Below are 57,671 nucleotides of genomic sequence, written 5' to 3'. Positions count from 1 at the left end.
TCGAATCGCTTCATAAACAAGATTAGGTTCTACACCTGCAGCCTGTGCCAAAGTAAACGCTTCTGATACGGCAGCAATATTGATGGCAACAATAATCTGATTTGCCAGTTTAGTAATATTTCCCGCTCCTATTTCCCCGCATCGTACAACAGAACCAGCCATAGACTTCATAACATCATAATAGGAATCAAAGATTTCCTGCTTGCCGCCTACCATAACTGACATCGTACCATCAATAGCTTTGGGTTCTCCGCCCGATACAGGTGCATCCAGCATTTCAACCCCGATTTTATCCAGTTCAGCCGCCACTTCACGACTAACTAATGGTGCAATCGAACTCATATCAATAAGGATTTTACCTGCTGATAATCCTTCAATCAAACCGCCTTTTCCCAATACAACGGTTTTAACCTGCGGTGAATTTGGCAACATAGTAATAATGACATCACACTGCTGCGCAATCTCTTTTGCAGAAGCCGCGGATTTAGCTCCTAGTGCGGTTACTTCATCAACTGCAGCCTTGTTCAAATCATTAACAGTTACATCATAACCGGCTTTTAATAAATTTTTGCTCATGGGCTTACCCATAATACCTAAACCAATAAAACCAATTTTCATGTTCATTAGCTCCTTTTCATTGTAAACTTTAATAAAAAATATATATAACACATTGCTTACAAAAAATATGCAAACAATATATTATCGAACCAAACAGGGCTTTTTATTATCAAATGTCCACCCTGGAATAAGAAATTGCATCGCAACAGAATCATCTCGATTACCGCAGCATTTTTCCTTATATAACTGATAAATAGTTGGAAATCTGTAATAATACATTGCGATAATCACCGACTTACGCACCTATAACATATTTTTTTACTTGTTCCAATGCGGCCGTAATTTTACCGACACCCGGAACTTCACCAATACCCATATGTCCCGTTTCATCTATAGAGAATAACCACGTTACGAGTAAAATACGGTCCATGAGCACCGCTCAAATTAAGGAACATTGAATTCGTGTCCCGCTACTGGATATACAGCCCTTTATACAACTTTAGGTGTCTTATTTGCCATTTTTACACATCCTTTGCAAAATAATATTCTATATTATCCAAGCAATTCCATCTCAACCAATACGTTCCGCAATGCTGCCCGTTCTTCCGGTTTCAAGGGACCGCAAGGTCCCATGCAAGGCCCTGCATCAATTCCCAACAACGTTAAAGATTCTTTAATAACAGCCGGGAATGTTCCATATTTAAAAGCGATCCGCAGCGGTGCCAGCTGATATTGTGCTTTTAATGCTCCCTCTAAATCTCCCTGCTGATATTTATCATAAATATCAGCGCAAAGACGCGGTGCCACATTAGCACAAGATGCTATTGCCCCCGATGCACCATACACCAAAGAAGAATAAATCATCGTATCTCGGCCTACTAATACAGAAAAATCTTTTCCCTGCGTCAAACGAATATATTCACCCACCAGTGTCATATCTCCAGAAGATTCTTTAGCCGCTACAATGTTAGAAATATCAGCAAGCTTAGCAATCGTTTCCGCGTTCACGTTAACACCTGTTTTCGGCGGATTATTATAAATAATAATCGGTAATGATGTATTATCTGCAACTGTTTTATAATGCATATATAATTCTTCTTGACTAGGTTTGATAAACATCGGCGTCAAAATAGATACACAGTCCACCTTGCATTCCTCGGCCATCTGGGTTAACGCGACTGTCTCTTTTGTCGTAATAGCGTTAGTCCCCGCATAAATGGGAACACGCCCGTTGGCCTGATCCATTGCAACTTGAAAAATATAACGTTTTTCTTCTAAACTAAATCCGTAAAATTCGCCTGTAGTCCCTACTACAAATAATCCATGAACACCATTGCCGATTAAATAGTCAATTAACTTTCTGGTTGCCGACTCATTAAATGTGCCATCCTTGGTAAGCGGTGTAATCATAGCCGGTATTACCCCATGCGGCTTAAATACTTTTTTTATCATTCTATTCCCTCCATTGCCATAAAATATAATTGTAATAACTTATATTTCATATTTAACATATTTTATTCAATATATGAAATTAATTAATCTATATTTAAAATGATATACCATTATTATGAAACTTTCAATGTTTTTTACTTATTTTTCATAATCAGGATATAATCATACAAATTCACAAATCAACTTCTCGTTATAAAAATTACGTGATAGGTGCCGGGTTGAATAAGCATAAGTCATTATAAATTTTCCATTTTTCTGCCCAGCTTTGCTTATTTCCGCTGGCAACAGCAAGAATCATATCAAAAATTTCTTTGCCTACAGATTCTATCGTTGCTTCTCCTTCTGCAATTCGTCCTGCATTGATATCAATAATATCAGGCCATTTCTTTGCAAGAATGCTTCTGCTGCAAACTTTAATCACAGGTACCATAGCTAGTCCATAGGGTGTACCACGGCCCGTTGTAAATACTTGTACATGGATACCCGAAGCAAGCTGACACGTACCGCAAACAAAATCACTAGCTGGTGTTGCTGCATAAATCAAACCTTTTTTAGTTGGCCGTTCGCCAGGAGAAATAACTTCAGTGATTGGACTGGTCCCTGATTTGACAATAGATCCCATCGCTTTTTCGACAATATTCGATAATCCGCCTTTTTTATTTCCGGGTGTTGTATTAGCGCTACGGTCGACCTCTCCTAAACTTAAATAACGATCATACCATTTCATTTCTGCCAAGAGACGATCAGCGACATCAGCATCTACAGCCCGCGGCAATAACCGGTCAATTCCATCACGAACTTCTGTAACTTCGGAAAACATCACAGTAGCCCCCGCACGTACTAAAAGGTCAGCCGCATAGCCAACCGCAGGATTAGACGTCACTCCGGAAAAAGCATCACTGCCACCGCATTGTAACCCCACTACTAAATCAGAAACAGGACAAACTTCACGGCGACGTTGATTCAATCGCTGTAAAATTTTTTCAGCATTTTTCATAATTGTCTGAACAGATGCAGCAAAACCATTTTCATCTTGAAGTTGTATATGAACCGCATGCACATCGCCATCAATCACTACTTCCGGGCGAAGTTTTTCACATCCCAAACTAACAATCAACATTTCTCCGCCAAAATTTGGATGTTTCGCTAAATTTTTAATTGAACGAATCGGAATTACCGCCGCCGGAGCATTGATTGCCACACCACAACCATAATTATGTTTCATTGCAACTACATCATCTACATGAGAATATTGAGGCAGTAGTTCTTCTTTAATTTTCTTTACTGCAATATCTACAACTCCGGCTACACATTGCACACTGGTTTGGATTCCCAAAATATTTTTGGTAGCTGCTGTCCCATCTGCATTTCGATATCCCATAAAAGTCATTCCCTTTAAGGGTTCTAACTGTTTCATTTCTTGATAATTATAAATCATCTGATTTACATCGGGCGGTTCAGGCATGCCAACCAATGATTCCTCGATCCAGCTTCCTTTGGGAATGAATTGTAGTGCATACCCTATCGTCTGTCCGTACCGAATAATTTCCCCGCCTTGTGGTATATCCTCCAGTGCTGCTTTATGTGCTTGCGGAACATCAGTAATTAACGTAAAACCATCTTCAAACCGGGTCCCTTTCATAAGACCGCCTTCATTGGCAATAATGGCTACATTATCTTTTAAGTGTAATTTTATTCGTAATGGTTTTTGTAATGCCATAGTCGTCATCCCTTATTATCATAATCAATTTGCTTAAATACAATGCGTCCTTTTTTTATAGTCATTTTAGGAATTAAAATACAATTTCCAATTAATTCATAATTATCTATATCCTTAAATGTGCATTTCCGATTACATAGTTGAAAAATTGAAACATCTGCCTGCTTTCCTAACTGTAAAGAGCCAATTATATCACTCATATTCATCGCAACCGCTGGACCATATGTACAGGCATTCACAACACTCATTAAATCCATTCCCAATGCTATATATTTTGACATAACCCAAGGTAAGTTAAAGCACACTCCATTAAATATAGTATTTTTATTTAAGTCCGTACTAATAATATCTGGGAAAAAGCCATCCGCAATTGCAGTTATAGCTGTCTTAAAACTAAAATTATTTTTCCCGTTTGCTGCATCAAATAAGACTCCGTTCTTTTGAGCCACTTTTATTTCCTGTAAAACATTTCCTTTTTTATCGAGAATTGTATCTCCTTTTCCATGAAAAACATGTGCAAAAACATCACCTTTTCTCAATAATGTTACGGCTTCTACTGGTGATCCCGGTGAATCTGTCATGTGAACAGCTACACGACATTTTAATATATTTGCTAACTCAATTGCTTTCTTTAATGGCATAAAGTTAAGATCACCAACTAAATTTCTACTTTCTCGAACTTTTATTCCTAACAATTCATGACCATATTTAGAAAACAATCTTGATATAGCCTGTTCATCACAAACTCTCGGATCTTGATTTTCTGGAAATTGATCTGTGACTTGCCCTGACGAAGAAATTGAAATATAACTTCGGACATCCATCAAACTATCATTAATGATATGTCGGTGAAAGACTTCATAATTAGATACCCCTGTTGTTCCGGCATCAACTGCTGAAGTAACACCATAAGGTAATAAACTTAAATCTGGAGGAATACTAACATCTGTTCCTTCATAAAAAATATGTGTATGATAATCAATAAGTCCTGGCAAAACAATATAAGTCTCTGCTGAAACTTCTAATGTATCGGAAGATGGAGTGAACTTATCTACAATATGATTATCTTGAATATAAATATCCTTAATATGATCATATCCACAAACGGGATCTAAAACTCTTCCTCCACGTAAAATTATTGAATGATACATAATAACCCAGCCTCCATTATGCAATATCTTTAATGGGCTTTACTCCAAAAGCCACTGCTAATCCGGCAACTACCGCCAATATACCTGCTAACAAAAAGGCTGCATTGAAATTACCGCTAAATTCAACAATAAACCCAGTAGCCGCAGGCCCTATGATACCCGCCAAATTTGAAATGCAATGAACAAAACCACCAACACCGCCTACATTCTTCCCTTGCACAGCATCTTGAATAATGGCCCAATAGTTAGATGTTGTCAAATATTGACAAAAAATAGTCAAAGACATTAGCCAAACAGCAATAGTAACAGAGTTAGCCAATGTACTCGTGCATACACCTAATGCCGCTCCAAACAGGCAAACTACAATAACTAGTTTTCTAGAAAACATTAGTCTACCGGTTTTTTTGTAAACAAAATCAGAAATAAAACCACCTCCAACTTGGCCAAAAAATCCTACTAACCAAGGAATAGCAGAAACAATCGCCATATTCTTAACACTTAAACCTTGTTCCATTACTAAATAAGAAGGAAACCATGTTAGAAAAAAATACAAAATATAATTACTCGCAAAAAATCCCATTGCCGTAGCTAAAATAGTCGGTTGTTTTAAAAAATATTTTAATGAAACAGTATTCGATACAGTAGACTCTGTTATCTGTCCAGAAATGATCTCTTTTTTTTCTGTCTCTGACACAAATTTGCTTTTTTCAGGAGAATCGGCTGCATATTTTAACCAAATTGCTGTCCATGCAAAACCTAAAAGCATAATTATAATAAAAGGAATCCTCCAGCCAAATTTTAATGCCAAAAAACCAATAATGGGTCCAGTTAAAGCTGCCCCCAAAGACATACCTCCAGTTGATATTCCTACTGCACGAGCTCTTTCTGAAGCAGGAAACCAATTGTTAATTGCCTTATTATTCGATGATCCTATTGGACCTTCTCCTAATCCAAATAATACTCGGACTACATATAATGATGTAAAGTTAAATGTACCCGCAGTTAACCCTCCAAATAATGACCAAAACGACATAGAAATGCCAAAAGTTTTTTTAGGTCCCAGTACATCAGACAAATATCCTCCCACAAAATTAAACAAAGCATATCCAATAAAAAAACTACTAAAAATTAACCCCATATCTGCTGCAGTTAAATTGAATTCTTTAGAAACATAAGGTGCAACAATCGATAATGCAGCTCTATCAATATAATTAATAAAGCTAGCAATAAACAACATAAATAAAATAAAATTTCTAAATTTTTTAAACATAATTTCAACTCCTCAAATAATCGAATTATAATTAAAGTAATGCTAAATTTCTAGTACAATTTTATATTTTCCTAAATCATATTACTAATTTTCCAACTCCTTTTTCTTTTATTTTCACTATATGAAATAATTATTTCTTTAAATAAAATTATATTGCAATTTATATAATATTTCAATCAAAAAAACAACATACTTCTTGCTTATTATGCAATAAAAATTCAATTACTTCTTTATTTCATAACATAAAATCATTATGATTGTTTTGTATACTATAATTTATTATATTTTCTTAGTTCAAAATCCAAAAATCAAAAACAGCAGTCTGTCATATAATCATATGACAGACTGCTGTTTTTATACTTTCCTACTCTAACACCCTATATATTTACGCACCTTGTTCAGAAATCATCCGTAATTTTTCCCGTTTAACATCTTGCCGCAAACAAATTCCTGTCACTATAGCTGATGCTAAATCCGACAGAGGACTTGCCAGCCATACCCCTAAAAGGCCCCAATAATTTGACAATATATAAATCAAAGGAATAAATACAATAAGCTGACGCAGCATACTAAAAATAATAGAATAGATAGGTTTTCCTGTCGCTTGAAAATAATTGGCTGAAATAATCTGGAATCCTACAATAGGCGACATGAATAGAAAAATACGCATTCCCGGGACACCCATAGAAGCAAGCAGCGCCGAATTATTAAACACGCGAATAATGTTTTGAGGAAAAAATTCAGCGAAAAAAAATCCCATGATGCCCACAAGTACGGCTGCCGTGATTGCCATTTTAAGAGTTTGCAGTACTCGTTTATACTTACGGGCTCCGTAATTGTAGCCGATAATAGGTTGTGCTCCTTGACTAATTCCCACAATAGGCATCAGAAGAAGCATCTGTACCCGATTGATAACTCCATACGCGGCAACGCCGGTAGTACCGCCAAATAGTTGAATACGCACATTTAAAACAATCATAACGGCGCTCGCCACAACCTGCATTAAAAAGGGCGCTATGCCAATACGAAAAATATCCTTTACAATTCCTTTACGAAGAATCAAACAATGCCAGCGAAATCGCAGTATACCGGGTCCGTATGTAAAATAATATACAACCCATACCGCCGCGGTTGCTTGTGCTAAGATAGTTGCCAAAGCTGCGCCTTTTACGCCCCAGTAAATAACAAATACAAACAAATAATTCAGTATAATATTAACAACAGCTGCAATAAGCTGTGTCTTAAGGGCTGTATGAGGATCCCCTTGTGCTCGAATAATATTATTGAGTCCAAATCCAATGTGCATGAATACGCTGCCCAGAAGAATAATAGAAATAAAATCTTTCGCATAGGGTAAAACATCGGGTGTAACGCCTAAAAAGTCAACTAAAATAAAATCCAAAAAATATAAAAACACGCCTGTTGTAAAAACTAATAAAATGGCAATGAGTGTCAGCGCATTTCCTAATATCATTTCCGCTTCATCACGTTTCTGTTCTCCAAGACGCAAGGACACCATCGTCCCTGCACCCACACCGACAAGCATACCCACCGCCATGAGAAACGTCATTACCGGGAAAGCAATAGTGACCGCCGTTAAAGCAATTTCACCAACTCCCTGTCCCACAAAAATGCTGTCCACTACATTGTATAAGGCTGTTACTACCATACCTGCAATAGCCGGTATCGAAAATCTCCATAACAAAGGGGCAATCCTTTCCTCCCCCAAAAAAGCAGCACTTTCCATATATGTCCCTATGTCTTTCTATCTAAAATAATATAAATCACAACGTAACTACTTTCGTAATTCCCGCAGTGCTGCCTGCACACGAGCGGTATCAATGGCTTTTGCTTCAGGATCGGCTACACTGACTTTCAAAATATGTTCCGCTTCTCTCTTAATATGTTTATATAAATTTTTTGGAAAATCCGGACATTCGGTAAGAATCCCTCTGGGAAATACCGCTTCTCCTTCCATCATATACTGGATCGGACACAATAAAGATTTACGGGGATGATACATATCCAAGTAGAGATAATCAATAAACTTTCCCGTCGCATTAATAATTTCAAACTTATCAATCGTTCCGTTAATACTATCGATCTTATGAAAAAAAACTTTTGCTCCCGTTGTTTTCATACGCAATTTAGATAAATATGTCAACTCTCCTATAGGACCATTGCAAGGAATAGGATTTGCTGCACAATGTCCAAAATTACCGCTGGCCCCCGGAAGCATATCACAATCGGTTCCGGCAAGGACTTTTTCTTTTAAATTTTTAGAAAGGCATTCATTTTGCAATTTCTCCGAATTAAATAACGTATATGCATCATCATAAATCTGCTCCGTTCTTGTTTTTGTCATATCTGCACCAAAAAATTTTTCCATAAATCCCATAGCAAATCCTCCCATACATACGCCGTCATCCTATGACGGTCTATACGCTCTATATGACATTATAAGGCCTATAATTTTTTCTGTCGAGATACTCACTACAAAGTTCTATATAGTAAAAACATAAAAAAGAATGTCTGGTCATAATAGTAAAATCTGACCAGGCATCCCTTTTTATGCATCCTATGGAATCAATAATCAGCGAATAAAATTTGTCGGCTGCCATTTTTCATAATACGGTTCATCAATTCCTGCATTGCGCCCTGTCTCTATACACTTCAAGAGCCACGCCATGTTTTCCCCAAGGGTACGCATAGTCTGCAATCCTTCCAAATCTTTCCGAGCTTCTTCTGCTGTGTTCCCATGAATTTGATTCCAATATTGCGAGGGTACAATAGGCATATTATTCATACCAAAATATTTATTGAGTTGGTCATATGCGGCACTCGCCCCGCCACGACGACATGAAACGACAGCTGCCGCCGGTTTTTTAGCAAACCGGTGAGATGCTGAAAACATAAGTCTATCCATCAAGGCCGTGATTTGTCCGCTGGCCCCGGCGTAATATACGGGGGATCCAACCACAAGACCGTCTATTCCATCAGCCCTCTCCGCAATTGTATTAACAGCATCATCAAATACACACTTTCCCAGTGAAAAACATTTTCGGCAAGCAATACAGCCTTGAACGGGCTGTACCCCAATCCAAAATATTTCCGTCTCAACACCGCGTTTATGCAGCGTTTTTTCTACTTCCCGCAAAGCGGTATACGTACACCCTACTCGATGCGGACTGCCATTGATAAGCAAAACCTTCATTATGATCCCTCCCAGCAAATACTATATTCGTCGTTATATTTTCATTATACTATTTCACGTCAAGGGTACATGATGCGGTAATAAACGTACATTCTTTTTATCACATAATTCCCCAAAAATGCTGCATAATCAAGGACATCACGGCCACACAGAACCAAGTTGTCAAGCCTAATACAATAGGCCGTATTCCATTTCTTACCAAACTTTTTAAATTTGTATTGAGACCGATGGCAACCATCGCTACGATAATAAAAAATTTTCCTGCATTGCCTAATACATGCGACCATGACGTCGGAAGTATTCCTGTCGTGTTTATAATAGAAGCTGCAACAAACCATAAAATAAACCACGGGAAAATTTTTTTGATTTCAAATTGGCCATTTTGATTCTTCTTGCGGTGTGCCATAAAAACTGCCATAATAACACACACAGGAACAATCATCAAAGCCCGAGTAAGCTTAACAATCGTGGCATAGTTTCCTGCATCAGCACTATAAGAGTATCCCGCTGCAACAACACTGGAAGTATCGTTAATTGCTGTACCAGCCCACATGCCGAATCCCATATCGCTCATTCCCATTACATGCCCTAAAAAAGGAAATAAAAATACAGCAATAATATTAAATAAAAAAATCGTGGAAATCGAAAAAATAATATCTTTATCTTTGGCTCCGATAACCGGTGCCACTGCCGCAATGGCCGAACCGCCGCATATACCCGTCCCTGCACCAATAAGAATAGTCGTACCAAAATCCAAGTGTAATACTCTTCCCATTCCATAAGCAACAACAAAAGAAGTCAATAACGTAAAAATCATAACAGAAAACGATGTCCCGCCAATTGCAATTACATTGAAGAGATTCATTTCAAATCCTAATAGAATAATGGAGTACTGAAGAATTTTCTTTCCCGTAAAACGAATACCCGGTTCAAATGATGCGGGACGTGTAATTCCTGCCAATACAATTCCTAATAAAATACCAAATACGGGGCCTCCTATAATAGGAAAACATATTCCTAAAAAATAAGCAGGCAACGCTAGCCCCGCTGATAACAAAACACCGTTCACATTTTCTTTTTGCAATAAAACCACCTCATTTAAACATATTTTCAGGCTAATTCCTGCCTGATTTTTTATCAGTTTGTAGTGTATCACTTGTAATTATATATGTAAAATAGTATTATTTAATTAACTTGATAGGTATATACCTATATAAAAGGAGATATTATTATGACGCTGCGTCATTTACATATTTTTATCTGCGTGTGTGAAGAATCAAACATGACAAAAGCAGCTAACAGGCTTCACATGTCTCAGCCTTCTGTCAGTCAGGCTATACGAGAATTAGAAGAACATTACAACGTACATCTATTTGAACGTTTGGGACACCGTCTTATTATAACTTCTGCTGGAGAATGTCTCCGCTCCTATGCCACTGCCATGGTTCGTCTTGATATGCAAATTGAATCTGCCATGAAGGATTTCGGCAATAAAAGTATGCCTCGCATAGGGGCTAGTATTACAATCGGAGAATCTTTTCTTGTTGAACTGCTGCAATATACAAAAAAAAGACATCCTGAATTTTCTATTTTTTCTGAAATCCATAACACAACAGAGCTGGAATCCATGTTATTTGCCGATACAATAGATTTAGCATTGGTAGAAGGTGCTATTCAGTCAGATTATATTACAGTCATTCCTTTTATGGTGGATGACTTGAGTTTTATCTGTTCGTATGAAAATCTTCTTGCTAAGAAAAAATCGATATCCCTATCCGATCTGCAGCAACAAAATTTTTTTATCCGGGAAGCAGGCAGCGGAACACGTGATCTTTTCGAACGTGTCATGAACGCAAACCACATTACTTATAAAATTGCCGGTGTATATAACAATGCCGAAAGTCTAAAAAAAGCAGTCGCCGCCAATTTAGGCATCAGTGTTATTTCCCGCCGTGCCGTATGGGAAGAAGTAAAACAAAAAAAATTATCGCTGTTTTCCATAGATGGCTTAACTTTTCAGCGAACTTTTCGCATTGCTTACCACAAAGATAAATATATAACTCCCCAGCTGCAAAAGATTATTGCTGCCTGTCATGATTTAGGACAAATTGATGATTTCTATTGACAGATACTAACTTGTACTTTATAATTTATCCAACAAATAATAACGATTATTCGTTGGATAAATTTATTACGGAGATGATAGAATGCTCTGTCCCAGATGCCAAAAGCAATTACCCCCCAGCAACGATGAATGTCCTTTTTGCGGTTACAAAATCAACGTTGAAAGTTTGTTAAAAAATGCATTCCCCGATTGTGAAGATGGAAAAGGATTGAATTCCTTAAACGGAAGAACATCTGCTATTCTTATTGTTTTAATCATTGCAATGGTTTCTTTTGCTGCGTATATAGCGCTAAATTAATATACAATAAGTAAAATGCCGGCATTTTTCTTTTATGAAAGAAATGCCGGCGTTTTTATTATATTAGTTTTTATATACAGCGCATCCTAGTTCTGTAACCAACACTATTTTTAGTATATGGATTACCAAATCATATATTTTTCTGCCTCTTGACGAAGCCAATCTCGAAAATCAGGATGTGCAATTTCAACCAAAGCTTCTACTCTTTCCCGTACATTAAGACCGCGCAACCATGCGACACCGTATTCCGTAACAACATAATCCGTATCATTTCGTGAAGTTGTTACGGCTGCCCCTGATGCCAAAAACGGCACTATTTTTGAATGAAGCATTTCCTGTCCGTTTGCATCTTTTGTCGTGTATGTCGAATGCATGGCAATGATAGATTTCCCTTTATTTGACATCTGCGCTCCCTGCACCGTTTCCGACTGTCCGCCGGTTCCAGACCATTGCAGATTTCCGACTGTTTCTGATGCACACTGCCCTGTCAAATCAACTTCCAGGGTAGCATTGATAGAAACAAATTTATTATTTTTACCGATTGTATAGGGATCGTTGGTAAATGTACAAGATTTAAAAAGAATAGATGGATTATTGTCAATATAATCATATAACTTCTGTGTTCCCATTGTAAAAGAACAAACAGAATACCCATTCAGCAATCCTTTTTGTGAATTATCAACAGCACCACACTCGATAAGATCGACCATCGTTTCTGTAAACATTTCAGTGTGAATTCCTAAATGTTTTTTTGTACGCAGTTCATGTGCCACAGCATTAGGTATATTGCCGATTCCCAGCTGAATAGTAGAGCCGTCTTCAATTAATGATGCAATGTGCTTACCAATCATTGCATCCACTTCTGTATAGGGTGAAATTTTAGCAATAGGAATAGCGCGATCAGATTCAACGACAGCTGCCACTTCTGAAATGTGAACCTGTGTGTCTCCAAAGGTCCGGGGGAAATTCGGATTTACTTCTAAAATGGCTATCGCACCTTGGTTAATAAGATCACGTTCATAAATAGCGCTGATGGAAAGAGATAAATATCCGTGTCTATCCATAGGAGATACGGTTGCCAAAACAACGGGCCGGCGCTTTTCATACTGCACTCTGCGATCTATCGTTTTGCGAAGAATCGAAGTAGAACTCTGCGGAATATCACTTGTTAATTTTTCTTTTTGAGATTGTCTGCAAGCTCCAGAAAAAAACCAACCGTTATGTGCCATGACACCTTTCATTTCCTGATCGTGAAGCCATGGATAATCTTTCAACGGCAAACAGGTATTTAACATAGTATTTTTAACTCCCGTTTTTTTCAAATATTGCATTTTATCCAATATAGCGGCTGGTTCTCCGGCTGCCTGCGCACTAAAAATATAATCATTGTCTTGAATCAGTTCCAAGGCCTGTTCTGCTGTCATTAATTTTTGTGCATACATTGCTTCCTGCATTGTCATAATAATTCCTCCCCAATAAACATTATACAGTAAATTTATTTATTACCTTTTTCTTTTTTTGATTTTCCTGTTTCAGGCAACAGAAATGATCCTAAAAAAGCGGTCGCACTGACTACAACAGCAACGGTCAATCCTGTTGCATATCCTGATTTATCAATAACCATGCCAATGATGAAAAATACAATGGTTTCAATAATATAAGCCAACGCCCAAAAAATGCCCATAATTTTAGTCAGCTTAACAGGTGTCATATTCGGCAGTTCCTGTGGTATCATAAACAAGCTGGTTACAGGAATAAACATAAGATTCCCTATCGCAAAGGCTGCCGCTAAAGCAATAAAACCATTTGTTGTCGTAAACATCAGCACGCCAGCTGCAGTAAGAAGAAATCCGCAGATGCGTATAACCGGCAGCCGCTTGAAGTATACTTTAGATAATAAAATGGTAATGATCGTACCCACGATACCTCCAAAAGCAACTACGACACTTAATGTTTTAGAATTGATAACGGTTGTCCCTGATATAGGAAAAATATTGAGCAGTACAATATAAAATGTTAAAATTCCCGAATAGGTAAATGGCAAAATCCAATTGTTTTTTTGCTTTAAAGCGGTACTGAAAGAATACTCTTCCTTTACTACATTATTTTCTCCTGAATTGTTCGCAGTATTCAATGCAAAATCCTGCCCCACCAGAAGCCATACCAAAAATAAAACGCCGCTGATGCCGGCAAAGAATCCCATACTGGCCTGCCAAGTCTGCATAACGGCGATAACAGGACCAACAACCAACATCGCCAGCATACCTCCGACATTATATGCGACACTATTAAGAGCGTTGACGGTAGGACGTGTTTCTGGTTTAAAGTAATTGATTACAACCGGACTAAAATAGACTACATAAACAGCTCCTCCAAACCCCATAATAAAGCGGCCTAATACAAATGCCCAATATTGAGGTGACAAAATAGCAACAAGGCTGCCAATCACGATCATAAAAGATCCTAACCCAATAGCTTTTCTCGGTAGCAGTTTAATTAGTAATCCTGCTGCGCAAAAATTACCAATAATTTTTGCTGCTGTAATGGAATTAGAAATAAAAGTTGCCGACATAAATGAATCCAACTGAAAATATTTCATAATCTGAGGCGTTAATGTACTTCCTGCAATCCAATTGACAGCAAATAATGCATAGGTAAGAAACATAACTAATTCAATTACATTTGCTCTTGTTGATGAAACTCGTTGTTCTTCAAACATAAATATCCTCCTCTCAAATACACTGCTATAAAAGACATCCAACACTATCCGCGGAATAATTTTCAGATGCGTTTCTTGTATTAAGTATAACAAGGAGAAGTTACGTATAAGTTACACAATCGTTACAAAAAAGGACTGGCATTTAGTTTTTTTCTAAATGCCAGTCCTTTTGCTCAATAGGATTTGTAAGTTTGATATATATGATTGGTTTCTTCGGATGGCTCTATAGCTAATTCACTCCTTAACGTTGTCACACATTGCCGATACACCCGTTCCAATAATGATTTATTATGTTGTTCCCCATAACATTGCATCTTTAATTGATATGCTCTTTCCCAGCAATTATCAATTTTTAATATACGCTCTGCCCATGAAAAAGCCTGTTCATATTCTTTTTGCTGTATATATAAACTTGACAGTTTTTCCGCACTTTTAATCGCCATAAGCTGCAGCCGGTCACGCTCCCGCAGCGATACATCATCCAAATATTCGCCGGCAAGATATTCGCCTTGATACAAAGCAAGCGCCCGCAGAAACAACTGTTTACTTTGTTCTTTATCCTTGCGGAGCCATGTGTCCGCTTCCATAACAGTACGTTCAAACTGTTCTACATCAGTCAAGCATTCTGCATTGATTATTAATTGCAAGGATGCATCTTTTTTTACAACAAATTTGCTTTCTGCTCTCGGCTTGCGGTTGGGTTCCAAAATTTTTATCAATTGATTTAAAACAACCTTAAAATTCCCAAGTGCAACTTTCTTTTCCACATCCGGCCAAAGAAACAGCATCAATTTTTCCTTGTCAACCGGTGCCTCCCGCATGGCAATCAATAAAAACAACAATTGCTTTGCTGCTTTACGATGCCATTTTTGACTGCTGATTTCCTGTCCCCGGCACAAAATTTTAAAACCACCAAACGTCTTTATATATAAAGTCGGAAAATACTCTTGTTCCAAGCAATGACAGGATTCCAAAGAATTTTGCTGTAAAAAGTCATAATATTCTCGAAATGGGACAACCGTAAAGCCCGTCACATCTCCTAAAAAAGTTTTTTGTTCCAATAAAAAAGAAACATGATATTTTTTACAGTAACAAAATAATTTTTCATATGAATTGCAAAATTTTTTTTGTTCTTTCAAACGGTAATATTGATAGGTTAACTGCCAATAACATGCAGCTTGTCCAAAATAATCTCCACATTTTTCAAATAAAGCTAACGCTTTGAGAGAATACGCCTCTCCTTCGCTATAATGGCAGCATAAAGCGGCACTCATACCTAATGTATGATACATCATAGCCGTAAACCAAGCATCATGGCCTTTTTCCGAAATGGCAATGGCTTGCAAGCCTATTTTTTCTGCTTCTGTCCAGTTACCGTCAAGTGCCTCCATTAAACATCGGCCTTCATATATTTCTGTTTTTCCGCGTTCTATCCCTAATTCATCTGCCATTACCTGCGCCTTTTCATAGGCCTGCCGGCAAATTTCTCTAGTATGGCAATAATCCAGCAGCAATGCATGTCCCATTCTCACATAACCAATGACTGCAATAAAAGGAGATTGTATTTTATCAGCAAAAATGATACTGGAACGAGCATATTCCAAAGCATGTTCCGCATCCCCTATGTAGGAATAACAAAGAGACAAAATCAATGAACTTTCACGAAAAGAACACGGTGTACGATCCATATCTTCAGATTTTAATTTTCGTTCCAACAAGGTTATTACTTTTTGTATTTGACCTGTCCGCAGCAATATCCGAGCCTGCAGATTATTTTTATCAACCCGGTTAAAGGGAAGCACATGATGACGCAGCCGTAAATATCGTTCTGCCCTGCGAGATTGTCCATGGTTGATTGCATTTTCACTCATAAGATATAAAAGCTCACCTTTTTCATTCCCCTCCCTTCCCCCCAGCAGTTTATACGCTTGCCGCAAGTATTTTTGAGCCTGATTGGGTTGAATAATATCAAGATATACCTCGCCTAACCCATGACAACTCTGACTCCAACCTAAAAAATCATGTTTATCCTTAAATTGTTTTTCTGCTTGTTTGTACCAATAGACAGCTTTTCCATAGGAACTGGAAAAACGCGCCCAGTCCCCCAAAGCTAAGTATATACAAGGATTTTGCTGATATGTATGAGGCAATCTAAATAGATACTCCCCAAAAACTTTTTGTCTGCCGCTGTTCACCCAATACCGGCAAACTTGTACCAGAATCTCAGACGCTTTTTGCCACTGTTCTGCTAAAATATAAAAATGGAGTGCCGATTCGCTGGAATTTTGTTTGTAATAAAACTCTCCAATATTTTTATATATGATTTTTATATTTTGAAAACGAACAATAGCTTCAAGCCGTAAAAATTCTTTAAATAATGAATGGTAGCGGTACACCCGATTTCCTATACGGGAAATAAAAAGCCCTGTTTTAATCACAGACTCCAGTAAATCAATCGCATCAACCGGTGACTCCCGACAAACTATTTCCCGACAATATGCTAAATCAAAATTTTCTACCAGCGATGTCATCATAAGAAAATTTTGTATTTCCGGAGCTTGCCGGCTAAATATATCATGGCTCAAATATTCAAAAAAATGTTCCATTCCAATATGACTGCTGGCATCTATCATCAAATGCCCTGAATTTTCCTTAAATTGATTCGCCAATAACTTGACAACAATAATCCACCCTTCCGTTTGCTCCCATATCATATTTATCTCTTGCTTTTCAATAGATAATGAGGTAGTTAAGTGAAGAAATTCTTCTATTTCATCAGAAGTAAAAAGAAAGTCAGTAGGAAAAAAATCAAGAACGCTTCCTTTCATGCGCAATCGTTCTATTTGCGGTAAATTAATATACTCCCGTGATAAAATAATCACATGAATATGTGCCGGAATGCTGGCCAGAAACCGATCAAAGAATATGCAGATATCCGAATCTTTTTGGACACTTTGCCAATCATCAATGACTAGATATCCTTCCGCCTCAAGAGTATCAAATTTTTCAATTCCCAACATAAGACTGAAAAAAAGAATATTCCAGCTCAAATCATCTTCTTGTTCTATATGGGTACAATACCATGATTTAATCCCAGGAAATAACAAATCCATTGCCGCTGTCAAATAAATAGAAAAAAAATATAAACTGTTATCTTCCGGCCCTAGATTATACCATCCCAAAGGTAATTGCTGTTGTTTTCCTGATAAATATTGCACCAAAGTTGTTGTCTTGCCATATCCTGCTCCAGCAGTCAAAACAGTCACGGGATACTGGGAAATTTTTGCTAATTTTGAATAAAGTTTTTTTCTTGGCACCACTTTATCATCTAAAGTGGGTACTGTTATTTTACTGACTAATATATCCCTCATGCTCTCTCCTTCTCCCACGTCGGACTTCTGCCAAAAATTATTAGAATACCATATGTTGTCTATAGTACTATCATAATACGAAATGCATCATTCGCAAAATACTAAAGAAAAATAATTATCTGATATACATTTTTATAAATATAACAAAAACATAACATATGTAATATAAATTTTATCATATTTGAATTTTAAAAAAAACAATCGACCATAAGTCTAATCTATGATATGATAATATTTAGGTTATATATACCATTAAAATTACTATTTGGGGGCAGAGATAATGAAAGAATACACACCGTTCAAATCAGGCAAAGTGCGCGAAGTCTATGACGCCGGTGACAGCATCATCATGGTTGCCACAGACCGCATTTCCGCCTTTGACCACATTCTGAAAAACAACATCACAAAAAAAGGCGCTATTTTGACTCAAATGTCCAAATTCTGGTTTGATCTTACAAAAGATATCATCCCAAATCATATGATTTCCGTTGATGCTAAAGATATGCCTGAATATTTTCAACAAGAAGAATTTAATGGCAACAGTATGAAATGTAAAAAACTGACCATGATTCCCATGGAATGTATTGTCCGCGGCTATATCACCGGCAGTGGCTGGGAAAGTTATAAAGAAACAGGGACTGTCTGCGGTATTCAATTACCGGAAGGGCTTGTCGAATCAGACAAACTCCCTGAACCGATTTTCACTCCCAGTACAAAAGCTGAAATTGGCAATCATGATGAAAATGTAACCCTTGAACAGGGTATAAAATATCTTGAAAAAACATTTCCTGGAAAAGGTAGAGAATATGCCGAAAAAATACGCGATTATACTCTTGCCCTCTACAAAAAATGTGCAGATTACGCACTTTCTCATGGCATTATCATTGCTGACACTAAGTTTGAATTCGGTCTCGATGGTGCAGGCAATATCGTCCTTGGCGATGAAATGCTGACACCTGACAGTTCTCGTTTCTGGCCTCTCGCAGGCTATAAACCCGGTCAATCTCAACCTTCTTATGATAAACAGTTTGTCCGTGATTGGCTGAAAGCCAATCCAGACAATGATTTCCTCTTGCCTCAAGAAGTCATTGACAAAACGATTGAAAAATATAAAGAAGCTTATCAACTGCTGACAGGTAAAGAATTTAAATAAATACAATAAGGATTCACTGCATACATCTTTCTTCATAAGAAACAGACAACACTGTTGCATTTATTGTAACGGCATTGTCTGTTTTTTTTATATAAAAAACCATCTGCCGTAAATGCGGCAGATGGTAACAAGTACTACTACAATTTTTAACAATATCGCCTAATTACCAAATACAACGTTAAGAACGAATATACTTTTTTAACGCTTTAGAAAATTGATCCGGACAAGATGTTTCCTTATTTCCACAGTGAATACCGGACAATCTCGTTATAACATCTTCTATTCGCATGCCTTCGACAAGCTTTCCGATTCCCTGCAAATTACCCGAACACCCTCCAATAAAAGAAACTTGTTTTACAATTCCATCCTCAATATCAAATGAAATTTCACGTGAGCAAACTCCTTGCGGTTTATATGTATACATTATATAATACCTCCTGAAATGGTTCTATAGGAAACAAATCCCCAATGAATCCATTATCCAATGCAGACTAGTATTTGTCAAGAATATAAATGTGCCGTACCTCCGCTAGTCACACTATATTGTATCTATAATAAATACAGGTTACTTATCTCCATTCTTTTGTACGCTGCTATATTGCCTAACCCTGTTTTTGCGCCATGTAACAACAAACTTAACGCAAAAATATGCTCCTATACCCGTTCCAATCCCCAACAAAGCACCAGCTACAACATCTGTAGGATAATGAACAAAGAGGTAGAGTCGTGAAAAAGCAATGAGTACCGATAAGATAAACGCCAAAATTCCCCATTTTTTATAATAGCAAAATAATACAGTTGCGGAAGCAAAGGATCCATAGGAATGGCAGGATGGAAACGAATAATCGTTTACTGCCGGAGTATGAATCGCCATGGGTACCCAAGGATAGTCAATACAAGGGCGCAATCGCATAACAGTATGCTTTAATATTCCATCACCAAAAACAGCCACACAAACAAGCGCTGCCAATAGAGTGATGCCCACTTCCCTGTACTCTTTGCGAAAAAATAAAATCAACCCCAAAATAACCCATATTCCTCCATTCTTTGCAGAAGCGGAAAGACCAATCATAAGGGGTGTGAGAAAGCTATGCACTACAACATGTTGCTGAATCCAAAACATACTATTCGGATCCCATACATTTACTAAAAAATCCATCATTACATCTCCTTTGGCGGTATACCAAATTTCGTAACCACTAGTATACCATAAACTTACTATACACAAAAGAGTTAAATAAAAATTAACCAACGTACCCGCATGCTATATATTATTTTTTATAACTGCATGAACTATTATCATATATTTATTTTTTGTTTAATCTCTATTTAAATTTATGGCTTATAGTATAATAGTGTAATTATATGTTTGAGATGTAGGGAGATAACCATGAAAAAAATACGTGATTTATCGGTTCGCAACCGACTTCTTTTTTCGAATTTTACTATGGTCTTTATCCCGGTGCTGCTTTTACTGGTCATCGGAGGTATGATAATTACCGGACTAAGAATGACTGGCAATTCACGTGAAAAAGAAGTTTCTTTATTATGGCCGGAAAGCGGCTCCTCTTTATCCTTGCAAATGTCTCTTAGCCAATTGCGAACTCAATTGGATCATCAAAATGATTTTCAATCATATAAATTGCAGGAAATATGCCATAATCTAGAAGAACAAGGTCTCAAACTTGCAATTTTTAAGGGAAATATACTTATTTATGAAACAAGTCGAGGAGATAGCCAAAGTTTAGCACTCCAAGTACACAAAAAACATCCCCAACCAGGTCCTGTTTTTTTATGGGATAGTCATCAACTTATCTTCCGTTATATTTCACCAAAAACAACTATGCAGGTCTTGGCCGTCGGAAATATCCCTTTTGCTATAAAAGACAGTCTTATTCCTCATGGATTTAAAGATGTCTTGGAAACACTGGCATTTATCATTATCAGTATTGCTGCCTGTATTATTATACTCACCGGTATATATCTTTCTCGTCAATTATCATTTCAAATCATTCAACCCTTGGAAAAATTAAGATATTTGACTGGCGAAATCAGTAAAGGGAATCTAAACCATCCCATCGTATCAGATACTCGCGACGAATTAGGTGATACGTGCCGCGAGTTTGAAAAAATGCGTCTTCAATTGAAATCTGCCAAAGAAACCCGTGAAAAATATGAAAAAAATCGCCGTGAGCTTATTGCCGGTATTTCTCATGATCTTTCAACCCCTCTCACAAACATCAAGGGATATACCAGCGGCCTTATTGATGGCATTGCCAACACTCCTGAAAAAAAGGAACATTATTTAGCCATGATTTATCAAACTTCTATTACTATGGAAGAACTTGTCAATACGCTTTTTTTATTTTCAAAGTTAGAATTAGGACAAGCTCTTTTTCATTGGAAAATGGTAAACATTCCAACATATCTAAATCACTACATACAAGATAACAAAATCAGATGGCAATTGCGAGGGGTATCCATAAAACTTGAACCGCATACATTACCAGCTGTTGTCAATATAGATTGCATGCAATTTCAGCGGGTGATAGAAAATCTAATTGAAAATAGTTTAAAATATAAAGGAAACTCCATCGGTAAACTTACAATCAACCTATGGGATGTATCACCTGAACGAGTGCGTCTTGATTTTACCGACAACGGTATCGGTGTAAAAAAAGAAGATTTACCTAAATTATTTGATAGTTTTTATCGTGCAGATCGGGCTCGTTCCAATGTAGCTGACGGCAGCGGTCTTGGCTTGGCTATTGCAAAGCAAATCATTACTGCTATGGGAGGATTTATTTGGGCTCAGCAAGCCCCACTGCAAGGGCTAACTATTTGTATAGAATTGCCAAAAGTAAAGGAGATTTCTCATGAAGAAACTTTTAATTATTGAAGATGATAAAGGAATTGCCGAATTAGAACGGGATTATTTAGAAGCTAACGAGTTTAAAGTAGACATAGCCAACAACGGTACTATAGGGTTGCAAAAAGCGCTAAACAATACCTATTCTCTCATTCTGCTTGATATTATGCTGCCGGGGCAAGATGGTTTTACTATTTGCCGCGAAATACGTGAAGAAAAAAATATCCCCATTCTCATGGTGTCCGCACGCCGTGAAGATATTGATAAAATTCGTGGTTTAGGATTAGGTGCGGATGATTACGTTGTTAAACCTTTCAGTCCTAATGAATTAGTCGCACGTGTCAAAGCTCATATATCCCGATACCAACAATTAACTCACCCCGAATTCGACAGCAAAATTTTACGAAATGGCAGACTTGAAATTCAAATAGATTCTCATCGCACCTTCATTAACGACAAAGAAATCTTTCTTACAAATCGTGAATTTGAACTACTCTCTTTTTTAGCAGCAAATCCCGGCATTGTCTTCAGCAAGGAAAAATTACTTGACCGGGTATGGGGAATGGATGCCGTAGGCGATACAGCAACTGTTTCAGTTCATATCAATCGTCTACGTGAAAAAATTGAAATCGACACTGCTTCTCCGCAGTATATCGAAACAGTATGGGGTGCAGGTTATCGTTTTCACCGATAGAAAAAAGCTATGGCGCAAAGCACCACAGCTCTATCCGATAAAATTACAAAAAATTCACTTTCGGCATACATATATAAAAGCCGGCGGAAAGTTCCGCATCTCCAAACGAACATGTACTTCACTGAAATATTGTTTCAACATACTGCGCATCTGTAACGAATATTGAAATAGCACAAAAATACCACCCTGCTTTAAACCGGCGCCAACAGTCATAATAATTCGTTCACGCTCTATTTTTTCCATATTAGAAAAAGGCAGACCCGACACGATACAATCAACACGCTTCAGATTGTGTTTATAAAGAATATATGCAAGATTTTTTGCTTCCCGTCCCATAAGAATAGAAGGATAGCGTACTTTAAGCCGATAATACATCAACTCATCTTGTTCCACGGCAACAAACTGACAGTTAAGTTGCTTACGCTCTATAATATACTGCGTAAAAACACCGGTTCCTGCACCCAGTTCGACAATAGAATTGATAGTTTCCCATGGAAGCTGTTTCAACATAGTCCTTGTCAAATAATTAGAGCTAGGTGTTACACTTCCAACTTTACGCGGATTTTCCATAAATTCTTTCAAAAATAATACACGTTCACCAGTCATATTGATTCCTCCTCCACAAAAAATTTATGTTCATATTTTTTAGTTTGAATGAACTGTACCGGTTCAGTATAAAAAATATATTTAAACATTTCGTAAAGGAAGGAATACAAATATGTAAATAATTCAAAAAAACACTCGTCCTGACAACATCGCAGAACACTCTATATCCTTTCGCTTATCATGTGGATAAAAATAAGCAGCTTACCCATGTGATCATGAATAAATGCTGCTTCGCGGCTGTCCCATTAAATCTTCTACATCTTCTAATTCTTCCAGTACCGAATCATCATCTACAGCAACACTAAAAGAAAGAACCGTATGATTAAGTCCTAACACCATCCGAATCGTACCTTCAACAATGGCATGTTGTTCTTTAAAAATAAATAAAGCTAAAATTTTATGTCTTCCTTCTGGCTCACATGTATCCGCTTCAATTTCTACATCAGAAAGTAAACGCATACGAATATCTTCCGGTAAATCACCCCAACGTTGTCCTGCTAAATTCATCGTTTGTATACTCCTATTTTCCTAAGACTTGTATATCGTAGAATACCATAAAACCTGGAAACAAGCAAGAACTTTTCTATTTTGCACAATCAGCTGCCGTTATCCTAAAACATTTCTGCTAAAAGCATGATATTAAATAATGTGACTAAGAATGCAATACATCCCAAAATCCCCTTTTGCAGTTTTGTATTGGCATATTTCCCCATAACCTTAGTCGATGATGTCAGGTAAATCTGCGTAAAAATCGTAATGGGAAGTTGGATGCTTAACGCTACTTGAGAATATACAAGACCTTGAAACGGATCTGTAATGCAAAAAATAATGCCTAAAGCAGCAGCATATATCAGCGCAACCCCATGCCAAGAATGATAATCCTTAATATTATATCCTTCTCCAAAAATTCCTGCATAAATACTGCCGCCAGCCATCCCCGCCGTTGTCGTGGAAGCTATTCCGGCAAAAAAAAGTGCAATTGCAAAAATCAACGCAGCGCCTTTTCCCAACATAGGTTCTAACATAATTTGTGCTTGTTGTATTTCTTCTACAGGAATATTTTGTGAAAAGAATACAGCCGCAGCAACAATAATCATGGCACTATTAATAGCCCAGCCAATACTCATAGAAAAAATCGTATCGAGAAACTCATATTGCAATTGTTTTTTTATAACATCCGCATTTTCTAAATTCCATTGTCTGCTTTGAATCACTTCAGAGTGAAGAAATAAGTTATGGGGCATAACTACCGCCCCCAAAACGCTCATAACAATAGGAACCGAACCTGCCGGCAGAGATGGCACAACAGCTCCTGTTGCTGCACTTCCCCAGTCAACATTAACCATACTTAATTCCAATAAAAATGATATGCCGATAAGAGAAACAAAGCCAATGATAATTTTCTCTAATTTTTTATAAGAATTTGTCCATAAAAGAACAAAGCAAAAAACAGCCGTCAAAACAGCAGAAATATTAATAGGCAACCCCGTCAAAATAGTAACAGCTATGCCGCCGCCAAGGATTTCCGCCATAGCCGTGGCTGCTGCCGCTAATACAGCTGTACATAATATTACCCGTGAACAAGGTTTTGGTAAATATGCCGTGGTTGCTTCTGATAAACATAATCCGGTAACAATGCCTAAATGAGCCACATTATGCTGGAGAAAAATCAACATAATAGTTGATAGTGTTACCATCCATAACAATGAATACCCATATTCTGCTCCTGCGGCCATGTTAGCAGCCCAATTTCCCGGATCGATAAACCCAACGGTAATTAATATACCGGGACCAATATATTTCAATATCTGTACGGCATTTTCATGAAAAGGATGCCTGGTACCATAATTTTTCAGCATATTCCGTCTCCATTTCTACTATATTATGATAATTACTGCCAATATTATATAACAAACAGCAAAATTTATATAGCTGAAACCATAATTTATATCTATAATAAAAGCATTCCTTTTATAGATTCTTGTGTTCGTTTCAACGCTAAATTTAATTCTATTTTTTATATATTCTATGCCCTATCCGTTTACCCAGACTAAACTCACTTTTATCTTGACGATTTTTCACTAATTTCAAAGCATGAATTAATCCTATATGGCGAATTTCGCCTACATGAGGATTCTCTCCAACCACTTCTCAAATCAAAAGTACATCATAGGCATCACAAATACGCGAAGCCTTTTTAAATATAATGCCTGTTCCATGTTTACAAAACACTCACAGTTGCACGTTTCTCTCATTTTACCATAAGGACATCGATAACAATCGGGAGCATTGATATGTATCGCATCCATTAGTATAGGTTTATACATTTTAACATATAAATCTATACTGCCTACAGAAGGTACCCCTATTGTTTCTCCATGATATCCACCGCTTAAACACATAAATCTTTTTTTCTTTTGTTTTCTTGTTTGAAAATAATATGGGAAAGCCATTTTCAAGGAACATTCTACGGCCGCTGATCCATTATCAGAAAAATGAAATTTAACTAACCCGGGAGGAACAATCCTTGTCAATTCTTTTGCCCGCAAAATCGCGACGGTATGGTAAAAGTCAGCAAAAATAACGTGTTCCAGAACATCTAGCTGATTTTTAATACTACTGCTGATTTTTTTATTACAATCTATATTTATTTAGAATTTTTAAAGAATTTTTTTCTAATATGTGTTATGATATTTTGTACGGAATAGAAAAGGAGAACCTCATGAAATCAAAACATCAAACATGTATAAAACTAGGTGCCATAGCACTTCTCATTTTACTTTTTTTCTCTATTGAGTTTTTTGTTCCTGATTTTTACCGGACCGTATTCATGATGATTCAAGACCGAAATATAAACGGTATTGCTTCCTATATCGCTTCTTTTGGCTATATGGCAATGATTATGACTGTTCTTATTATTGTCATAACCAATATGACAGGATTACCTTCTATTGAAGTATTAACTGTCAGCGGCCGTATTTTCGGATTGATGCCTGGCATCCTTCTCTGTTGGATCGGAGAAGTTATCGGCAATATCATGGCTTTCTGCATTATTCGTTTCTTCTTCCGAAACAAGGCCCATGAATGCATTGAAAAAAACAAGATTTTAGAAAAAATGGATTCTTACAGCAATTTCAAAGAAATGTTTATCGCTCGTTTGATTCCTTTTTCTCCCAATGTTCTTATTACTACGTTGGGGGCCCTCAGTCATTTATCTTTTCGTGACCATACATTAGCTACTATTATTGGAAAACTTCCGTCAGTTGCGTTGGAGGTTTGGCTCGGCTATGGCTTAATTCAAAAAATCAATGGTGGAAATGCCATGTGGATGACTATTATCTGCATTATCGTTGCTACTATCGCCTTTTATGTCTATAAACATAAAATAACAATTTAATCTATATATGTATTAGTATTACAAAAAACACGCATTGTATAAATGATTTTGTACTGACCCCCATAAGTTAGACCTAGAAATCTAGCTTATGGGGGTCAGCTTTTTATGGCAAAATATAGTTTTGAATTTAAGATGAAAGTTGTCAACGAGTATTTGCAAGGAAAATTAGGCTATATGCTATTATCAAAGAAGTATCATATTCCTAGCAACAAAGTTCTCAGAGAATGGGTTGCCGTGTATCGTGAAAACGGTTCACAAGCTCTTCAACGGTCACGCCAGAAGAAAACATACTCTTTTCAATTTAAGCAACATGCGGTAGAGTTATATCTAAGTACAGAGTCATCTTACAACGAGTTAGCTCTTTCGCTAGGTATACATACGCCAAGTATGCTAACCTCTTGGGTTCAGCGTTATCGTGCGGTTGGTGTAGATGGCCTCAAACCGCAACGGAAAGGCAGGAGATCGAAGGTGTCAGATAAATCAACTATCCACCCAGCATCACCAGAAGCGCAGACGGAGAGACTTAAACAACTCGAGGAAGAAAATCTCAAATTACGAATTGAGGTAGCATATTTAAAAGAAGTGAGGAGACTGCGTTTAGCGGAAGAGGCGCAGAAAAACAAGCAAGGATCATCCACAGTCTCCGAGGATCATTCAAACTAAAAGATATCCTTGCCGTTGCCAAGCTTCCCAAGGCAACGTATATGTACTGGCAGAAGCGCTTCGATCTGCCTTCTCCAGATGCAGATATAGAAGCAAAGATTATAGCCATCCGTAAAAGTGATAAGGACTTTGGTTATCGTCGTATCTGGGGGAAACTGCATGAAGAGGGCCTTCTCATCAATCGAAAACGTGTACAACGACTGATTCAGAAGCTGGGGCTGCAGGTTACGTCATTTATACACAAAAACCGTAAGTATAATTCCTACAAAGGAACCGTGGGCCGCGTCGCGCCTAACCGTCTGCGCCGACGATTCGACACCTGTATCCCACATCAGAAAATCACCACGGATACGACAGAATTTAAATATTATGAGATCGACACAAAAGGAACCATCATTACACGTAAGGCGTACCTTGATCCATTCCTGGATCTATTCAATCGTGAGATTATCAGCTTCAGCTTTACGAAACGCCCGTCATCACAGGGAATCATGTCTGCCTTGGAACGGGCCATTGAGGTAACCGGCGACTGTCCTTATCGCCGGACCTTTCACTCCGACCAGGGTTGGGCCTATCAAATGGGAGGATATGTTAGTCGCTTAAAAGAAGAACGGATTTATCAGAGCATGTCCCGAAAGGGAACCTGCCTTGACAATAGCGTGATGGAAAATTTCTTTGGACTCTTAAAACAGGAACTATATTATGGCCGTACATATCACAGCTTCGAAGAGTTACAAAAAGCAATTGAGAAATACATCATCTATTATAACAACCGTAGAATCAAATCAAAGCTTGGCTGGTTAAGTCCGGTAAACTATCGGTTACGTCATGTCGCAGCATAATAAAAACCGTAGCAGCAATAAATGCTACTACGGTTAGGTCTAACTTTATGGGGTCACTACATTTCATTTATACAATGCGTGTTTTTTACTCTATATTATTTCTATCCATCATGATGGATCTATAAACAGTTATCCCGATTGATAATACAGGCGGCCAATATTTTAGCTCTTTCAAACAACGTATCCACAACAGCAAACTCCTGTGGACTATGATTTTTCCCCCCTTTGACTCCCATAGCACAAACCGCAGGAACTCCGGCAATAACCGCATATGCCGAATCGGATCCACCACCAACTATTTTTGCATACGGTGCTGCCAGTTGCAATTCAGCATATGTTTTTTTGACTACCTCAAATAAAGCATCATTTTCTGCGGTATGCTTCATGGGAGAAAATCCGGCTAACTGAGTAAGCGTCGTGGTTGTATCGGGGACATACTTTTTATTCGCTATATTTTCTATTTGTTCGCAAATATGGTCCAAATAATCGGGTTCTACATATCGAACATCAATTTGAATAGAGGCTTGTCCCGGAACCGCATTAACAACCGTGCCTCCACTGATGACACCTACATTGAAGGTTGTTCCTTTTTCCCAATCCGTGAGATTTTGAATAGCAATGACCTTATGCGCTATTTCTAAAATAGCACTTCTTCCTTTTTCCGGCTCATTGCCTGCATGGACGGCAATCCCAGTCACATCCATTTTAAAAACAGCCGATCCTTTACGCTGTACTACAATCCCATTATCTAAAAAACCCGTTTCACAATTAAAAGCAGCCACTGCACCGCTAGCTTCTTCTATTATGCGTTTAGCCGCATCAGAATTGCGGTGCCCAACCTCCTCATCTCCCGCCAGGATAAGTTTAACAGGCCGAACAGCATATCCTGCATAATGAAGTGCCTTCATTACATACAGTGCAATAACAATACCGCCTTTCATATCCAATATTCCGGGACCGTAAGCCTTTCCCTCTTTTACTGTAAAAGGTTGATTTTTCAAGGTCCCCTCGGCAAACACCGTATCCATATGTCCTAAAATCAATACGGGAGCCGCTTTTGCTTTTCCGTAAAGAGAAGTAAGCATATTACCAGCTTTATCCATAGAAATTATGGTCGTACTAGCTCCTATCCCATCTAATTGATTCTTTATTTCTTCAGCTACAGCATCAATCCCGCGTTTATTTAAAGACCCACTTTCTATACTTACCAATTTTTTCCACAAAGACATCATCTCTTCATGATGACTGTCAATAAAATCAAATGCTTTTTGTTTTACATTATCCACAATTACATCCCCTATATATGATATTATTTTTGTATAACAAAGGCGCCGCTTAAGCAACTCAGCTTAATACGACGCCATTGACATATTAAATCAAAAAATTTCATCCCCGCTTTTATTTTTGAGTCCCGGATGTCCATCGAAACGGACTACGCCGATAACAGCCTTACCTGTTACAGCTTTCTTAACTAGTGCCGTTCCTTCAATTCCAAATCCGCCGCAAAGTTCAATGGCCCCAACCCCTTGTTCAGCCAACTTACTTGCTACATTTGCAGCCGCTTCATAACTGTCTACCCCGATAACATGCAAATCCATATGCGGACAATGAACTGTTGCTTTTTGTTTTTCCGGATCATTGCCGTTCCCTAAAAAAATAAATGCCGCTTGTAATCCCATATTTCTCGCCTCACTTCACTTTTTAATTAATATAAATTAGTAACTATATCTTAACAGTACCGCCTGCAACAGAATATTAGCCGCGATTAGTACCGTTACGTCGGTTAATTATTGATCGGTATGCATCGGCGGCGCTGTTGTGATTTTAGAAGCCAAATAGGCTTTTTCCAATGCCGTAATACGTTTATGAATTTCTGCCGTTTTTTCCGGTTTGATTGTACTAAGTGCGTCTAATAACCGATGCGATGTTTCATATTCATCAATACTAATTTTTTCATTTCTATCTACTTTTTCCATCGTTGCCATGAGTATGGACGCCTGCGCTTTATAATCCGGTTCTTTATTCAACATAACAAGTCTCCTCTCCTTATTTATTTTCCATAAGATGCGTTCTCTTCATTATGTTTATTATAATACGCAAATGTCGGCCTGTCGAATAAAAAATGTATGTGTCAATAGTTTCTCGGTAAATTTTTTGACCTTGATAATAGCGGGCTTTGCGGGCTTCGTTATGTTAGAAAAATACAGGTGTAGAAAAGCTTTTGGATAACTTTCCTATGGCACTGCTGACATGCCCCTGATTGCGTATGCTTCCTCGATGAATTCCCACATGGGGCTGTATCGGCATCTTCTTCATTATCCGTCTCATTGTTCCTTTAAATGTGCGACTTATCGGTGCTGTAAAGCCCTTTTCCCAGATGGTGAAGGCGTTGTCCAGCTCTTTGTTTCGTATGGCCGTAATCACCTTGACCATGGCGGTTCCTCCTGCCTTGCTCCAATGACGTCCCTGTTTCTTCATTCGATAGCTATAAAGGCGGTGATTGCTCTCGCACGCTCCGATTCCTGCGGGCTGTACCTGGGGTGTTCTCATCGTTATGGGTTTCAGCGATTCCCAATTCCTTACTATATATTTCCGAAGCTTCTCTACGTGAGCGGCTTCCTCCGTCGTTGCTGCCTGTGATTCGGCCGTATCCAGTAACACCCGCATCGTGTCTGCCTTGTACTCCCGCAAGGCCTTATGTATTTCGTCCTGTAAAGCGGGTTCCACAAAATACAGCCGTTCTTTCAGCTTCCGGTTCACATGATACCGGTCTAGCACATGCTCATGTTGGCGACAGCCGATGACCATGCTTTCGAATATCTCTTTCCCATAGCCGCTGCCTCCATCGCTGTTGCTGACCACTGTCAGTTTGGCCAGGTCGTATTCCCGTTGCAGATAGGCCGTCACTTGCTGGATCAGCGCCTTGTGGTTCAACCCTGCAAAATAATGGGCATGAACCAATACACTTCGCCATCCATGCTGTTCCCGACCTTCACTCACTTGCACCCGGTGGATTTCCCGTCGTTTTTCTCCCTGACCTTTGATGATCAGCCCGTCCCCTTCGATACAGAGCATCGCAGGTCGGCGCTGTTCCACTGTCGGGAGCACGGCTCTGTCGATTTCTTGTTGCTCCCATTTTTCATAGTTCTTTCCCACCTGTTTGATGATGTTCCCCACGGTCTGATGACTGATGGTAGTCAATGTCAGACGGTTCATGACATCGGCCGTGGTACGATATACGCTTGTCGCGGCTACTTCCGTAACCCGTTTCATATATAATGCCGTATACCGTTGGTATTTCCGCAATCCCAGCTGATTATCCAAGGGATAGAACCCTTTGGCTCGCGGACCCTGTTTCCGTACCCGCCGCCGCTCAAAGGTGATCGTGCCTAACAGTCCTTGAATCGTACGGAAATCCCGTCGTTTAATCTGATACCCTTGTTTCGTGTATTCTGCCGTCAATTCTTTATCGATGGTTTCTAGTGCGATAACTAACGCCTGTGTGAAAATACGGATAAACAACTGAAGCAATCTCATTTCTCGTATAATGGCTGTATCGGAGTCCTTTATTATTTTGATGATTTCTGGTACAATAAATTTCATGGGAAGACCTTCTTATCTGATATATTTCGCCTTGAGAAGCAATATATCTATTATCTAGGTCTTCTCTTCTTTTTGCAATACCTTACCGAGAACTATTTTACACTAAGATAAAAAATAACCCAGCAGTCGAAGTATACTCATACCCATAGATATATCAATACCATCAGATATCATGCACCCTATTGAATATAGCAACTGTCATGATTCAACTTGCAGTGCATTTGTTGCTGCTGCCGCAGCTATGGCTGGAACTTGTTAAATGACCCATGGGAAGCTCACTCTTTAGCTAACCGCGGTTATTGGTAATCGCTGCATTTAAAAACCAACAGGCAAACAAGCCAAGACATATTGTAATTATTCAAGCAGGAATGCAGAATTATAACCGCACGACTTTACAAACAGGTTTCAAACATCATTCCCGATGCCTGGATCAACAGCCAGAATTATATTGTCTATTTTATTCACATAAAATAGACAATATAAAGTAAGAAAGCACTCACGCCATTGTGGGTGCTCTCGCTGATATGGTGGAAAGGTTTAACCAACTAACCTTTCCTGAAGGAATTCTGCAATCCGGTTATATAACCGAAAAGTTTCAATAATTAGTCTGACTCTAATTATCTACTCCTTGATATTCTTATTATATCACTTTACTTTTAAATTTTCCAAAAATATTTTTATTTTTTACTTTTATCAGAAGCGTCATATATTCAGGCATTATTCTATACTAATTTCCTTATCATATTGAATATAAAGTGATACAAATCATACACATTCAATGTTTTACGCTCTATACAGAAAAGAAACTACTTCCCTCTTTCTTCTCTTCATCAAAGGAGTATCTTATAACACATTAGAATATACCCATTTTTTAATTATGCTATCTGTAATTATTTTGCTGTTTTGCTTTCTAAAAATAACGAATATTTCAAAAGAGCACCACTTCAAATGTAAAAATTGTACGCTTCTTTTAAAGTTTCTCCCTATTTATTGTTAATTACCCTTCATTTTTTCTTGGCATTATTTCAAATGCTCTGTTTGCAAAAAAAAACGAAGTTGGATGTATCAAAAAAAGACTGTCATCATAAGTCATAAAACGATTTTATCATGGATATCTATCTGTCACATAAATTTTAAAATGACCTGTTTCATGTATGCATCTTTCAGAGCCTTCAGATAGGATTCAATTTCCGTCGATCGTTCAGGACGTAATTGAATTACAGATTCCAGAAATTCTTTAGATACTTCATATTCTTTGATGCCTATTGGTTCATCATTAGCCGCCTTTTTTAAGGTTTTCATAAGGGTACTCATTTTTTCTTGAAAATTATCGGAAACGGTCTGCGGTGACGTTTTTTTGCAGCCTGCGCTGCAAGTATCACCAACACTGCAAAAATTGCAGCTATTTTTTTCTTTGTCCATCGTTATACTGTCCCCTTTCTATTATTGAAGTATCGTATCCTTTCGATTTAAAAAATACTATTATCTATTATTATAATTAACGAGACCATTTTCGTCCAGCTAATAATAGCAAAATTTAACCTCGGCTCCAATCATACCCTATGGAAACAAACGGCAGCAAATACAGCCTATCTTAAACTTAATAGGTTGGTTTCTCCCATAGATACTCTGTCTATATTGCATACTGCCTGCATCCTCCTAATAAAAAAACACCGGCATTGCGCTGGCGTTTTTTATTACTTCCTATTTTGATAAAATGTCATCGATTGCTTGACACATTTCAAAAATAAGGTTATCACAATGATCTTTCCTTGCAACACCTTTTTTTACTGCTTCTGATAATAACACAGCACAATCAGTCGTAGCATGATTCATCCGAAATGTTTTGATAATATCCAATGCTTCTTTTTGGTTCACACCCTGTTTTCCTAAAATCATAAGTGCCCCGCTTAGAGCACCACACACAGAACCATGAAGCATGCCGCCCCCAAAAAAGCTTCCCATTTTCTTTGCTTCTTCAGCTTCCATCCCCATGTCTGCAGCAAACGCAACCAGTAACGATTGTGTACAATTACAATTTGTTGTATTACGTATTTTTCTAACCGTATCCAAATGACTCATTCTCTTTATTCTCCTTTTTCTGTTCAATAGTATCAGTATACTCTAACTATGAAAAATTTCCATAGTTTCAAACATAAAACCGGCAACGGATTATCCGCAGCCGGTTTTATGTTTAAAGATGCTGATATCATACAAAAGATGACTTTGTCCCCATGAACAAAGGAAAACAACACATATCTTAATTTTCGACATATGTCATTTTTCTTCCCATTATAGTATTTATATTGACATATGTCAATATAAATACTATTTTTTACAATATTTTTATTATTGCAGCGCTTGCCCCAGTCGTTTAATCCCTTCGGGAATGGCATCCACAGGTGTATTCGAATAGCTCAGACGAATATAATTATTTTTATTTTTTTCCGGGAAAAAACCGCCGCCAGGAACAAATGACACCTTCCAAAAAGCGGTTGTCTTCTTCAGCAATTCTTTGTCATTCATAAGCATTGGCAGTTTCAGCCAAACAAAGAAGCCACCTTCAGGTACAACATACGAAATGGTATCTGGCAAATATTTTTTAATCGCCTCTATCATAGTATTTCTTCTTTTAAGATACACTTGACGTACAGAAGCCACCCGGGCCTTCCAATCACTATTTGTCAAATAATAATATGCTAAAAATTGATCTATTGTACTGCTTTGTGAATCGCTGGTTCCTTTCAATAGAACATATTTCTGCAATATGGAAGTATCTGCACAAATCCAGCCAATACGCAGTCCAGGACATAGTGTTTTTGAAAAAGTACTTAAATAAATAACCCTTCCGCTTGTATCAAAACTTTTTATAGGTGGCAATTTTTCTTCAATAAAGCGAATCTCACTGTATGGTGCATCCTCAATCACAGGAATACCATATACCGCTGCCAGCTCTGCTATTTGTTTACGTTTTTTTAAGCTCATATAGCTTCCTGTCGGATTTTGAAAGTCAGGAATGGTATATATAAATTTGGCATCTCTATGTTTTTCTAGAGCTTGCTGCAAAGCTTCTATATTCATTCCGTCACTTTCCACCGGAATACCTATGCATTGTGCACCAGCTACTGAAAAGGTATTCAATGCTCCCAGATATGTTGGAGTTTCACAAATAACAGTATCGCCCGGATTAACAAAAAGCTGAGCAGAAAAATTAATTCCCTGCTGGGACCCTGTTGTAATCATAATATTTTCAGTGTCTGTCATAACACCTGCTTCCTTCATGACGACAGCAGCCAATTTCTCCCGCAATAGCCCGAACCCCTCTGTCGTTCCATATTGCAAAGCTTGTACTAATTCTCCTTTTGAAAAAAGTACATGGAAAGCCGTACTTATATCAGACAGCGGAAATACGGCTGCATCCGGCCGGCCCGCCGAGAACGATATCATATCCGGCTTATCATATAACGGGTTTCGAATATCTGACTGAATAAATCTTTCTACACACGTTGCATACGCTGACATACATTCCCTCCTTATATAAAAAACACAATGAGGTATTAACAAAATAGTGTTAATACCTCATTGTATACATTGCATGAAATTTTTAAAATTCCTTGTATATTCCTTCCTCACGCTTCTTCGAAGCACCCTTGGAGATATAGGTTCCCAACACTATAGGATACCCTTTCCGTTCAATGATTTTTTTTATATATTCCAAGTGAGGACAAGGCGGACGATGATAATTATCGGAACAAACACAGGAAGCCAAATGAATAATTATATTTTCTTTGTTCTCTTTATACCGGTTTATTTTTCGCAGCAAGTCTTCTAGTTTGCCAGCCAGTCCAGCACCACAGCATCCGCCGCAGGTAAACATCATATAGCGGGCATCTGCCGGATAGTTTTTAAATTTTCCGGTCCGGTCATAAAAAGTTTTCATACAAGCATATCCGACACATCGCTGGCTGACAATTTGGCACTGAACAATAACAACAAGTTTACTCATATGGGTTCCCCCTGTATTTATATCATATTTTAATATATGTTATTATACAGACTGCAACAAATTATGTCTATATGGCCATTCTATTTATTTTTCCTTCTTTATGTTCTTCACAAGCTGTTGAAATTTCATGGCACTATTCAACATAATATTGATACCTATAGAAAATGCATTTTCATCAATACGGAACTTAGTGCTATGAGTAGGATAGGTATACCCTAGTTTATCATTTCCCATTCCGACAAAGTAGAAACATCCTGGAGCTTTTGTAAGATACTGAGAAAAATCTTCTCCTCCCATTCCCGGATCCATTTCAATTACCGTATCCGGACCATACAATTCATTGGCCGCAGCAACAAGCTCCCGCGTATATTCAGGTGTGTTGTAAAGGAAATTATAGCCTGTCTGATACTCACAAACGGCAGTCATCCCAAACGCATCCGCATATGCTTGTGCAATATGCTGAATATGATCAGCGATAAGCTGTCTATTTTTCTCGGAATATGTTCGGACCGTGCCGCGGATTACCGCCGTATCAGGAATTACATTATCAGCTGTACCTGCATGAAGCTGGGTTACTGTCAAAACAGCAGTTTCTTTAGCCGGAATCTGCCGTGACACAATTTGCTGCAGCGCCGTCACAAGTTGTGCCGCAACCGGTATCGGATCAAGACAATTTTCCGGAGCCGAACCATGCCCGCCGCTCCCTTGAATAGTAATTCCAAAGCAGTCGGAATTTGCTGTCATATACCCTTCTCTGACTCCTATATGTCCTACGCTATATTGAGGAGCCGCATGCTGTCCAATAATAGCATCTACCCCATCCATGACTCCCTTTTGCACAAGTTCTTTAGCCCCACCGGGAAAGTATTCTTCCGCAGCTTGAAAAATAAAGACAAAAGATCCCGATACATTTTTTTTATTTTCAGCCAGCACATGTACCGCACCCAGCAACATTGCCGTATGCGTATCATGACCACAGGCATGCATAATTCCCGGTCGTTTAGAAGTAAAAGGTACCCCGCTTTCTTCTGGCATTCGAAGCGCATCAATATCCGCCCGCAGCGCAATTGTCGGACCCGGTTTATCCCCTGACAAGCGGGCCACAACACCGGTTGCCGCTACCCGTTCATATGTTACTCCCGGTAAATCTTTAATTTGTTCAATAATATACTCTGTCGTCTCAAATTCTTCAAAAGACGCTTCCGGATACTCATGCAAATGTCGGCGCCATTCCTTCACCTTTGGTATAATCGAATCAACAGATTCTGCAAATACATTCATTTCTATCCCCTCTATGAATTAGTTTCTTTCTTTTTCCCCAATTGTTCTGCATATTTTTGTTTATACATGGGCAGCTCGTCTTCCGAACAATATATAAAATGTTCCGGACCAATTTCGTACATATCCGCCTTAATTTCCTTTGGATATCGATGGATCGACGGATCATAGTCAATACGCCTGCGCTTCCGTTCTTGCTGTAAATCCGTTAGCGGCGATGCAGAAAGCAAGGAAATCGTGTATGGATGAAGCGGATAATTATACAATTCATCTGCTTCAGCCAATTCTAAAATTTTACCATCCTTCATTACGCCGATACGGTCACTAATATATTTTACCATCGCCAAATCATGTGCAATAAAAAGATATGTCATTTCTCTTTCCTGCCGTAATTGAATAAGAAGATTGACAATCTGTGCCTGGATTGATACATCCAAAGCTGATAAACATTCATCGGCAATAATAAAATCAGGCTTTACACACAAGGCTCTGGCAATGCCGATACGCTGACACTGTCCTCCTGAAAATTCTGTAGGATACCGATTAGCATACGAACGATTTATACCGACAATATCCATCATTTCATACACTTGCTTGTTTACTTCTTCATCCGTAGAACAAATGCCATGGACACGCAATGCATCTCCGATAATTTTCTTCACAGGTATTCTCGGATTCAGCGAAGCAAACGGATCTTGAAAAATCATTTGCATGGATTTACGAAATTTCAGCATTTCATTTCGTCCATGAATATCCGTAATATCTTCTCCTTTGTAAATAACCCGTCCGTCGGTAATATCCTCTAATTTTATCAGCGTTCGTCCCGTAGTAGATTTACCGCTTCCCGATTCGCCTACTAGTCCGAATGTTTCTCCTTTGTATATAGTGAAGGATACATCATCTACAGCTCGTACCTCACTTTTTTTTCGTGGATTAAAAATTTTATGTAAATTACGCACCGTAAGAATTGCTTCTTTTTTACTGGCCGCTTGCGGCATGGCTTCCGACATAAGCTTCACCTCCTTTATCCTTTTTCATAAAAGAATTAAAAATATGCTGCCGCCGTATAATTTCCGGCGGTGGTGTAACTTTTGGCGCATCAGGATGCAAAAGCCAAGTGGCCGCTGCATGAGAATCACTTACCGTAAAGAAAGGAGGTTCTTCCTCAAAATCAATAGCCAGTGCATATGCATTTCTAGGTGCAAAGGCATCTCCTTTAGGCATATGCAATAAATTAGGCGGTGCTCCCGGAATGCTATATAAGGACGCATCTTTCGTATCCAAAGATGGCATAGAACAAATAAGTCCCCAGGTATACGGATGCTGCGGATTATAGAAAATTTCTTCAGCTGTTCCTATTTCTATAATGCGGCCTGCATACATAACAGCTACCCGGTCTGCCACATGCGCCACAACCCCCAAGTCATGGGTAATAAATATGACCGACATATTGAGTTTAGCTTTAAGATCATCAATAAGATCCAAAATTTGTGACTGTATTGTAACATCCAGTGCAGTCGTAGGTTCATCGGCAATAAGGATATCCGGCTTACAAGCCAGCGATAAAGCTATCATAACGCGTTGACGCATACCGCCTGAAAATTGATGCGGATAATTTTTGCAACTTTCTTCGGGATTGCGTATTCCCACAAGTCTCATAAGTTCAATGGCTTCCGTCATAGCCTTATCCTTAGGCATTTTTTCATGAATCAGTATAGATTCTGCAATTTGCTTTCCTACGGTCATTGTTGGATTCAAAGAAGTCATAGGGTCTTGGAAGATCATTGCGATCTTCCTCCCCCTTATTTTTTCCATTTCCCGCTCTGATAACTCAAGCAGATTTTTACCTTGATACAGTATTTCACCTTGATCATATATTGTATTTTTTTGAGGAAGCACTCTGTTAATGGCTTTCATGGAAACTGATTTTCCCGAGCCTGATTCTCCCACAATTGCCAATGTTTCCCCTTTTTTTAAATCAAAATTCACACCGCGAACGGCTGATACTTTGCCGTCTAACGTTTGAAATGATATAGTCAAATCTTTAACGCTTAAAATTATTTCACTCATCATGCCGCTCCTCTCTGTCTGAGTAATAGCCGGGGCTTCCATTATTCAAAATGCCATTCATTAATATCATCCAATGAACCTTCCCAGAAATCTTTGATGCCGCCTTTAAGATTTTTGCTTTGAGCCATAATATAATCCGTTTCATATAAAGATGTAACAAATTGATTATCCCGCATATATTTTTGAATTTCAACATATGCCGTTTTACGCTGATCTGCCGACGTCATCGCAGCCGCTTTTAACATCATATCCGTAAGTGTTGGGTCATCCGTGTGCGCGAAGTTGCTGCTGCCGCCGGGAATAAAATAGGAACTGTAATCCGGATCTGCCGTAAGACCGTATCCCAAAAGCAACAGTTCATAATCGCCTTTTTTAGCATTTCCAAGGACGGTAGGGAAATCTAATTTTTGTTGCTTTACATTCAATCCAATCGCTTTAAGATCTTGCTGAATCAGATCTGCTGACTGTTCACGCAATACATTTCCCAAAGGAACTTGCAAGGTTAATTCTTTCGATGTATCAAATCCAGAAGCAGCTAATTCTTCCTTAGCTTTAGCAGGATCATATGGCAGTGGTTCCACGCTCTTATCATAAACCGGGCTAGCCATAGTATATACGGTCGGAACTACTTGTGCTGTTCCCTTATAGAGCTGATCAACAAGTTGTTTTCTATTGATGGCCATTGTAACTGCACGGCGGAACTTAACATTAAACATAGGATTGCTGTTATTTACTTCCAAATACTGTCCCGCAAAAGAAGGTGCTGTTTTAACAATCAGTTTACTATCTTTTTTCAAAACATCCAAATCCTTGACAGGGATGACGCCTATGCCGCCGCCCGCTGCTAATTGCACATTACCAGACTTAAGTTCCGTTACGAGGTTAGTCCCATTCATCACCCGAATAAATAGTTTTTTCAATTTGGGTGCACCCTTGTAATAGTCTTCATTGGCTGCATATTCAACATGATCATTAGTAACATAAGCCACAAACTTATATGCACCGCTAGTCACTGTCGGTTTTGTTGCTGCTTCTGAATTAGCAATAGCTGCCGGATCAATCTTTTCAAATACATGTTTCGGTACAATATATACCTCAAACCCTAACATACTTTTTAAATAATTGGGATCTACAGGCGCTTTTGTCTTAAAAACAACCGTCTTTTCATCCTTGGCTGCAAGTCCCGGAATCGCATCGCCGCTAACTAATTTTCCCTTATCATCTACACCTTCCAGCATATTAATATACGTTCCTTTAGATGTTTCTACCTTAGGATTCGCTATTAAATTAAGTGTATACACTACGTCAGCTGCGGTAACTGGCGTACCGTCTGTCCATTTTGCTTTAGGATTAATTTTAATAGTAAAGTTTTGATTATCCTGAGATTCAAAACTTTCTGCTAATTGTGGTGTAAATTTATTAGGTTCCGGCATTCCCAGCAATGTATCATACATAAAACGAATTGCAAACTGTCCAGCGATCCCCGGATTAAACAATGGATTAAATGAATCCGGCGCATTTGTCATTCCTATATACAAGGTATCTCCCGTTTTTCCGCCAGCTCCACCTTTATTTCCGCCGCATCCGCTAAGCATAGCTACACCTACCAACATAGAAACACCCAAGATAAGGCTTTTTCGTTTACGCATCCAATTTAACAAGCCCATGATCATACCCCTTTCTTATTTTCAATACAACTACAATACTATGTTCTATTTTGAATCTCCATCTATCGCTTCATTAAGTCCGTCACCCAAAAAGTTTATCGTGAGTACAGCAATAAGAATAGCAATTCCCGGCGGAATCCAACGCCAAGGTTCTTCTGATAAAATAGTAATAGATTGAGCACTCGTCAACATATTACCCCAACTAGCTGCCGGCGGCTGTACTCCCATTCCCAGAAAGCTTAAAGAAGCTTCAATAAGGATAGCCGATGCAATACCAAACGTACAATTAACGAGAATCGGTGATAACACATTTGGCAAAATATGTTTAAATACAATGGTTCCTGGGGAATAGCCGGTAACAATGGCTGCCGATACATAGTCTAATGATTTAACACGAAGCACTTCGCCTCTGACCAATCGGCAAATAGGCGGCCACCCCATGAATCCCATTACCAGCATAACGGTTATCATATTTGGTCCTATTAAGCTAACAATAACAAGAATAATCATAAATTGTGGATACGCCATAAACACTTCCGTAATCCGCATAATAATACTATCAATTGCTCCGCCAAAATATCCCGATAAAAGTCCCAAGGTGATGCCAATAGCTGCATAAATAATTACTGAACCGATGCCGACAATCAGAGAAACCTGAGAACCATAAATCAAACGGCTCAATACATCACGCCCTACATCATCTGTTCCCAGCAAATGTGCAATTGATGGTGCTTCGTCAAAAGCACCTACTGTCTGTACCGGATTATATGGAGAAATAATCGGAGCCAGCACAGCTAAGAGTATAATCGCAAAAAACAAAAACATGCTCCAATACGCTACTCGATTCTTACAGAAACGCCGCCATGTAATTTTCCCCCAAGATTCCACTTTTTCCGCATTCTTCTTCTGTTCCGCTTTTTCTTCTTGAATAAATTCCGGATTAAACTGACCTAACATGCCGTTTTGATGAACTAAGACTAATTTTTCCGCATCCATATACGCTTCCCCCTTTATTTACTGTATTTGATTCGCGGATCAATGACGGCATACATGATATCCACCAATAGATTAGCAGCCAGTACAGCAACCGCCGATAAAATAACAATAGCCATAAGTATCGGATAGTCACGTGAATTAATAGCAGCAACTGTCAATGAGCCAATTCCCGGCCATTGAAAAATCTGTTCCGTTATAACGGCACCACCAATAACCTTAGGAAGATCCGTCCCAATAACTGTAACAATGGGAATCAGAGAATTGCGAAAAACATGAGCAGACAAAATTTGTTTCTGATCTAATCCTTTTGCCAAAGCGGTGCGAATATAGTTTTGACTTAATACATCCAATACACTCGCCCGAACATACCGAATCATATTGGCGGAAAACTGTGACGCCATAACAATTACTGGTAAAACAAGGTGCATCATTCTATCACCCATATCATTTTCTGCTCCGAGAACCGTCATGCCACCGGTCGGAAAAATATCAATTTGAACAGCAAAGAGATAAATCAGTGCCAATCCTAAAAAAAATGGCGGAAAAGATACATTGAAAAATGTCCAGCCAATAATAGCTCGATCGACCCAGGAATTTTTACGTAACGCTGCTATTATTCCCAAGGGAATTGCCGATACATAGGCTACAAGCAAACTAATACTCATAAGTATTAAAGTCGGACTAAGACGCTGCCCGATAATCTCCAATACAGGTTGCCGATTGCCAAAGGAAAATCCCATATTACCACTTAAAAAATTTCCAATCCAATCTACATACTGTACAACTAACGGTTTATCCAACCCTAATGCTGCTCTTGTAATTTCAACCTGAGCCTGTGTCATATCCGGTGTAATATACATATCTGCCGGGTCACCCGGTGTCAGGTGTACCAGGACAAATGCACCTACGGATATAAGAAAGAGAACAGGAATCGAAATAGCCAGTCTTTTTAAAATATACATACCCACTTGCATTTCCCCCCTTTAAATGATTGCGTTATTGTCATATGGTTCTCTGCGAATTCTCCATGTAGATATTAATTTTAACCACCTCATTCCTTAAATAAATAAAAAAAAGCAATGGTATACATATAGCACCATTGCTTTGATTTATTATTACACTAATTAATTTAATAGTCAAGTATATTATTTATAATATTTAATTTATTACAAATCTATATGGCAATATTTTTATAATCATGCTGCTTTTCTTTTTTATCTGATTCATCAATTTATCCACTTGGATTTCTTCCCATACTTGTGCTATACTACATATGTACCGCACAGCATGGGGACGTAAAGGTTTCGACGGTGGCGGTTGTATCATAAATAGCGAGCCGGGGTGTCATCTGCCCGTAAATCGGTGAAAACGTTAAATTAAACGCTAAAGAAGAAAATTTTGCCTTAGCTGCTTAATGCAGCTAACGTCTCTTTCTGCTAATCCTGCGTGCAGATTGCAGACGTCATCTAGCAGGATACCTATCAACTTTGCCTGAAAGCTGACAAGGGAACCTTACAGGCTGGAGCAGTTTAGTTTGTCCTTGTACGAACACTGCTTAAGATAATCAACAAGGTCTGCGCTCGGAGAAGTTTATGGGGCAGCGTTATCGGACAGGAGTTCGACTCTCCTCGTCTCCACCATTTATATGTACAAAAAACGAAGAATGCATTTTGCATTTCTTTTTTCCCCAACAGAAATCCGAATGATTTTCAAAAAATCATTCGGATTTCTATTTTTAATTCAGTTATATAATTTTGAAAACAAACAAGTACCTGTATATATCTAGTACTCTATATTTCAGATATGTATGCCACAAAAAAGCCTTGTTGTATAATATACTAATGCATACCTACAATAGGACCATGTAGTATTGCTAAATCATCAATTCGACTATCAACGATTATCCCAGATTTTCCCATATTACGACATAACAAGTGTTTTACCACTTACTGATTATTTTACTTTACCCTCCATACCGAACAACCGCATATACTTTTTTACGTTTTTATATGTTCCTTCAACAGCTGCCGTACTAAAGTCAAAATATCCAGCATCACGTTTTACTGCCGCCGTATTTCGTATATAAGCAGCAACACTATCATATGATGCCGTAGCAATATTGATCTTGCGGATTCCATGATGGATACAATCCCAAAAATCTTCGCGTGTAAGTCCCGTACCACCATGTAATACCAACGGGCACTCCACGACTGAAGCAATTTCCTTCAGCCGTCCAATATGCAGCTTTGGCTTTTGTGTATAATGACCATGCGCAGTTCCAATCCCAATTGCTAAGGCATCCACCCCTGTTTCTTCAATAAACTGTTCCGCTCCTTCAACAGTAGTAAGAAGTTCATCCTCACTGTACGTTTCCTTCGCTCCGCCAATACAGCCAACTTCTCCCTCAATTTCTGCTCCGTAAGAGTTACATAATTCCTTGATTTTCCGTGTCATTGCTATATTTTGTTTCAACGGATATTTAGATCCATCAAACATAACCGATGTAAAACCTAATTTCAATGCCATCTCTATTGTCTCCCACGTTGTTCCATGATCAAGATGGACAGCGACAGGGACCGATGCTTGCCGTGCCGCAGCCAGCATCAACGGACCTAATACAGATAATGGTGAATATGCTAATCTGCTTTCCGCAATCTGTAGCAATAAAGGTGCCTGAAGTTCTTCTGCCGCTTTAACTGCCCCCATGGTCATTTCCATATTAGAAACATTAAAGGCTCCTATCGCATATGAATTATCTCGTATAGGAGAAAGGAGTTTGCTCATTTTCACAAGTGTCATATTCAACTATCCTCTTCTCTAATAACATTATTCATCATACTATTCTTTTCTCTCTACAATGTCAAGCAGGAATATGATATATAATAATATAGCAAATAGAGTTACACTACTATTTCTTTCAAAACAACCGTTCCTGTATCGACAAACAAATCTCCAGACCGCTTTTTCATAATCAACAATTATGCTAAGCGTCACAAAATAAAAACAATTTTTAAGCACATCCGTGCATCAAAAACCTTATCCGCCCATTAATGAAAGTAGTCGATTTACGATTTTTTAAAGTAGTTAAAGTAGTATTATTTAAACACATATATACGTGTTATATATATAAAACAATCACTAGTAATTTTTATAACATATAGTTTTAATGTTAAAATTTTAATATAAAAGAAAAGCACCTGTCCGATATGTATCGATACAGGTGCTTTTCCAAAGGTGGATGTATTATCTATCTATATGAAGGATGGAGGTTTCAGGGTTTACCTCTTTTACTCTCGCTAACTTTGACAGACGCTAAAAATGTAGTATACTGTAAAAATTACTTGAGTATATAATAATAAATTTTTATTATCATTTTTAATATCGCATCATGCTTATTAAAATTATAAAGTACTATTTCTTCTTCTGCAATATATACACCTATATTTTCTTTAAAAAAATATAGTAGCACAAGCGAAGTAAATTCAAAAACATCCATTTTATCAAATGTATCGCTATTTTTTCAAGTGGCACTATAATAAGTACCACTTTTATTTTAGGCTTTTTGCATAACTTATTTCTATATGAATAGAGGAAAATAAAATGAATATATATATTTTTTACACCTTATTAAGTCAATTCATTTGGGGATTATTGCCCTTGTTTTGGCTGCTGCTTAATCAAATTTCCCCTTTATATACATTGGCAACACGAATTATTTGGTCTGCAGCCTTATGCTTTGTCTTAATTTTACAAAAAAAACTGCTGCCGGAACTAAAACATATATTAGTAGATAAAGCGCAATGGCCTTATATTATGGGTGCTTGTATTTTTATCACGTTAAATTGGGGAACGTTTATTTATGCCATTACGCAAGGCTTCATTTTACAAACTAGTCTGGCTTATTTTATGAATCCTATCGTAGTTATTCTCTTCGGTGCATGTTTATTTCATGAAAAGCTGGAATGGCTGCAACGTATTTCCATTATTTTGGCTGCTGCAGGTGTACTTGCTGCATTTTTTTTATATGGACAATTCCCATATCTAGCCCTTACCATTTGTTTTTCTTGGTCTTTTTACAGCATGATGAAAAAGAAAATACGTTTAGAAAGTCAAGTGTCCGTATTTATTGAATCCGTATCCATGGTACCTTTTTCCATTTTATTTATCATTTACAGTGAATATACAAACATTGGAGCATACGGAATACTGCATGGCTGGCAATGGATTCTTCTGCCTATGACCGGAATTGTTACAGCGGTTCCTATGATGCTTTTCACAACAGGTGTCAAAGGCACTCCCTTTACAGTTTCAGGTATATGCATGTATTTTTCTCCCAGTATGGCGCTAATCATTGGACTTTGTACCGGGGAAACATTAACAATACCGCTACTTATAACTTTTATCTGCACATGGATTGCCGTCGCCCTTTATCTACTCGGTTCATTTCATACAATGCACCGCTTGCGCAATAATGCAATAAAAAGAATCAAAACATATAAATAAAGAAGGAGTGCCGCATGCAGTGATTTTCACTGTTTCGACACTCCTTCTTTATTTATATTCCTATATGAGATTACGATTTAAACAATAAACCAGTGCATAAACAACATAGAAACACATGCATTAATACCACTGCTAACCATAAGCAACGGCCAATATTTTACCGGAACATCGGCAACTCCGAGAAGACGCCCCATATACTGCAATTGCGCTCCGATAAGGAAATAAGCAGGAGCCATAATCGTAATATGCACAGGATCCAACAATCCGTTCGCTGCCATACTGACAGTAAGTCCTACCGCAGCAGAACTGGAAAGCCACGTCGTAAGCAATACAGTTATAGCTTCTCCTGGAAGTCCGAAAACAGCCATGACCGGTCCGAATAAAGTACCTAATACTTTCATTACTCCAATAATATTTAATATTTCAGCAATTGTATACGCCATCAAAATATTAGGCATCAAATTGTTAACAGCAATTTTCCATCCCTTGCGGGCTCCTATAATAAAAATGTCAATAGGATTATTTGTTTCATTTGGTTGTTGTGTTGCATTTGCCATATTTATGCTTCCCCCTGTCCTGCGTCTTGTACTTTTTCATTTTGAAAATCTTTTTTATACACCGTATTTAACATAATTTGTACAAATTTTGCACCTGTAAATTTTAATACGAACATAACCACTAAGGGCAGCCATATGGGACATACTAAAAAAGCAAAATAAGCGGATCCAATAGTAAAATAATTACTGATAAGTCCTGCCCCGGAATACTGCCAAGCACTAATAATAATCAACTCTTTTTTTGTTATTAATTGGTCATCGTAAAGTCCCTTCGTCAATGCCGCTCCCGCATCTGTACTTTGCAAATCAGTAATGAGGGCCAGCCCGGTCAACCCCGGGATACCAAGGAACGGACGAAGCAGCGGAGTAAGTAAGCGATGAGCCGCTTTGATCGCACCATAATGAGAAAACACTTCTAAAAAACCTAATGCCAACATCACTCCCGGAGCAAGAGATATAGCAAATAAAAAACCTACTCGGGCACCGGTACCTCCAGCACCCAGAAAATTATTTACCTCCGGCTTTTTCATGGTACCAAAAGCTCCTGACAACGTTGTAAAATCCATTGCACTTAACCATTTCAGGCCTTCCAGCTTCATGAAAACTCCAGAAAAAAATAATACAGCAACAAGTAACGCTATATACCCTTTGACACCAATATGCCCGAATTTCACGCCTTCAGCTCTGAGTTTTGCAGCTCTGGCCATTTTTTCTCCTGCAGCATTTACTTGTGGTTGCTGCTTTTCATTTGTCGAATTTTGAGTATCCACGTGTACTCCTCCTTTAGTTAAAAAGTATAATTATATATTTGACATGAATTAAAGTGTATATAATTATATAAATATAGTCAATAGTAATATCCTTATTTAAAGCTGTTCTTCATTATATAAGTTTAAGTATTTAACATTTTAATATTTGCATGATATAATTATAAATATTAAATTTTTTTGGGGGGAATTGCATGTCCAGAGTATTAGATTTATATAATTATTTACATACCATTCCTGAATTAGGAATGCAAGAAAGAAAAACATCTGCTTTTCTGGCTGACCAGCTGGAAAACGCCGGTTATATCGTTACACGCAATATAAACAATGCAACCGGTGTTATGGGAATATACGATACGGGAATAACCGGACCCACATTAGCATTGCGGGCCGACATGGATGCTTTAGGCCATATGATAAACGGGAGCTTATGTGCCCGCCACTCTTGTGGTCATGATGCCCATAGCTCCATGGTTTTAACTGCTGCCGAAAATCTAATGCAATCTCACGCCTTAAAAAAAGGAAAATTAAAGATCCTTTTTCAACCTGCTGAAGAATTAGGCACCGGAGCAATTTCTTTATTAGAAGGCGGTGCCCTTGATGATGTCGATATGGTATTAGGCCTTCACTTACGTCCCAAATCAGAAGTTCCGCTCGGGCAAGCTACACCGGCTATGTATCATGCTGCCAGCCAACGTTTAAAAGCTGTTGTGCATGGAACCCGTGCACACGGTGCCCGCCCTCATCTTGGCGTCAATGCCATTGAGGCTGCTTCATTAGCCATCATGTCAGTTGCCACTATTCGCATGGATCCCAACATATCCTACAGCATTAAACCTACACAATTTGACTGCAACTCAGGTGTAACAAACGCAATTCCAGACGAAGCAACTATTATTTGGGATGTTCGAGCTGAACAAAATGATATCATGACAAATCTTTTGACTAAGGCAAAACAGGCCATTGAAAATACCAGTCTTTCTATGGGTGCTGCGGCTGATGTCTCTTGGTATAACCTGGTACCTGCCGCCGTATATACCGATGATGCCATTGCTTTATATACAGAAGCAATTGAAGCTGTACTAGGCAAAAAAGGAATATGCGATCCCGGAAAGACAGCGGGCGGTGAAGATTTTCATAATTTTATTTTACAGAAACCACAGATTCATGCTGGTTATTTTGGACTTGGCTGTGATCTCGAACCGGGACTTCATCATCCTGATATGCATTTCAATACAACTGCACTTGCCACAGGTACAGCCATTCTTGAATATGCTGCAAAAAAATATTTAGGGTAAAGGAGACCAACTATGAAAAGTCAAGTACTTTCTGAACTAAAAATGAATTTGTTTACAGGTTCTTAAAATAGGGTAACTTTAATAAAGCTCACCAACAGGAACTTTTTCACAACGGTATGTTCGTAAGCTGCTTACAGATTAAATGTGACGTTGTCTGTTAACATTTTATAAATAATGCGAACCAGCTTGCCGGCACAGTGTCCTAAAGCCCCATAATGGTTTAGACCAGCATCACGCTTTTTGTCGTACAGCTGTTTGAATACAGCATTATTTCGTACCACATTGTGAGCTGCATACATTAGGGCATATCGTAAGTATCGGGATCCTCTTTTGGACATTCGGGTATGAGTGGCGTTGAAGTTTCCCGATTGATGGATGGAAGGATCCAGCCCCGCAAATGCCAGCAACTTGCCGGGTGCTGAAAAGCGATGCACATCTCCTGTTTCACCCAGAATCATTCCGGCTTCTAAACAACTGATGCCGGGAATGGTCATGATGACTGAATCCATGGAACGAATAATGGTTTCCATGTTGGATTCAACATCTTCAATTTGGCTATCCAGTAACTCGATTTGCTCAATGGTTTGGGTTATCTGAATAGATATAGAACTGTCGCTGGAACCGACAGACTTCCGTGCGAGAACTCTTACTTCTTGAGCTTTGTCTTTCTTGAAACGGCCATGAGAAGCCGAGGCAAGAAGATGAGCCAGATGAGTCATATGCATGGAAGCAATCGTATCCGGCGAGGGCGCCTCCTTCAGGATAGCGTAGACAGACTTATGATGGATTCCGTTAAAGAAGTACTGCAGCTCAGGGAACGCCTGATCCAGGTACGAAGTCAGCATGATTTTATTGCGGGTACGCTGCTTCATCAATTTACGACGGAATCGGCCCAGGTTTTTCAAGTGTAGCAGATCCAGATCGTACTGCGTGAATCGTCTGAAAGGCTGCGTCATAAGCGTTTGGGCAATAATGGCGGTGTCCACCTTATCGGTCTTGGTCTTACGGATTCTGTTTTTCCGCATGCAAGACGTTTGGATAGGGTTGAGCACACTGACCGGAAAATGCCGGGTAACAAGGAATTCAACAAGATTATTGCCGTAGTGGGCCGTTGACTCAAGACCAACGATGAGGTTGTCTTTGTCATACTGATTCAGGACAGAGAGCAGCATACAGAAGCCATCGTTGTCATTTGTGAATTGGAACGGTTCTACGAGGACTTTACCATCAGAAGATAATACAGAAGCAAAGTGATTGAGCTTGGCAATATCAATGCCGACATAAATCATGGGATGCACCCCTTTCCTTATTATTGATGATGTGATATCCGTTCACGATTATCATCGTAGACTTGATTGAAATGAGTACTCGTACGCTGGTTTCAGCCTATGGCACATCCAACTATAAACAATTCAGATAATGAAACGGCAATACACTCCTTTTAGTAGTTGAACTACAGAAAATTATGAAAAGTCCACAACATCTGAATGTATTATAGTCACATACACCTACAATTAAAAGAAAGGAAAGTATGTAATTTTGCTTCTGTAATTATCATACAAGTTTTTACTATGTCCAATGTATTGACACATTACAACTATTTGCATGCTATTCCCGAACCTGGATTGCAGGAATTTAAAACTGCCGCATATTTAGCAGCTAAGTTAGAAGCCGCCGGCTATGCAGTTACCCGCCATATCGGTGGTGCCACTGGAATAGTTGGCATATATGACAGCGGTCTCCCCGGACCTGTACTCGGCATACGCGCAGATATGGATGCCCTGACACATATTATAGAAGGGAAACCCGTACAGCGTCACACCTGTGGGCACGATGCCCATTGCGCAATGCTTCTTACCGCCGCAGAAGAAATTATAGCAGAAAACTCTATAAAAAAAGGAAAACTAAAAATTATTTTTCAGCCCGCTGAAGAAATCGGCGTTGGTGCTAAAATCATGCTGGGAGCAGGTGTCATCAATGATATTGATATTTTATTAGGAATGCATATACGTCCTATCCAAGAATGTCGCAGCGGTCAAATCATTGAAGCAATGTATTATTCCTCTTCCTGTACTATAAAAGCAGTCATCAAGGGGATTCCCGCTCACGGTGCCCGTCCTCATCTCGGAATCAATGCAATTGATGGCGCTATTGCCGCTATAACAGCAGTAAATGCAATACACATGAACCCCGTTGTCGCTTGCAGCGCCAAATGCACACGCTTTCTCTGCGATTCCGGTGTTACTAATGCCATTCCCGCACATGCCGCTATTACATTTGACATTCGGGCTCAATTTAATGATACGATGAAAGAACTCAAGGAAAAAGTAATTCGAGCTATTCACGCAGGCGCCGCTACGGTCGGAGCCACGGTCGAAAGTCTGGAAACTCCCACAGAATTACCGGCAGCTGAATTGGATCCTGAAATCACTAAAATACTAGGAGAAATCATAGTTGAATCCTTTGGTAAGGAAGCGCTGTGCCCGCCTTTTACTACGCCCGGGGGGGAAGATTTCTTCTGGTATACCTCTAAACTTCCCCACTTGAAAGCTGGATTTACAGGTTTGGGGGTGGATGCAGAACCCGGACTTCATCATCCTGATATGCACTTTGATACATCAGCTCTAGAAAATGGCGTTATGATTCATAAGAAATCTATTATAAGATTTCTCAATGAATCATATACTATTTAAAACAAATTTCAGATCCCACTGTTATCAAAAATGCATGATGCAAGTTTTTTTTCTTTAATTTATATATTGGTATTATATATTTTGATTGAATTATGATATACTATGTATATTAATCTTAAACTAAGCCATATGTCTTAATTGGCGCATATAGTTTATATTCTATAATTATATACTTAAAAAGAAAGGTGGTTTTTTTAATGAAAGAAGTTGTAATCGTAAGTGCCTGCCGTACTGCAGTCGGTAAATACGGCGGAGCCTTCAAAGATGTTTCAGCTATTGATTTGGGTGCTGTTGTAATTGAAGAAGCCGTTAAACGTGCAGGAATTTCAAAAGATATTATTGATGAAGTTCTTATGGGCAACGTGTTGCAAGCTGGTTTAGGACAAAATCCAGCCCGCCAAGCCATGATCAAAGCCGGTCTTCCTGTAAAAGTTCCTGCATTAACAGTAAATAAAGTTTGCGGATCAGGACTGCGTACGGTATCTATGGCTGCACAGTTTATTAAGGCAGGTGATGCTGATTGCATCATAGCCGGCGGTATGGAAAACATGTCGGCTGCTCCCTATGCTATTCCTAAAGCTCGCTGGGGATACCGTATGGGAAACGGCCAACTCATTGATATTATGATCAAAGATGGCCTATGGGATGCTTTTAATGATTATCATATGGGTGTCACCGCTGAAAATGTTGCTAAACAATTTGATGTCAGCCGTGAAGCACAGGACGAATTAGGATTGCGCTCTCAGATTAGATCCTGCGAAGCCATAAAAAACGGTGATTTCAAGAGTCAAATTGTTCCGGTCGTCGTACACGGCAAAAAGGGTGATACTATTATTGACACTGATGAATTTCCGCGCGAAGGCTCTACCAAAGAAAATCTCGCCAAATTGAAACCTGCCTTTATTAAAGACGGCACAGTTACAGCTGGCAATGCTTCCGGCATTAATGATGGAGCCGCTGCATTTGTTATTATGTCTGCTGATAAAGCCGCTGAACTTGGCCTCAAACCATTAGCCAAAATTATAAGCTATGCTTCGGCTGGCGTTGATCCTGCCATTATGGGTACCGGCCCGGTTCCTTCTTCACGTAAGGCCCTTGAAAAAGCCGGTTTGAACATTACGGACATAGACCTCTTTGAATTAAATGAAGCTTTTGCTGCCCAAGCAGTATATTGCTGCCGTGAATTGGGAGTTGATATGAACAAAGTCAACATTCATGGCGGTGCTATTGCTATCGGACACCCAATCGGAGCTTCTGGTGCTCGTATTCTTACAACGTTGCTCTATGGACTACAGGAAGTCGATGGCAAATATGGCCTTGCTTCTCTTTGTATTGGTGGCGGCCAAGGTACTGCCTGCATCGTAGAACGTATCAAATAATTATTGATTTTAAGTTGCAAAAAACATGGATTTTTTAATCCATGTTTTTTTTTGGTGGTTTTATATTTTATTATGATATAATTTTCTTATGAAAAACGGTATTATCATTCTAATAATTTATTAAAATACTTTTTCAAGTAAAAGATAAATTAAAATAAAATTAAAATATTCTTTTTCTATTGCATTATTTTGTGAAAAAATGTACTATATTATTGTTAGATTGTGAAAAACAGAACGATAAAAATATATTTCATTATTCCTGTAATTTTACCTTTTTTTATATAAATATATACAATGGTTTTAAGCAGCAGATATACTCTACTAGCTAAAATATATCTCATTATTTCACATTCAGAAAGGGTGGTTTTCAAATGAAAGATGCTGTTATCGTAAGTGCTGTACGTACTGCTATTGGTAGCTTCAATGGTGCCTTCGCTGATGTTCCCGTAGTAAATCTTGGAGTTACTGCAATTAAGGGTGCTTTAGACCGTGCTCAGAATGTACCTCTCGACCAAATTGACGAAGTATTATTCGGTAATGTAATTCAGGCCGGTCAAGGACAAAATACAGCTCGTCAGGCTATGCTCCATGCCGGTATACCCCAGGAAGTTCCTGCTCTCACCGTAAATAAACTGTGTGGTTCCGGACTTCGTTGTATCTCCTTAGCTGCACAGCAGATCCAGTTAGGTGATGCAAATATCATCGTAGCCGGTGGTATGGAAAACATGAGCAACGCTCCTTATGCTATTGCTAAGGGACGCCGCGGATATCGCATGGGCAACGGAGTATTCGAAGACTTACTGCTTCGTGATGGCTTAACTTGCACGGAAAATAATTATCACATGGGTGTAACTGCCGAAAATATTGCCAAACGTTTCGGTATTTCACGGGAAGATCAAGATGCATTAGCACTCCGTTCTCAACAGCATGCTTATACTGCTCAACAGGATGGCACTTTTGCCCGTGAAATCGTTCCTTATATAGTTCACAAGAAAAAGGGCGATATCGTTGTTGATAAGGATGAATTTATTCGTCCGAACTGCACAGCCGCAGATCTTGCTAAATTGCGTCCTGCTTTCATCAAAGACGGTACGGTTACAGCTGGTAATGCTTCCGGTATCAATGATGGGGCTGCAGCTCTTGTTGTTATGTCCGCTGATAAAGCAAAAGAGTTAGGACTCAAACCATTAGCTAAAATTCTTAGCTGGGCTTCTGCCGGTGTTGAACCCGCTATCATGGGTACTGGTCCGGTTCCATCTTCGCGCAAAGCACTTGCTAAAATTGGCATGACTATTGACGATATGGATGTTATTGAATTAAATGAAGCTTTTGCAGCACAAGCTGTATATTGCTGCCGTGAATTAAAAGTAGATATGGATAAAACAAATATCTATGGCGGCGCTATTGCTTTGGGCCATCCAATTGGATGTTCTGGTGCGCGTATTATGGTTACCCTTCTTAATGGCTTACAAGCTCGTGACGGTGAATTTGGTTTAGCTGCTCTCTGCATCGGTGGCGGACAGGGTACTGCTTGCGTTATCCAACGTTTAAAATAATCTATTTTCAGATAAATATAAAAAGCATGAATTCTTCGGAATTCATGCTTTTTATATTTATCTGAAATAATACCTTACTTCATTTTACGAAGTTCTATAATAAAAAATGTATATTTCTCAAATTTTATTATACCCCCGCTTTGTAATATTTCCATTTTTCAAACAACAACTATATAAATTATGCATAGTCATAAATTCATTTTTTTATTTTTTATAAATTTAACTATTTAATTTTATATATAAAAATGATAAAATAAATTGATTTTAAAATTTCAAAATATATAATTATTATATTTGTTTTAAAGAAAGAAGGACTGATAATGAAAACTGTATGCCGTAAAATGTCTGTTGTCCAGCTCACCTTTGTGACAGCTGCCAATATGCTTGGTGCCGGCATTATCATGCTGCCAACCAAACTCGCCCAGGTAGGAACTATTTCTATTATATCATGGGTTATTACTTCTCTAGGCTCTTTAGCCTTAGCTATGACGTTCGCCAGGTGTGGAATGTTTTCTACAAAACCCGGTGGAATGGGCGGTTATTCTGAATATGCATTTGGACGAATAGGACATTTTATGGCAAATTATTCCTATGCTGTTTCTATCGTTATTGCTAATGTAGCTATTGCCATATCAGCCGTAGGGTATGGCGCCGAATTTTTCAGTATAACACTAACTCCCCTGCAAACGTGCATCTATACAATATCTTTACTTTGGCTTGGTGCTATTTTAAACTTTAGTGGCACACGCCAATCAGGCACACGCAGTACTATAACTATTTGGGGCGCTATACTTCCCGTTTTAGGAATCAGCATTATTGGCTGGTATTGGTTTGATCCTTCTTTATGGATATCTGCCTGGAATCCTAATAATGTGCCTTTAAGCGATGCTATCGGTAACTCTATTGCACTGACATTATGGTCTTTCCTTGGACTAGAATCGGCCGCTGTTAATATGGATGCGGTGGAAAACCCGCAAAAAAATGTTCCTATCGCAACCTTTGTCAGTACTGTCGCTGTAGCCATTATTTATGTTGCCTCTACCAATGCCATATTTGGAATCGTTCCCAATGATATTATTTTAACTTCTAACGCACCTTTTGGCATAGCATTTTCCTATATGCTGGGCTCTGAAATCGGAAAAATTGTTATGGGTCTTATGGTCATTTCCTGCGCAGGCTCATTGCTTTCCTGGCAATTTACTTTAGCCAGAGTATTTAAGACTAGTGCAGAACGCGGATTATTTCCAAAGATATTTGCTAAAGTAACAAATGCTGATGCCCCGATCCAGGGAATGATTATAATTCTCCTTATGCAGATGTGTTTATCTCTTATGACTATGAGTCCTACTTTAGCTGCTCAATTTGAACTTTTAGCAAATTTAGCTGTTGTGACAAATATCATTCCTTATATTCTTTGCGCAGCATCACTTAAGTCCATACTAACAAAAAAACATATAAGCAATAAAAGCTGCAATAGAAACCTTGCCTATTTTTTGGCAAGCATATCAATCATATATTGTGTATACGCACTAACCACAACAGAGGAAGCGGCCTTTATCGGCGGCGTCATTGCAGCCGGAATAGGTATTGTCGGTTATGCTATTAAATTTAATCTGCATAAGCAGCCATTTCCTATAGAAGATCATATAAAATAAAAAACCAGTGAGTGTATTATACGACCTCAATGAATCCATAAAAAAAGAGCTGCGAATTATATTCTCAGCTCTTTTTTACCCTATTAAGTAAGGCGGGTAACTATCCATCCATATTGTCTCTAAATGCCAGCATCACTATATTACTTACAGCAACAGCTATGGTGATTACGATTCCTTCATACACAAAGGGGGAAAAAAATACCAACAAATTATTTTGCAATACAGGCATCAGCGTAAATATAATAGTCCCCATAATAGATGTCTTTGTATTAAAAACCATAATGTTGATAAATATCCAGACAAATCCCATCACGAAAATTCGAATAAAAGAAATGATATGCATCCGCAACGTCATAGGCGAATGCTTTTTTGGATAAAAATAAAATGCAAAAGTTGCCAGAACAAAAACAGCAAAAAGGTATACCATACTGCTCATGATAATCGCTACGCCCATCAGAATTTGTCCAGACAAATCTGTAGTGGAAACAGCTGGAAATAAAAACATCCCCAACACCGAACAAGGTAACGGCAAACTATATAAAACAGGATCCAGAAATTCAGAATACCAAAAACTTCGTCTCCGTTCATGCCAATATGAAAACAAATTAGCAAGAGCATATTGCAAACAAACCAAAAAAAACATCCAGATTGTATACAATACCAATCTTCCCACATATATTTTCCAAATAGAAAAAGCCATAACTCCATTCAAAATCCCTAAACCAATAAACAGTCCCACAAAACCGCCATATAAAATAAAGGGAATACGCACATATGGCGATTCCCCCTTTTTTTTCATTTGGTGATAACGAAATACAACAGGTACAAAAATAGAGAGCAATAAAAATAATAATACAGAAATAGTAACAAGTCCCATGCGGTCTGTAGAAAATGCACCAAAAGGAATAGGTATTATCCACAAAAACAGCCAAATGACATGTTCCATCTTACCGGCCAGCTTATTTCTCATGAAATCCTCCTGTTATAGCCATATCCATATATCGTAATTGCGTAAGGATAAACGCTCCCAACATAGTCATGCTAACTTCCACATACATAAAAATAATAAAAACAATATCACGCGCCAATGTCGGCCATTCCCAAAAAGAAGAATTTTTCCATATATCTTCTATGGCCAAACTAAATACTGATAATGTTACAACAGCTATAATCCACATAATGACATAAGAACGCCGACAAATAAAACGCTGTTGTCTTCCAAAACGCGCTTCATCAAAGCCCAGATACAGCAAAGGAAGGGTTTGTCAAGTTAAGTGTGTAAGTTTTTTTAGGTATCATAAAAGAAGATGCGTTACCAGTGATTGCTGGCTTTAAAATTTCTCGTATTTCAGGATACGAGCTTGCAGCTTATCATCCATAGCCAACTGGTTTCTGACCATCGCCCAGTTCTGGATATGATGCCCTTCCCACTTGGCATAGAGTTCCTTTACCCTGAGATAGAGAACCTTGAAGACAGATTCCTCGCTGGAGAACGAGCCCTTCTTGGTGACTTTTCGGAAGCTGGAATTCACGCTCTCTAT

The 57,671-nt window shown here is 38.4% G+C and carries 52 protein-coding genes and 1 other RNA gene (2 of these 53 running past the window's edge); 13 read left to right on the top strand and 40 right to left on the bottom strand.

Annotation, left to right across the window (positions count from 1 at the left end; genetic code table 11):
- The 10 genes from garR to NXG62_RS13225 all read right to left on the bottom strand — a co-directional run.
- Positions 1-669, bottom strand: the 5' portion of a protein-coding gene (gene garR, locus NXG62_RS13270; RefSeq protein WP_427112897.1) for a 2-hydroxy-3-oxopropionate reductase. It extends 267 nt beyond the left edge of the window; 669 of the gene's 936 nt are visible here — the first part of the coding sequence; it begins with the start codon at positions 667-669; the stop codon falls past the left edge of the window.
- 184 nt (positions 670-853) lie between these two features.
- Positions 854-988, bottom strand: a complete 135-nt coding sequence (locus NXG62_RS13265) for a hypothetical protein (RefSeq protein WP_427112896.1) — start codon at positions 986-988, stop codon at positions 854-856.
- A 122-nt stretch (positions 989-1,110) separates the two neighbouring features.
- Complete coding sequence (dapA, locus tag NXG62_RS13260; RefSeq protein WP_427112895.1) at positions 1,111-2,010, bottom strand: 4-hydroxy-tetrahydrodipicolinate synthase; 900 nt, start codon at positions 2,008-2,010, stop codon at positions 1,111-1,113.
- 199 nt (positions 2,011-2,209) lie between these two features.
- A complete protein-coding gene (gene garD, locus NXG62_RS13255) occupies positions 2,210-3,730 on the bottom strand; it encodes a galactarate dehydratase (protein ID WP_427112894.1) in 1,521 nt (506 codons plus the stop codon).
- 5 nt (positions 3,731-3,735) lie between these two features.
- On the bottom strand, positions 3,736-4,881 hold the full coding sequence (locus NXG62_RS13250) for an amidohydrolase family protein (RefSeq protein WP_427112893.1): 1,146 nt from the start codon (positions 4,879-4,881) through the stop codon (positions 3,736-3,738).
- Positions 4,882-4,897: 16 nt separating this feature from the next.
- On the bottom strand, positions 4,898-6,151 hold the full coding sequence (locus tag NXG62_RS13245) for an MFS transporter (protein ID WP_427112892.1): 1,254 nt from the start codon (positions 6,149-6,151) through the stop codon (positions 4,898-4,900).
- Between the two features lie 385 nt (positions 6,152-6,536).
- Complete coding sequence (locus tag NXG62_RS13240; protein WP_427112891.1) at positions 6,537-7,856, bottom strand: MATE family efflux transporter; 1,320 nt, start codon at positions 7,854-7,856, stop codon at positions 6,537-6,539.
- 90 nt (positions 7,857-7,946) lie between these two features.
- Complete coding sequence (locus tag NXG62_RS13235) at positions 7,947-8,549, bottom strand: hypothetical protein (RefSeq protein ID WP_427112890.1); 603 nt, start codon at positions 8,547-8,549, stop codon at positions 7,947-7,949.
- A 195-nt stretch (positions 8,550-8,744) separates the two neighbouring features.
- On the bottom strand, positions 8,745-9,365 hold the full coding sequence (locus NXG62_RS13230) for a flavodoxin family protein (RefSeq protein ID WP_427112889.1): 621 nt from the start codon (positions 9,363-9,365) through the stop codon (positions 8,745-8,747).
- Positions 9,366-9,465: 100 nt separating this feature from the next.
- Complete coding sequence (locus NXG62_RS13225; RefSeq protein WP_427112888.1) at positions 9,466-10,458, bottom strand: YeiH family protein; 993 nt, start codon at positions 10,456-10,458, stop codon at positions 9,466-9,468.
- Between the two features lie 138 nt (positions 10,459-10,596).
- Here NXG62_RS13225 and NXG62_RS13220 point away from each other — a divergent pair, with 138 nt between their 5' ends.
- A complete protein-coding gene (locus tag NXG62_RS13220; RefSeq protein WP_427112887.1) occupies positions 10,597-11,490 on the top strand; it encodes a LysR family transcriptional regulator in 894 nt (297 codons plus the stop codon).
- 420 nt (positions 11,491-11,910) lie between these two features.
- Here the strand turns inward: NXG62_RS13220 and NXG62_RS13215 are convergent, their stop codons facing one another.
- The 3 genes from NXG62_RS13215 to NXG62_RS13205 form a co-directional block, all read right to left on the bottom strand.
- The gene (locus tag NXG62_RS13215; protein ID WP_427112886.1) at positions 11,911-13,248 is read right to left on the bottom strand and encodes an acetyl-CoA hydrolase/transferase family protein; all 1,338 of its coding nucleotides are present in this window, start codon (positions 13,246-13,248) and stop codon (positions 11,911-11,913) included.
- 35 nt (positions 13,249-13,283) lie between these two features.
- A complete protein-coding gene (locus tag NXG62_RS13210) occupies positions 13,284-14,507 on the bottom strand; it encodes an MFS transporter (RefSeq protein WP_427112885.1) in 1,224 nt (407 codons plus the stop codon).
- Between the two features lie 173 nt (positions 14,508-14,680).
- Positions 14,681-17,878, bottom strand: a complete 3,198-nt coding sequence (locus tag NXG62_RS13205; RefSeq protein ID WP_427112884.1) for a BTAD domain-containing putative transcriptional regulator — start codon at positions 17,876-17,878, stop codon at positions 14,681-14,683.
- Between the two features lie 280 nt (positions 17,879-18,158).
- On the opposite strand from NXG62_RS13205, the gene NXG62_RS13200 reads away from it, so the two are divergent.
- On the top strand, positions 18,159-19,031 hold the full coding sequence (locus NXG62_RS13200) for a phosphoribosylaminoimidazolesuccinocarboxamide synthase (RefSeq protein ID WP_427112883.1): 873 nt from the start codon (positions 18,159-18,161) through the stop codon (positions 19,029-19,031).
- A 178-nt stretch (positions 19,032-19,209) separates the two neighbouring features.
- Here NXG62_RS13200 and NXG62_RS13195 read toward each other — a convergent pair whose 3' ends face one another.
- Together NXG62_RS13195 and NXG62_RS13190 are read right to left on the bottom strand one after the other, a co-directional pair.
- Positions 19,210-19,455, bottom strand: a complete 246-nt coding sequence (locus tag NXG62_RS13195) for a TIGR03905 family TSCPD domain-containing protein (protein WP_427112882.1) — start codon at positions 19,453-19,455, stop codon at positions 19,210-19,212.
- Positions 19,456-19,596: 141 nt separating this feature from the next.
- Positions 19,597-20,193, bottom strand: a complete 597-nt coding sequence (locus NXG62_RS13190) for a phosphatase PAP2 family protein (protein ID WP_427112881.1) — start codon at positions 20,191-20,193, stop codon at positions 19,597-19,599.
- Between the two features lie 228 nt (positions 20,194-20,421).
- On the opposite strand from NXG62_RS13190, the gene NXG62_RS13185 reads away from it, so the two are divergent.
- Together NXG62_RS13185 and NXG62_RS13180 are read left to right on the top strand one after the other, a co-directional pair.
- Positions 20,422-21,930 (top strand): ATP-binding protein, encoded by a 1,509-nt coding sequence (locus tag NXG62_RS13185; protein WP_427112880.1) that lies wholly within the window; start codon positions 20,422-20,424, stop codon positions 21,928-21,930.
- A complete protein-coding gene (locus NXG62_RS13180) occupies positions 21,908-22,594 on the top strand; it encodes a response regulator transcription factor (protein ID WP_427112879.1) in 687 nt (228 codons plus the stop codon). The genes NXG62_RS13185 and NXG62_RS13180 overlap by 23 nt, the downstream gene beginning before the upstream one ends.
- Positions 22,595-22,648: 54 nt before the next feature.
- Here NXG62_RS13180 and NXG62_RS13175 read toward each other — a convergent pair whose 3' ends face one another.
- The 4 genes from NXG62_RS13175 to NXG62_RS13160 form a co-directional block, all read right to left on the bottom strand.
- A complete protein-coding gene (locus tag NXG62_RS13175; RefSeq protein ID WP_427112878.1) occupies positions 22,649-23,200 on the bottom strand; it encodes a class I SAM-dependent methyltransferase in 552 nt (183 codons plus the stop codon).
- Between the two features lie 213 nt (positions 23,201-23,413).
- Positions 23,414-23,707 (bottom strand): hypothetical protein, encoded by a 294-nt coding sequence (locus tag NXG62_RS13170; RefSeq protein WP_091648354.1) that lies wholly within the window; start codon positions 23,705-23,707, stop codon positions 23,414-23,416.
- Between the two features lie 104 nt (positions 23,708-23,811).
- Entirely contained in the window at positions 23,812-25,059 is a 1,248-nt protein-coding gene (locus NXG62_RS13165) for an Nramp family divalent metal transporter (RefSeq protein WP_427112877.1), read from the bottom strand.
- 297 nt (positions 25,060-25,356) lie between these two features.
- The gene (locus NXG62_RS13160; RefSeq protein ID WP_427114288.1) at positions 25,357-25,782 is read right to left on the bottom strand and encodes an aminotransferase class III-fold pyridoxal phosphate-dependent enzyme; all 426 of its coding nucleotides are present in this window, start codon (positions 25,780-25,782) and stop codon (positions 25,357-25,359) included.
- 140 nt (positions 25,783-25,922) lie between these two features.
- Here NXG62_RS13160 and NXG62_RS13155 point away from each other — a divergent pair, with 140 nt between their 5' ends.
- Both NXG62_RS13155 and NXG62_RS13150 read left to right on the top strand, forming a co-directional pair.
- On the top strand, positions 25,923-26,597 hold the full coding sequence (locus NXG62_RS13155) for a TVP38/TMEM64 family protein (protein ID WP_427112876.1): 675 nt from the start codon (positions 25,923-25,925) through the stop codon (positions 26,595-26,597).
- Positions 26,598-26,702: 105 nt separating this feature from the next.
- Positions 26,703-28,102 (top strand): IS3 family transposase gene (locus NXG62_RS13150; protein ID WP_427111916.1). Its coding sequence is split into 2 segments (ribosomal slippage): positions 26,703-27,194 and positions 27,197-28,102, totalling 1,398 coding nucleotides; the frame shifts between segments, so codons are not numbered across the junction.
- Between the two features lie 119 nt (positions 28,103-28,221).
- Here NXG62_RS13150 and NXG62_RS13145 read toward each other — a convergent pair.
- The 14 genes from NXG62_RS13145 to NXG62_RS13080 form a co-directional block, all read right to left on the bottom strand.
- The gene (locus NXG62_RS13145; protein ID WP_427112875.1) at positions 28,222-29,388 is read right to left on the bottom strand and encodes a M20 family metallopeptidase; all 1,167 of its coding nucleotides are present in this window, start codon (positions 29,386-29,388) and stop codon (positions 28,222-28,224) included.
- A gap of 90 nt (positions 29,389-29,478) precedes the next feature.
- On the bottom strand, positions 29,479-29,781 hold the full coding sequence (locus tag NXG62_RS13140) for a DUF6506 family protein (protein WP_427112874.1): 303 nt from the start codon (positions 29,779-29,781) through the stop codon (positions 29,479-29,481).
- Positions 29,782-29,889: 108 nt separating this feature from the next.
- On the bottom strand, positions 29,890-30,132 hold the full coding sequence (locus NXG62_RS13135) for a hypothetical protein (protein WP_427112873.1): 243 nt from the start codon (positions 30,130-30,132) through the stop codon (positions 29,890-29,892).
- Positions 30,133-30,295: 163 nt separating this feature from the next.
- A complete protein-coding gene (locus tag NXG62_RS13130) occupies positions 30,296-31,705 on the bottom strand; it encodes an ISLre2 family transposase (protein WP_427112872.1) in 1,410 nt (469 codons plus the stop codon).
- 1,122 nt (positions 31,706-32,827) lie between these two features.
- Positions 32,828-33,127 carry a hypothetical protein gene (locus tag NXG62_RS13125; RefSeq protein ID WP_427112871.1) on the bottom strand — a complete coding sequence of 100 codons (300 nt, stop codon included), beginning with the start codon at positions 33,125-33,127 and terminating at the stop codon, positions 32,828-32,830.
- 282 nt (positions 33,128-33,409) lie between these two features.
- Positions 33,410-33,787: a C-GCAxxG-C-C family protein gene (locus NXG62_RS13120; protein ID WP_427112870.1), complete on the bottom strand. Its 378-nt coding sequence runs from the start codon at positions 33,785-33,787 to the stop codon at positions 33,410-33,412.
- 267 nt (positions 33,788-34,054) lie between these two features.
- On the bottom strand, positions 34,055-35,227 hold the full coding sequence (locus tag NXG62_RS13115; RefSeq protein WP_427112869.1) for a PLP-dependent aminotransferase family protein: 1,173 nt from the start codon (positions 35,225-35,227) through the stop codon (positions 34,055-34,057).
- 82 nt (positions 35,228-35,309) lie between these two features.
- Positions 35,310-35,711, bottom strand: coding sequence for a CGGC domain-containing protein (locus tag NXG62_RS13110; RefSeq protein ID WP_427112868.1), 402 nt, complete (start codon positions 35,709-35,711; stop codon positions 35,310-35,312).
- Between the two features lie 84 nt (positions 35,712-35,795).
- The gene (locus tag NXG62_RS13105) at positions 35,796-36,992 is read right to left on the bottom strand and encodes a M20 metallopeptidase family protein (protein WP_427112867.1); all 1,197 of its coding nucleotides are present in this window, start codon (positions 36,990-36,992) and stop codon (positions 35,796-35,798) included.
- 11 nt (positions 36,993-37,003) lie between these two features.
- Positions 37,004-37,999: an ATP-binding cassette domain-containing protein gene (locus NXG62_RS13100; RefSeq protein ID WP_427112866.1), complete on the bottom strand. Its 996-nt coding sequence runs from the start codon at positions 37,997-37,999 to the stop codon at positions 37,004-37,006.
- On the bottom strand, positions 37,968-39,062 hold the full coding sequence (locus NXG62_RS13095) for an ABC transporter ATP-binding protein (protein ID WP_427112865.1): 1,095 nt from the start codon (positions 39,060-39,062) through the stop codon (positions 37,968-37,970). The genes NXG62_RS13100 and NXG62_RS13095 overlap by 32 nt, the downstream gene beginning before the upstream one ends.
- A 38-nt stretch (positions 39,063-39,100) precedes the next feature.
- Positions 39,101-40,726: an ABC transporter substrate-binding protein gene (locus NXG62_RS13090; RefSeq protein WP_427112864.1), complete on the bottom strand. Its 1,626-nt coding sequence runs from the start codon at positions 40,724-40,726 to the stop codon at positions 39,101-39,103.
- Positions 40,727-40,771: 45 nt separating this feature from the next.
- Positions 40,772-41,722: an ABC transporter permease gene (locus NXG62_RS13085; RefSeq protein ID WP_427112863.1), complete on the bottom strand. Its 951-nt coding sequence runs from the start codon at positions 41,720-41,722 to the stop codon at positions 40,772-40,774.
- Between the two features lie 14 nt (positions 41,723-41,736).
- Positions 41,737-42,684 (bottom strand): ABC transporter permease, encoded by a 948-nt coding sequence (locus NXG62_RS13080; RefSeq protein WP_427114287.1) that lies wholly within the window; start codon positions 42,682-42,684, stop codon positions 41,737-41,739.
- A gap of 327 nt (positions 42,685-43,011) precedes the next feature.
- Here NXG62_RS13080 and ssrA point away from each other — a divergent pair.
- Positions 43,012-43,362: a transfer-messenger RNA gene (gene ssrA, locus NXG62_RS13075) on the top strand.
- Between the two features lie 313 nt (positions 43,363-43,675).
- Here the strand turns inward: ssrA and NXG62_RS13070 are convergent.
- Positions 43,676-44,521: a ketose-bisphosphate aldolase gene (locus NXG62_RS13070; protein ID WP_427112862.1), complete on the bottom strand. Its 846-nt coding sequence runs from the start codon at positions 44,519-44,521 to the stop codon at positions 43,676-43,678.
- Between the two features lie 801 nt (positions 44,522-45,322).
- Between NXG62_RS13070 and rarD the strand changes: the two genes are divergently transcribed.
- The gene (rarD, locus tag NXG62_RS13065; RefSeq protein ID WP_427112860.1) at positions 45,323-46,225 is read left to right on the top strand and encodes an EamA family transporter RarD; all 903 of its coding nucleotides are present in this window, start codon (positions 45,323-45,325) and stop codon (positions 46,223-46,225) included.
- A gap of 77 nt (positions 46,226-46,302) precedes the next feature.
- On the opposite strand, the gene NXG62_RS13060 is transcribed toward rarD, so the two are convergent.
- Both NXG62_RS13060 and NXG62_RS13055 read right to left on the bottom strand, forming a co-directional pair.
- The gene (locus tag NXG62_RS13060; protein ID WP_427112859.1) at positions 46,303-46,782 is read right to left on the bottom strand and encodes a YjiG family protein; all 480 of its coding nucleotides are present in this window, start codon (positions 46,780-46,782) and stop codon (positions 46,303-46,305) included.
- A 2-nt stretch (positions 46,783-46,784) separates the two neighbouring features.
- Positions 46,785-47,552 (bottom strand): hypothetical protein, encoded by a 768-nt coding sequence (locus NXG62_RS13055; RefSeq protein ID WP_427112858.1) that lies wholly within the window; start codon positions 47,550-47,552, stop codon positions 46,785-46,787.
- A gap of 191 nt (positions 47,553-47,743) precedes the next feature.
- Here NXG62_RS13055 and NXG62_RS13050 point away from each other — a divergent pair, with 191 nt between their 5' ends.
- Positions 47,744-48,847 carry an amidohydrolase gene (locus NXG62_RS13050; protein ID WP_322351506.1) on the top strand — a complete coding sequence of 368 codons (1,104 nt, stop codon included), beginning with the start codon at positions 47,744-47,746 and terminating at the stop codon, positions 48,845-48,847.
- A 131-nt stretch (positions 48,848-48,978) separates the two neighbouring features.
- Here NXG62_RS13050 and NXG62_RS13045 read toward each other — a convergent pair whose 3' ends face one another.
- The gene (locus tag NXG62_RS13045; RefSeq protein ID WP_427112084.1) at positions 48,979-50,136 is read right to left on the bottom strand and encodes an IS110 family transposase; all 1,158 of its coding nucleotides are present in this window, start codon (positions 50,134-50,136) and stop codon (positions 48,979-48,981) included.
- A 282-nt stretch (positions 50,137-50,418) separates the two neighbouring features.
- Between NXG62_RS13045 and NXG62_RS13040 the strand changes: the two genes are divergently transcribed.
- The 4 genes from NXG62_RS13040 (at position 50,419) to potE (ending at position 56,130) form a co-directional block, all read left to right on the top strand.
- Positions 50,419-51,540 (top strand): amidohydrolase, encoded by a 1,122-nt coding sequence (locus NXG62_RS13040; protein ID WP_427112857.1) that lies wholly within the window; start codon positions 50,419-50,421, stop codon positions 51,538-51,540.
- Between the two features lie 197 nt (positions 51,541-51,737).
- The gene (locus NXG62_RS13035; protein ID WP_427112855.1) at positions 51,738-52,919 is read left to right on the top strand and encodes an acetyl-CoA C-acetyltransferase; all 1,182 of its coding nucleotides are present in this window, start codon (positions 51,738-51,740) and stop codon (positions 52,917-52,919) included.
- A gap of 371 nt (positions 52,920-53,290) precedes the next feature.
- The gene (locus NXG62_RS13030; protein ID WP_322351505.1) at positions 53,291-54,475 is read left to right on the top strand and encodes an acetyl-CoA C-acyltransferase; all 1,185 of its coding nucleotides are present in this window, start codon (positions 53,291-53,293) and stop codon (positions 54,473-54,475) included.
- A gap of 320 nt (positions 54,476-54,795) precedes the next feature.
- The gene (gene potE / locus NXG62_RS13025) at positions 54,796-56,130 is read left to right on the top strand and encodes a putrescine-ornithine antiporter (protein WP_427112854.1); all 1,335 of its coding nucleotides are present in this window, start codon (positions 54,796-54,798) and stop codon (positions 56,128-56,130) included.
- Positions 56,131-56,230: 100 nt separating this feature from the next.
- On the opposite strand, the gene NXG62_RS13020 is transcribed toward potE, so the two are convergent.
- The 3 genes from NXG62_RS13020 to NXG62_RS13010 form a co-directional block, all read right to left on the bottom strand.
- Entirely contained in the window at positions 56,231-57,100 is an 870-nt protein-coding gene (locus NXG62_RS13020; protein WP_427112853.1) for a hypothetical protein, read from the bottom strand.
- On the bottom strand, positions 57,090-57,383 hold the full coding sequence (locus NXG62_RS13015; RefSeq protein WP_427112852.1) for a hypothetical protein: 294 nt from the start codon (positions 57,381-57,383) through the stop codon (positions 57,090-57,092). Before NXG62_RS13015 ends, NXG62_RS13020 begins: the two co-directional genes overlap by 11 nt.
- Before the next feature lie 78 nt (positions 57,384-57,461).
- A protein-coding gene (locus tag NXG62_RS13010; protein ID WP_083615847.1) for an IS256 family transposase crosses the window boundary here: on the bottom strand, positions 57,462-57,671 show its final stretch. Its footprint extends 1,035 nt past the window's final position; 210 of the gene's 1,245 nt are visible here — the last part of the coding sequence; the start codon falls outside the window, past its right edge — the gene reads right to left on this strand; its stop codon occupies positions 57,462-57,464.

This window comes from Megasphaera sueciensis (assembly GCF_050219315.1).
Classification (GTDB): domain Bacteria; phylum Bacillota; class Negativicutes; order Veillonellales; family Megasphaeraceae; genus Megasphaera_A; species Megasphaera_A sueciensis.
The sequence above is the reverse complement of the archived record's forward strand: the minus strand, read 5'-3'. Positions and strand labels throughout refer to the sequence as shown.

Coding starts and splice junctions, on each gene's coding strand:
- NXG62_RS13030 (WP_322351505.1), top strand. CDS start 53,291: ATGAAAGATGCTGTTATCGTAAGTGCTGTACGTACTGCTATTGGTAGC.
- NXG62_RS13080 (WP_427114287.1), bottom strand. CDS start 42,684: ATGTATATTTTAAAAAGACTGGCTATTTCGATTCCTGTTCTCTTTCTT.
- NXG62_RS13100 (WP_427112866.1), bottom strand. CDS start 37,999: ATGTCGGAAGCCATGCCGCAAGCGGCCAGTAAAAAAGAAGCAATTCTT.
- NXG62_RS13140 (WP_427112874.1), bottom strand. CDS start 29,781: ATGGGATTACAAGCGGCATTTATTTTTTTAGGGAACGGCAATGATCCG.
- NXG62_RS13200 (WP_427112883.1), top strand. CDS start 18,159: ATGAAAGAATACACACCGTTCAAATCAGGCAAAGTGCGCGAAGTCTAT.
- NXG62_RS13060 (WP_427112859.1), bottom strand. CDS start 46,782: ATGGCAAATGCAACACAACAACCAAATGAAACAAATAATCCTATTGAC.
- garD (WP_427112894.1), bottom strand. CDS start 3,730: ATGGCATTACAAAAACCATTACGAATAAAATTACACTTAAAAGATAAT.
- NXG62_RS13050 (WP_322351506.1), top strand. CDS start 47,744: ATGTCCAGAGTATTAGATTTATATAATTATTTACATACCATTCCTGAA.
- NXG62_RS13120 (WP_427112870.1), bottom strand. CDS start 33,787: ATGAGTCATTTGGATACGGTTAGAAAAATACGTAATACAACAAATTGT.
- NXG62_RS13205 (WP_427112884.1), bottom strand. CDS start 17,878: ATGAGGGATATATTAGTCAGTAAAATAACAGTACCCACTTTAGATGAT.
- NXG62_RS13095 (WP_427112865.1), bottom strand. CDS start 39,062: ATGATGAGTGAAATAATTTTAAGCGTTAAAGATTTGACTATATCATTT.
- NXG62_RS13125 (WP_427112871.1), bottom strand. CDS start 33,127: ATGGACAAAGAAAAAAATAGCTGCAATTTTTGCAGTGTTGGTGATACT.
- NXG62_RS13090 (WP_427112864.1), bottom strand. CDS start 40,726: ATGGGCTTGTTAAATTGGATGCGTAAACGAAAAAGCCTTATCTTGGGT.
- NXG62_RS13155 (WP_427112876.1), top strand. CDS start 25,923: ATGAAATCAAAACATCAAACATGTATAAAACTAGGTGCCATAGCACTT.
- NXG62_RS13035 (WP_427112855.1), top strand. CDS start 51,738: ATGAAAGAAGTTGTAATCGTAAGTGCCTGCCGTACTGCAGTCGGTAAA.
- NXG62_RS13220 (WP_427112887.1), top strand. CDS start 10,597: ATGACGCTGCGTCATTTACATATTTTTATCTGCGTGTGTGAAGAATCA.
- NXG62_RS13250 (WP_427112893.1), bottom strand. CDS start 4,881: ATGTATCATTCAATAATTTTACGTGGAGGAAGAGTTTTAGATCCCGTT.
- NXG62_RS13110 (WP_427112868.1), bottom strand. CDS start 35,711: ATGAGTAAACTTGTTGTTATTGTTCAGTGCCAAATTGTCAGCCAGCGA.
- NXG62_RS13185 (WP_427112880.1), top strand. CDS start 20,422: ATGAAAAAAATACGTGATTTATCGGTTCGCAACCGACTTCTTTTTTCG.
- dapA (WP_427112895.1), bottom strand. CDS start 2,010: ATGATAAAAAAAGTATTTAAGCCGCATGGGGTAATACCGGCTATGATT.
- NXG62_RS13040 (WP_427112857.1), top strand. CDS start 50,419: ATGTCCAATGTATTGACACATTACAACTATTTGCATGCTATTCCCGAA.
- NXG62_RS13170 (WP_091648354.1), bottom strand. CDS start 23,707: ATGAATTTAGCAGGACAACGTTGGGGTGATTTACCGGAAGATATTCGT.
- NXG62_RS13230 (WP_427112889.1), bottom strand. CDS start 9,365: ATGAAGGTTTTGCTTATCAATGGCAGTCCGCATCGAGTAGGGTGTACG.
- NXG62_RS13135 (WP_427112873.1), bottom strand. CDS start 30,132: ATGTTGAATAAAGAACCGGATTATAAAGCGCAGGCGTCCATACTCATG.
- NXG62_RS13245 (WP_427112892.1), bottom strand. CDS start 6,151: ATGTTTAAAAAATTTAGAAATTTTATTTTATTTATGTTGTTTATTGCT.
- NXG62_RS13175 (WP_427112878.1), bottom strand. CDS start 23,200: ATGACTGGTGAACGTGTATTATTTTTGAAAGAATTTATGGAAAATCCG.
- NXG62_RS13085 (WP_427112863.1), bottom strand. CDS start 41,722: ATGGATGCGGAAAAATTAGTCTTAGTTCATCAAAACGGCATGTTAGGT.
- NXG62_RS13180 (WP_427112879.1), top strand. CDS start 21,908: ATGAAGAAACTTTTAATTATTGAAGATGATAAAGGAATTGCCGAATTA.
- NXG62_RS13265 (WP_427112896.1), bottom strand. CDS start 988: ATGGACCGTATTTTACTCGTAACGTGGTTATTCTCTATAGATGAAACG.
- NXG62_RS13210 (WP_427112885.1), bottom strand. CDS start 14,507: ATGTTTGAAGAACAACGAGTTTCATCAACAAGAGCAAATGTAATTGAA.
- rarD (WP_427112860.1), top strand. CDS start 45,323: ATGAATATATATATTTTTTACACCTTATTAAGTCAATTCATTTGGGGA.
- NXG62_RS13235 (WP_427112890.1), bottom strand. CDS start 8,549: ATGGGATTTATGGAAAAATTTTTTGGTGCAGATATGACAAAAACAAGA.
- NXG62_RS13165 (WP_427112877.1), bottom strand. CDS start 25,059: ATGCTGAAAAATTATGGTACCAGGCATCCTTTTCATGAAAATGCCGTA.
- NXG62_RS13105 (WP_427112867.1), bottom strand. CDS start 36,992: ATGAATGTATTTGCAGAATCTGTTGATTCGATTATACCAAAGGTGAAG.
- potE (WP_427112854.1), top strand. CDS start 54,796: ATGAAAACTGTATGCCGTAAAATGTCTGTTGTCCAGCTCACCTTTGTG.
- NXG62_RS13195 (WP_427112882.1), bottom strand. CDS start 19,455: ATGTATACATATAAACCGCAAGGAGTTTGCTCACGTGAAATTTCATTT.
- NXG62_RS13130 (WP_427112872.1), bottom strand. CDS start 31,705: ATGAAATTTATTGTACCAGAAATCATCAAAATAATAAAGGACTCCGAT.
- NXG62_RS13045 (WP_427112084.1), bottom strand. CDS start 50,136: ATGATTTATGTCGGCATTGATATTGCCAAGCTCAATCACTTTGCTTCT.
- NXG62_RS13115 (WP_427112869.1), bottom strand. CDS start 35,227: ATGTCAGCGTATGCAACGTGTGTAGAAAGATTTATTCAGTCAGATATT.
- NXG62_RS13190 (WP_427112881.1), bottom strand. CDS start 20,193: ATGATGGATTTTTTAGTAAATGTATGGGATCCGAATAGTATGTTTTGG.
- NXG62_RS13215 (WP_427112886.1), bottom strand. CDS start 13,248: ATGACAATGCAGGAAGCAATGTATGCACAAAAATTAATGACAGCAGAA.
- NXG62_RS13070 (WP_427112862.1), bottom strand. CDS start 44,521: ATGACACTTGTGAAAATGAGCAAACTCCTTTCTCCTATACGAGATAAT.
- NXG62_RS13020 (WP_427112853.1), bottom strand. CDS start 57,100: ATGAGAAATAAGCTGGCCGGTAAGATGGAACATGTCATTTGGCTGTTT.